Source organism: Thioalkalivibrio sp. AKL8 (genome assembly GCF_000380525.1).
Classification (GTDB): Bacteria; Pseudomonadota; Gammaproteobacteria; order Ectothiorhodospirales; family Ectothiorhodospiraceae; genus Thioalkalivibrio; species Thioalkalivibrio versutus.
In genome coordinates, this window is record NZ_AQYF01000003.1 from 1 (window position 1) to 56272 (window position 56272).

A 56272-nucleotide genomic window follows, 5' to 3' on the forward strand; every position below is an offset into this window, starting at 1 on the left:
GGTCCTGGAAGAATCGGGGACCACGGTCCGGCGGCCCTCGCGGTTGGCGAAGATCGGTTCCAGCCGACTGCGCAAGGCGCTCTACATGGCGGCGGTGGTGGCGACCCGGTACAACCCGGACGTGCGACACCAGCATCAACGTCTGCTGACACGCGGCAAGGCCAAGATGTCGGCGATCGGGGCGGCCATGCGCAAACTCCTGCACATCGCCTTCGGTGTGCTCAAATCCCAAACCCCGTATCAAGCCCGCCATGAAACTCCTTGCACCCCGTAGGGCAAGACGGTATCTACCGGCGTGTTCCAGCGGGGGGCAAGGGTACAGATCGTACGCCCTGGTTCGACCGGTTCGTTCGCGATGTCGCGGACGCGGGCAGGGGCTTCGCCTGCGAGCAGGCTCCTATCGGGGGGTGTTCCAGTCGGGGTCGAGGGGGCTCAGGTTCGGGTCGGTCCGCCATGGGCCTGGCTCGACCGGCTCGCGGGCGATTTCGCGGATGCGGTCGATGAACGCCTGGCGGGGCAGGGTGATGGCCCCGAGGTTGCGCAGGTGGGCGGTCTCCATTTGTACGTCGACCAGTGGCCAGCCCCAGGCGACCAGGTGGCGGCATAACCAGGCCAGCGCCATCTTGGAGCCATCCCGCTCGCGCGAGAACATCGACTCGCCGCAGAACAGCCGACCGACCGCGACGCCATAAAGCCCGCCGATCAGGCGCGGGCCGTGCCACACCTCCACCGAATGCGCGTGGCCCGAGCGGTGCAGTGCGATATAGGCCTGCTGCATGCTGGTGGTGATCCAGGTGCCATCGGCGTAGTCGCGGGGGCCGGCGCAGGCTTCGATGACGGCCTCGAAAGCGCGATCGAAGCTCACCGTGTAACCGCGATTGCGGATCGCCTTCTTGAGGCTGCGATGCAGGCGGAAGTGGCCCGGCTCCAGGACCGCGCGCGGGTCCGGGCTCCACCAGAGGATTGGCTGCCCGGCCTCGAACCAGGGGAATACGCCGGAGCGATAGGCATTCAGCAGACGCGGCACGGAGAGATCGCCCCCGGCGGCCAGCAGCCCGTTGGGCTCGGGCAACGCCTGCGCCGGGTCCGGAAACGGCGCCTCCGGATGCTCCGGATCGAGCCAGGGCAGGGTGATCTGGGGGCCGGAGGTCATGGGGCGAGCCCCCAACGGCCAGAGTCCAGCGCGGGCAGGGGCTTCGCGGGCAAGCCCGCTCCCACAGGGCGATCCGGGATCCCCGAGTGCGGAGAAGATCCAGTCGGCGAGCCGGTTGCCTGGGTCGGGAGATCCCGGCTCTTCGCTGCGCTACGGCCGGGATGACGAGGTGGGGTACTGCGGCCGGGATGATGGGTGTCGGTGTGCCGGCGGCATTGTAGGAGCCTGCTTGCAGGCGAATGGGGTGTGGGGGTGTCCAGCGCGGGCAGGGGCTTCGTGGGCAAGCCCGTTCCCACAGGGCGATCCGGGATCCCGGAGTGCGGAGAAGGTCCAGTTGGCGAGCCTGTTGCCTGGGTCGGGAGATCCCGGCTCTTCGCTGCGCTACGGCCGGGATGACGAGGTGGGGCGCTGCGGCCGGGATGACGGCCGCAGCGAGCCGGGCTTGGGTTAGCGGTCGGGCACATCATCGGAATGGGCCTGGCGATAGGGCGAGTGTTCGTGCAGGCGTTCGCACTGGGCGCGCATCATCTGGGCCTCGCGCTCGCAGAAGTCGCGCACGGGCTGCTCGAAGCCCTCGGTCAGGATCATGTGCGCGGAGTAGGTGGGTGTGGGCAGGAAGCCGCGCGGGATCTTGTGCTCGCCCTGGGCGCCCGGCTCGAAGCGGGCCAGCCCCTCGCGGATGCAGAATTCGATGCCCTGGTAGTAGCAGGTCTCGAAGTGCAGGTCGGCCAGCTCCTCGGTGCAGCCCCAGAAGCGCCCGTACAGGGTGTCGTGGCTGCGATAGCAAAGCGCCGCGGCGATGGTCTCGCCGTCTCCCTTCGCGTCCGGTTCCGTCGCATCCGGATCCGTCGCGCTGGGGCGCCGGGCCTCGAACAGCACCACCTGATCGCCCAGTTCGGCTGCGGTCTCGACAAAGAAGGCCTCCGACAGCGTCGGGATGCCCATGTGCTTCTCGAAGGTGTCCACGTAGAAGCGGTGAAAGCGCGCCCAGTCCTCCGCCTGACCGGTAGCACCGGTCAGGGTGCGAAAGACGACCCCGGCCTCGTTCACGCGGCGGCGTTCGCGCTTGATGTTCTTGCGTTTCTTCGAGCTGAGCGCGCCGAGGAAGGCGTCGAAGTCCGCGTACCCCCCGTCCGGGGCGTTGGTCCAGTGGTACTGGCAGCCCATGCGCTCGGCCAGGCCCAGTTCGCGGGTCACGTCCAGATCGTCCTGGTTGGGGAACAGGATGTTCACGCCGGAGGCGTTCAGCTCGCGCCCGCGAGTGACCAGCGCGCGCACCAGCAGGGTGCGCAGATGATCGAAGTCCGGCGCCTCCGGGTGCACCAGCAGGCGCGGGCCGGTGGCCGGGGTATAGGGCACGGAGACGACCAGCTTGGGGTAGTAGTTCAGCCCGTGGCGGTTCCACGCGCCTTCCCAGGCGAAGTCGAACACGAACTCGCCGTAGTTGTTGGTCTTCGCGTAGGCCGGGGCCGCCGCGACCAGCTGGCCCTCGCGGAAGATCAGCACATGCTGCGGGAACCAGCCGAACTGCCGGCCCAGGCACTCGTGGCGCTCCAGGCCCTCCAGGAAGGCATGGCGCAGGAACGGCTCGGTGCCGCCGGTCAGGGCATCCCAGGCGGCCGGGTCCACCTCGGCCAGGCCGTCACGCAGCTCGACGCGCTCCGCCGTGTTGCCCGTGGCGTCCTCCGACGGGTCCGCTGCCTGGGTGTCGCCCTCGGCGCTCACGCGATCAACCGAGCTTGTCCAGGTACTTCTCCGCGTCCAGTGCGGCCATGCAGCCAGTGCCGGCGGAGGTGACCGCCTGGCGATAGACGTGATCCATCACGTCGCCGGCGGCGAACACGCCCGGCACGGAGGTGGCCGTGGCATTGCCTTCCAGCCCGCTTTGCACCTTGATGTAGCCGCCCGCCATATCCAGCTGGCCCTGGAAAATGTCGGTGTTCGGCTTGTGGCCGATGGCGATGAACACGCCCATCAGCTCGAGATCCTTGGTCTCGCCGGACTCGGTGCTCTTGAGTCGCGCACCGGTCACGCCGGTCTCGTCGCCGAGGATCTCTTCCAGGGTGTGGTTCCACTCGATGGTGACGTTGCCGTTCTTTTCCTTCTCGAACAGCTTGTCCTGCAGGATCTTCTCCGAGCGCAGCGAATCGCGCCGGTGCACCAGGGTGACCTCGGAGGCGATGTTCGACAGGTACAGCGCCTCCTCGACCGCGGTGTTGCCGCCACCGATCACCGCCACTTTCTGGCCACGGTAGAAGAAGCCGTCGCAGGTCGCACAGGCGGACACGCCCTTCCCGGCGAAGGTGGTCTCGGACTCCAGCCCCAGGTACTGCGCGGAGGCGCCGGTGCAGATGATCAACGCATCACAGGTGTACTCGCCGGAGTCGCCGATCAGGCGGTAGGGCTTGTCCTTAAGCTGCACCGTGTGGATGTGGTCGAAGATCACCTCGGTGTCGAAGCGCTCGGCGTGCTTTTGCATGCGCTGCATCAGCTCGGGGCCCTGCACGCCCTCGTTGTCGCCGGGCCAGTTGTCCACATCGGTGGTGGTCATCAGCTGGCCACCCTGTTCCAGCCCGGTGATCACGACCGGGTTCAGGTTGGCGCGCGCGGCGTAGACGGCGGCGGTCCAGCCGGCCGGGCCGGAGCCCAGGATCAGCAGCGGGCAGTGACGCGGCGCCTTCTCGCTGCCGCCCTTTTTCGGCTGGGTCGCGGTGTCGCTACCGGAGGAGAGCGAGACGGCGCCGGCGGCTGCCTGCATGGCACCCGTGGCGACGGCGGCCTTGGGGGCGGCCTTCTTGCCGGCCTGCTTGCTCTTCTTGTCGGATGAGTCCTTGGCGTCGCTCATGCGGTACTCCCTGTCGATTCGATGAATACGGCTGGCGCCGCCGGCCCGGCCGGCAACGCAAAAAAGTGGGTTCGATAAGGCGGGGATTATTGGGACGCGGCGGGTCTTTGTCCAACATCGCCACGCCGGACGTGGATGCCCCGAAGCGGTCCCCGCGCGCGATACCGATTCGGTAATCGCGAGCCATAAAACATTTTCATGTTCGCGTGGGCCGCAGGCACCCGGCGGGGAGTCACTACATCGGCGTTTGGTGGATAACCGGGGCGCCTCGCCAGGAATGGCGACAGGACGGGGAATGGGCGTTTTTATCCACAGCTTGCCCACGGCTTGTGCGCGGTTTGTTCTTTCGGGAGCTACTATATCTAGTGGCTATGCAGTTCTCGATCCCCGATCTATAGTATCTCACGTTCGATCCAACACCAGCGCGAGGCCCGTCATGCACAGCGATTCCCATACTGCCACAGCCCAGCAGGGCACCCAGTACCCGCCGCAAGCCGAACCGTCGGCCGAGGTCCTGGCGACCAGCCCGGGCCAGCACCAGGTGATTCGCCGCAATGGCAAGGTGACCGGCTTCGATGCCTCCAAGATCGAGGTCGCGGTGACCAAGGCCTTCCTCGCGGTGGAGGGCGGCAATGCCGCCGCCAGCCGGCGCATCCACGAGGTGTCGAAGGAAGTGGCCGGGCAGGTGGTGGACAGCCTGTTCCGCCGCGCCGGGACCCAGGGCATGACGGTCCACATCGAGGATATCCAGGACCACGTGGAGCTGGCGCTGATGCGCAGCGGCCACCACAAGGTCGCGCGGGCCTACGTGATCTACCGCGAGCAGCAGTCGCAGAAGCGCGCCGCCGAGGCCGCCGAGCAGGGTGCGGACGAACAAGCCGAGGCCACCACGCTGAACGTGACCCGGGCCGACGGCACCCTGGCCCCGCTGGACGAGGACCGCCTGCAGGCGGTGGTGGCCGAGGCCTGCGCCGGCATCGAGCAGGTGGATGGCGATAAGATCCTGACCGAGGCCCGCCGCAACCTGTTCGACGGCGTGGCCGAGAAGGATGTCTCCACCGCGCTGGTGATGGCCGCGCGGGTGATGATCGAGAAGGAGCCGAACTACTCCGAGGTCACCGCGCGGTTGCTGATGGACGCGCTGCGCCGCGAGGCCCTGAGCTTCGTGCACGGCCGCCCGGAGGAGGCCACCCAGGCCCAGCTGGCCGAGCGCTACGCCGATTACTTCGGTGCCTACATCAAGCGCGCCGCCGAGCTGGAGCTGGTCGACAGCGAGCTGACCCGCTACGACCTGGAACGCCTGGGCGCCGCGCTCAAGCCCGAGCGCGACCTGCAGTTCACCTACCTCGGCCTGCAGACCCTGTTCGATCGCTACTTCATCCACAGCGATGGCACGCGCTTCGAGCTGCCGCAGGCGTTCTTCATGCGTGTGGCGATGGGCCTGGCGATCAACGAGATCGACCGCGAGGCGCGCGCGATCGAGTTCTACAACCTGCTGAGCTCGTTCGACTTCATGAGCTCCACGCCGACCCTGTTCAACTCCGGCACCCTGCGTCCGCAGCTCTCAAGCTGCTACCTGACCAGCGTCCCGGACGACCTCGACGGCATCTACAGCGCCATCCGCGACAACGCGCTGCTGTCCAAGTTTGCCGGCGGACTGGGTAACGACTGGACCCGCGTGCGCGGCATGGGCGCCCACATCAAGGGCACCAACGGCAAGTCGCAGGGCGTGGTCCCGTTCCTCAAGGTGGCCAACGACACCGCGGTGGCGGTGAACCAGGGCGGCAAGCGCAAGGGCGCGGTGTGCGCCTACCTCGAGACCTGGCACATCGATATCGAGGAGTTCATCGAGCTGCGCAAGAACACCGGCGACGACCGTCGCCGCACCCACGACATGAACAGCGCCAACTGGATCCCGGACCTGTTCATGAAGCGTGTGGCCGAGGACGGTGACTGGACCCTGTTCTCCCCGAACGAGGCGCCGGACCTGCACGACCTGATCGGTGCCGACTTCGAGAAGCGCTACAGCGAGTACGAAGAGAAGGCCGCGCGCGGCGAGATGCGCGTGTACAAGACCATGAAGGCCGTCGACCTGTGGCGGAAGATGCTCGGCATGCTGTTCGAGACCGGCCACCCGTGGGTCACCTTCAAGGACCCGTGCAACCTGCGCAGCCCGCAGCAGCACACCGGCGTGGTTCACAGCTCCAACCTGTGCACCGAGATCACCCTGAACACCTCGGACGACGAGATCGCGGTGTGCAACCTGGGCTCGATCAACTTGGCCGCGCATATAGGCGACAACGGCGAGCTGGATCAGGCCAAGCTCGAGCGCACCGTGAACACCGCCATGCGCATGCTCGACAACGTGATCGACTACAACTACTACTCCGTGCCGCAGGCGCGTCGCTCCAACATGCGCCACCGCCCGGTGGGCCTGGGGATCATGGGTTTCCAGGATGCGCTGTACAAGCTGCGCCTGCCGTATGCCTCCGAGGCCGCCGTGGAGTTCGCCGATGCCTCCATGGAGGCGGTGTCCTACTACACCATCAAGGCCTCGACCGATCTGGCCGAGGAGCGCGGGCGCTACGAGAGCTTCCCCGGCAGCCTGTGGAGCCAGGGCATCCTGCCGATCGACTCGGTCGAAAAGCTGGCCGAGACCCGCGGCGACTACCTGCAGATGGACACCACCCAGCGCCTGGAATGGGACAAGCTGCGCAAGCGGGTGAAGAAGGTCGGCATGCGCAACTCCAACACCATGGCGATCGCGCCGACCGCGACCATCTCCAACATCTGTGGCGTGTCGCAGTCGATCGAGCCGACCTACCAGAACCTGTTCGTCAAATCGAACCTGTCGGGCGAGTTCACCGTGATCAACCCGTACCTGGTGCGCGACCTGAAGGACCGCGAGCTGTGGGACGAGGTCATGGTCAACGACCTCAAGTACTACGACGGCTCGGTGCAGCCGCTGGACCGCGTGCCGGAGGACCTCAAGGCCCTGTACGCCACCGCGTTCGAGCTGGACACCCGCTGGCTGGTCGAGGCCGCCTCGCGCCGGCAGAAGTGGATCGACCAGGCGCAGAGCCTGAACCTGTACATGGCCGAGCCCTCCGGGCCCAAGCTGGATGCCCTGTACAAGCTGGCCTGGGTGCGCGGGCTGAAGACGACCTACTACCTGCGCTCCATGGGCGCGACCCACGTGGAGAAGAGCACCGTGGCCGACTCCTCGCGCGCCAACAAGCTGAACGCCGTCTCCGGCGGCCAGCAGGCGTCCGAGCCGGAAGCGCCCAAGGCGTGCTCCATCCTCGACCCGGACTGCGAGGCCTGCCAGTAAGGCCCAGCCCGCGAGCGGGCACCGAATACGTACGACCAAGCAAACTGAACAAAGGCCCGGCCACCGCGCCGGGCCGCCACCGAAAGAAGAGGGACACTATGCTTTCCTGGGACGATCCGATTGCCGCCGTAAAAGGCGAAGGCCAGAAACAACCCGCCGTACGCCCGGGCATGGGCTTTCAGGAGAACGACGCCCTGATGAGCACCGCCGGCGCCGCGCCCAGCGTCCCGCCGGAACCGGAGAACGCCGGCCAGCCGCTGGCCGAGCCCAACGAAGAGGCCCTGACCGGCACCGGCCTGGAAGACATCGAGATGGGTGCCGAGCGCATCCGCGTGGATGACAAGAAGATCATCAACTGTCACGCGGACCTCAACCAGCTCGTGCCCTTCAAGTACAAGTGGGCCTGGCAGAAGTACCTGGACGGCTGCGCCAACCACTGGATGCCGCAGGAAATCAACATGAACGCGGACATCGCCCTGTGGAAGGACCCGAATGGTCTGACCGAGGACGAGCGCACCATCGTCAAGCGCAACCTGGGCTTCTTCTCCACCGCCGACTCGCTGGTGGCGAACAACCTGGTGCTGGCCGTGTACCGCCACATCACCAACCCCGAGTGCCGCCAGTACCTGCTGCGCCAGGCCTTCGAGGAGGCGGTGCACACCCACGCCTACCAGTACTGCGTGGAGTCCTTAGGGCTGGACGAGGGCGAGATCTTCAACATGTACCGCGAGGTGCCCTCCGTCGCCGTCAAGGCCGAATGGGCCCTGCCGTTCACCAAGCACCTGGCGGACCCGAACTTCCGCACCGGCACCCCGGAGGCGGACCAGAAGCTGCTGCGCGAACTGATCGCGTTCTACGTGGTGTTCGAGGGCATCTTCTTCTACGTCGGCTTCGTGCAGATCCTCTCCATGGGCCGGCGCAACAAGATGACCGGCGTGGCCGAGCAGTTCCAGTACATCCTGCGCGACGAGTCCATGCACATGAACTTCGGCATCGACGTGATCAACCAGATCAAGGTCGAAAACCCGCACCTGTGGACCGAAGACTTCAAGGACGAGATGCGCACCCTGATCCGGGACGCGGTCGAGCTGGAGGCGCAGTACGCCCGCGACACCATGCCCCGCGGCGTGCTTGGCATGAATGCGCAGATGTTCGAGGAGTACCTGCACTTCATCGCCAACCGCCGCTGCGCCCAGATCGGCCTGGCCGAGATGTATCCGGGTGCCGACAACCCGTTCCCGTGGATGAGCGAGGTGCTCGATCTGAAGAAGGAGAAGAACTTCTTTGAGACGCGGGTTACGGAGTATCAGACCGGGGGCGCGCTGAGCTGGGATTGAGCTGGCGAGGCCGAGACCCAAAGAAGCGGAGCCAGGGAAATGGCCATGCAGCAACAGAAGAGGGCGCCGCAAGACGGCGCCCTTTTTTGTGGAACGTTACGCCAGGTCCAGCGGACTGCGCACCGCCAGTCCGCCCCGGTTCAGCACGTGCGTGTAAATCTGGGTCGTGGACAAATCACTGTGGCCCAGCAATTCCTGCACCGTGCGGATGTCGTAACCACCCTCAAGCAGATGTGTGGCAAAACTGTGGCGCAATGTGTGGCAGCTCGCCTTCTTTGCGATACCCGCCCGCCGGGCCGCCGACGTCACCGCCTTTTGCACGGCCGTCTCGTGCAGGTGATGGCGGCGCGTTGCACCGTTTCGCGGGTCCACGGAAAGCCGCCCGCTCGGAAACACGAACTGCCAGCGCCACTCCCGCGCTGCCGCGGGGCACTTGCGGGCCAGGGCATCCGGAAGCAGGGCCTCCCCGAAACCGGCATCCAGGTCTCGTTGATGCAGTCCCCGGACCTCCTCGAGATGCCTCGAAAGCGGATCGACCAGCGATTGCGGCAACGGGACGATGCGGTCCTTGTCCCCCTTGCCTCGCCGCACCACGATCAGCCCCTGATCGAATTCCACATCCTGGACGCGCAGACGAAGTGCCTCCATCAGCCGCATGCCCGAACCGTAGAGCAGGGAAGCGATGAGCCAGCGCATTGAGCGCCTGGTTCTGGGTGCTGGCCGCGACATTCCGTTCTACGACCAGATGCTCCAGAAACGCCGCTACTTCCGCACCGCCAAGCTCATCCGGGGACCGCTCATCGAAATGCCAAAGAAAGCGACAGGCCCAGCCGAGATAGGCCTTCTCCGTGCGCACCGCCATACCTCGTGTGCGAATGGCCGCGGCCAGCCGTGTAAAGAGATCAAGATGCTTGTGGATGACCGGAATAAAGCGCGTCTCGCCAAACCGTTGTGCGTAATCTTCCGGCGAAACCGGCGCAAACTCCCGTGCCGTGGTGGCATGTTGCGCCTCCAGCGTGCGCGCCGAATCCCGCCAGAACTCCCAGTCCGGCGGTGCCGCCCATTCTGGCTTCACGATGCTATACAGAATCCGTATAGCATCGACGGTCTGCCGGAACTGCCAGTCCTGAATCGACGATTTCTGCCCTTCGCTGGTCAGATACTGAGCGATATCCTCCGCCCCGAGTTCCGCCAGGCGACGACCGGGATACGCCGCGATAAACCGTTCCGCCCGGACCACGTACCAGCGTACCGCCTTTGGCTTAACCCCTTGAGAAATCGCCACATTCCGGTATCGCTTCCAGAAACGGCGTTCCCTTTCGGCACGACTTCCTGTCGCCATCAGCCGACCTCCTTGTTTATCCATGATTCGGTCATGGGTATGCTGCAGGAACAGCGGCTGCCAGAGCAAGGGACGGCGCTGCGAGAATCAGGTGCTATACAGATTCTGCATATCACCAATATGACAGATTCTGTCTAATCTACTGTTAGAACGCTAGCAGGCTGACGGCCATTTTTAATTAATATAATTCATGAAAAATACGTGTTCACATTGTTCATTCCTCATTGATGCATCAGGGCTTATACCGAAGTCTGATTTGCCTGATGGTGTTTCATTGAGATGTATGAAAGAAGAAAGGTTCGTCGACGGGTGGCCTCCTCCAGTTAGAAACCCGGAAACCGAAAGTTGTGAGAAATTCATCGAATTTGATGCACAACGATCTCGTTGGGAGTGGGACGATACCAAAAACCACAGAAACGTCGAAAAGCATGGAATTTCATTCCAGGATGCGGTATCAGCTTTAGAAGCTGATAATAGGTCTGTCCGGCTGGCATCCAAAAGCTGGGAGTCGCTAGATTCTCTAGACTATGAAGAACTAGGAATCCAGCGAACAATGGCAAACACTGATCCTGTGCGAGATACATATCTTTTTGAAAGAGATGGAAGCGTATGGGTACTGGTTTCTACTCTCAGAGGAGAGCTTGGGTTAGTAACCCAAAGGGTCATATCCGTGCGAAGGGCAAGATCTGATGAGAAAAGTATATATGAGCGGGGTTTAGGTTAGTGACGCCGCGTTCTAACAAGCGCATCTTGTCGGACTGGTTTTCCGCTGCGCTTCAAACCAGCCGCAAATGCGGGCGTTATGCAGTAATAGTCAGTGGAATTTACTCAAATAGTGAGTTGATATGAAAGATATTAAAGTTTTTACGTCAGACTTAGATAAAGTAATAGATAGCTATGTGGCTATGGGAATGACGACCTATGGAGTGGCCCTGGATAGGCTCTATCCACTCATAAATAGGTTTGAGGCCCAAAGAAAGCTTCAGGACAAAAAATTCTATAAGCGGCTGCAAAGAGATATTATTGAAGGGTGCATAATGCCACCTTTAACTATTGCGTTCGTCGATAAGGATGGAAAAGACCTGGAAAATGTCGACGATATTGAAAAATTTGTTAATGATAATATAGATAAAGGGTATATATTAGACGGGATGCAGCGCCTAAATACCTTGAAGTCAGCATCTAAATCTGAAGGTTTCGATAAAGACCGAGTGGCTTACTTGAACCTAATCGTGGCCGAAAACCAGGATAAGCTTCTTTATCGCATGATTACGTTGAACAACGGTCAAAAGCCCATGACCCCTCGGCATCAAATTGAGATTCTTACCGCTGAAATGTTTGATTTTAGTGGTCTGGAAAATATCTCGGTTCAGACCGAAAAAGAGAGAGCCAAAAAAACAATAAGGGGGGCTTTCAATCTAGGTGATATCTCTAGAGGCTACTTAGCCTTTCTAACCAATAACGTAAATAATGAAAATAATAAAATTATCGACGAAAAGATGGATGAGATTCTTGTTAGTCGAGTTTTAGATTCTAGAGACTCCTCGGGAGATTTGAAGTTTCAAGATGTTTTGTCGCTAATTGATGCTCTCAGTTTAGATAATGCCGCTAAAAAATGGTTTAAGATTAATAATAACCTGATTGGCTTTTGCGTTGGTGTAAAGGAGTCATACGATACTCTCGACAATTTGCGAGCTAGTGACTTTGTCGAATCCTTAGATCTATTTGAAGAAGCTTTTGATGCCATTAATGCCTCCAAGGTAAACCTAGGTAAGTATCGCAGGCAGCTTTCTTGTGAGTTTGTCCGAAACTACACTGAGCTATCTGGCCTTGATGAAGATGATCTAACAGAATACTTCGTGGAGTTCACTTCTTAATATGTCCGCTAAGTATCCGTTTAAATACTGTGAAACCCTCGGCACGCCAGCTTTGCGAAGGCTTCCAGAAAGGCTTCATATAAAGGGGGCTGGCGACCCAGAGCTTTTGTTGATCGTTCGATTGCTGAGTGGCGCAGCTAGATTTGATCATATTAAATCTGATAAAACCATAAAACAGAATGAGAACTATTTTTCTGAGGATCTAAAGGGCTACGGTCAGCGGTGGGATGCAAAATTCCCTAAACTTGTTGCGGAAAAGTATACATCAAAACTATTTTCCGAATTCATTGAAAGCGCGAGATTCCAAAATAAAAGTTTTTATAAAAATATATTAGCAGAACTTTCGTACTACTTTTACTATCAAGCGAAGGGCGGTCATGCCACCGCGTTTGTGTTTCTGTATCGAGCACTTGAGCACATATCCTACGCGTTTCCGCTAATTTATGCATCAAAGACAGATGACTTCTCGAAAACCTTTCGTTTTTTGCAGGAGCTTATGAGTGGTGATAAAAAGTCGGGTGAGTTAGGGTTTTTTAAAAGTTTTATAAAAACGGTGTACAAGGATGATCCTATATTCGAGTCTTCTGTAGACTTTCCGATTACGCTGGAAACGGAGAGTGAGCAAAAAAAGATATTCAATATATTAAGAGAGTTGTGTAAAGGAAATATGATTGCGGATGCTACTGAAAAGCCGCGAATTATTTCTATACATTATGTTGAGATCGGAAGCTTTATTATTGAGCTAAGAAATCGATTTTTCCATTACATGAATGGTGGTGCCAAAAATATTGAAACATCCAATATTTTGGATGTTGATATTTTATTTTCGTTGGTGAACAAAAAATGTCTTTATTGGCTTTCCACTGTTTTCTTAGCCGTATTTTCACATGCAGCTTTGGATTTTGAGACTATTCGAACCAGGATTGCATAACGAATATCGGGGTCGGACCTCGGTAACCTACGGAAAAATTGAGGGAAACCGGTCTAGAAAGGGCGGGATTCGAGCTTAAAGCGGTCATTTTTGGAAGATAACGGGGTCGGACCTCGGTAACCTACGGAAAAACAGCGGTAAACCGGTCTAGAAAGGGCGCGATTCGAGCTTAAAGCGGTCATTTCGGCCATCAAATGGGCGTTCCAGGGAGGGAAGCCATGCCACGGGCGAATCGCCATCATCTGCCGGGCCATGTCTGGCACGTTACCCATCGTTGTCACAAGCAGGAGTTTCTGCTGAAGTTCGCCCGCGACCGGAGGCTCTGGCGCTACTGGCTGTACCAGGCGCGTCAGCGTTACGGACTCTGTGTGCTCAACTACATAGTGACCTCCAACCATGTACACCTGCTGGTGCGCGATGGGGGCGGAGGCGAGATTGCGCGTTCGATGCAGTTGATCGCGGGCCGGGTCGGCCAGTCATACAACCGGCGCAAGGCGCGCAAGGGCGCTTTCTGGGAAGACCGCTACCATGCCACTGCCGTGCAGACCGGGGCCCACCTCGCGCGCTGCCTGGCGGTGTCTGTCAAGGTAGATGTCACCTGAACGGGATGCGGGGGTTGATTAACCGCTCGCGGCTTGTTCGGGGTTCAGATGGACCTGCTCGGGCAGTCCGAAGTCCCGGACGTCACCGGCCCAGCGTTCGGGGCGTGCCTGACGGGCGCGCTCATAGGTGGCTCGCCTGCGGGCGAGGACGTGGGTCGCTTCGCCCGAGTGTCGCTGGGCCGGTGTCACGTAGTGGAGCGCGCTGTGGCGGTGTTCGTGGTTGTACCAGCCCACGAACCAGTGCATCCACTCGCGGGCGTCGTTGATGGTCGCGAAGCCGTTGACCGGGAAGCCCGGGCGGTATTTCAGGGTCCGGAACAGCGACTCGGAGTAGGCGTTGTCGTTGCTCACCCTGGGGCGGCTGCGGGACGGCGTGATCCCGAGGTCATAGAGCTTCTGCAGGAACGTCGCGGCCTTCATGGGGCTCCCGTTGTCAGAGTGCAGGATCAGCGGCTTGTCCTTGCGCCAGGAATCACGGGGTCGGACCTCGGTAACCGTATGATTGGCTTGCTAAAGAGTTTGTATTTCGCCTGTAATTAGTCCTTAAAGGCGCAATTTCTGCCCCCAAATGGCCGTTCCAAGGAGGGAACCCAGGTCCAGGGGATGCCGCTCGACCCATGTTACTGAATCCAAGGAGACCGGCATGCGATCGCTGTTCTTGAGTGTTTTGCTCGCCCTTGCCGCCGTAATCGCTAGCGCGGCACAGGCAGAGCCGGTCGTCCGCGTTAACTTGGCCGCCGAAGAGGTCAGCGGAGTGGCGATGGACGGCCAGCAGGTCTGGCTCCGGCTCCGACCCACGGCGGTGAGCCGGCTACAGGCGATCGCCCAGCAGCATCAGGGCGAGGTACTGGAACTGACGGTGGCCGGGCACCAGGCGCTGAAGACCCGGATCCACGTTGCCGTGGGCCCCGGCGTCATTCAGCTCAATGACCCGGACCCGCTCCTGCGCCAGGAACTGCTTGCGCTGCAGCATCAGCTTCTGCTGGGCGACGGTTCGCGCTGAGCCCCACCTTCCGCCAATACCAATAACGGGGTCGGACCTTGGTAACCTACGGAAAAACAGCGGTAAACCGGTCTAGAAAGGGCGCGATTCGAGCTTAAAGCGGTCATTTCGGCCATCAAATGGGCGTTCCAGGGAGGGAAGCCATGCCACGGGCGAATCGCCATCATCTGCCGGGCCATGTCTGGCACGTTACGCATCGTTGTCACAAGCAGGAGTTTCTGCTGAAGTTTGCCCGCGACCGGAGGCTCTGGCGCTACTGGCTGTACCAGGCGCGCCAGCGTTACGGACTCTGTGTGCTCAACTACATAGTGACCTCCAACCATGTACACCTGCTGGTGCGCGATGGGGGCGGAGGCGAGATTGCGCGTTCCATGCAGTTGATCGCGGGCCGGGTTGGCCAGTCATACAACCGGCGCAAGGCGCGCAAGGGCGCTTTCTGGGAAGACCGCTACCATGCTACTGCCGTGCAGACCGGGGCCCACCTCGCGCGCTGCCTGGTGTACATCGACTTGAATATGGTCCGGGCGGGGGTGGTGAAGCATCCATCGGAGTGGGAAGCCAGCGGCTATCGGGAGATCCAGGCACCACCGGACCGTTACCGAGTCATTGATGAGCAGGCCCTGCTGGATGCGCTGGAGATCGGTTCCGTAGCCGAGCTGAGAGAGTGTCATCGTTTGTGGGTGGAGGAGGCGCTGGCCTCGGATCGCGCCAGTCGGGATGAGTGGTGGACGGCGGCCGTCGCGGTAGGGGACCGGTCGTATGTGGACGAAGTGCACCGGGCGCTGGGGGTCCGGTCGCCGGGGCGCCACGTTGAACAGACGGGGGATACCGCATGGGTGCGCGACGATGGGGCGAGTTATGGGGTTGATCAACAGTTTTGATGGCGAAATGGGGCGGATAAGCCTCTAGAAAGGGCGGTTGGCGCGATATAAATCCATGAAGTCAGTAGGTTGTCGTGGTCCGACCCCGTCGCGTTGTTAGCACGCAAAAGCGACTCGAGCGCGAGTGCGCACATTAATCAGTGTTTCCCTAGAGTGTGAGTCCGTGGACCAGATATCCTTGACCAATGCCCGTTGACCTTCAAGCGCTCTCGGCCAGGCTGATCCATCTGATCCTCGACACGGTCTTTGTGGTCGATCGGGACAATCAGATCGTCTTCGTGAGCGATGCCTGTGGGGATCTGCTTGGTTATCGCGCAGAAGAGCTGATCGGAACCACGATCACCGACTATATGCATCCGGAAGACCTGGCGGCCTCACTGGCCTCCATTGTTCGGGTCATGGAGGGCAAGCCTCACGTCGATTTCCGTAACCGCTATATCCGCAAAGATGGCGGTGTCGTGTACATCCTTTGGTCGGCCCACTGGGTCGAGGAGGAGGGTGTGCGGATTGGGGTTGCGCGGGACGTGACGGCCCTGCGGCAGGCCGAGGAGGAACTGCGCTTCCTCGCCCATCATGATCCGCTGACAGGACTGACCAACCGATCGCTGTTCTATGACCGCCTGGATCTGGCGATACATTCGGCCCATCGCTACCAGAACCACCTGGCCTTGCTGTTTCTGGATATCAACGACTTCAAGGTGATCAATGATGTCCATGGACACGCGGTGGGGGACCGTGTGCTTTGTACGATCGCCCGGCGGCTGGAGGGCTGCGTGCGGGAGACGGACACGGTGGCGCGGATGGGCGGGGATGAGTTTATTGTCCTGCTGACGGATATCCAGGTGGAGGGTGCCGTTTCCAGAAAGGTCGAGCACATTCAATCGGCCATGGACGAGCCCCTAGGCGCCGAGTTCGGCGGAATCATACCGTCTTGTAGCATTGGTGTGGCCTGCTATCCCGCTGACGGAGAGGACGCCGATACCTTGCTGAGCCGTGCGGATGGCGAAATGTACCGGGTGAAGCGGAAAAGGGGAGAAGTAAGGGGCGGAAGTAAGGGGGTCGGACCTCGGTAACGTGCGGAATAACCGAACGAAACCGGTCTAGGAAGGCCGCGATTCGAGCTTAAAGCGGTCATTTCGGCCATCAAATGGGACTTCCAGGGAGGGAAGCCATGCCGCGGTCGAATCGCCATCATCTGCCGGGAAGGGCGTGAACCGCCCCGGGTTTCCCGGAGACTCGTTGGTTTGGGTCACGCCACCTGGTGAGCTATGGGCTCAGAGCTCTCCTTTTGCCTCTGGAAGTTTCCTGCTCAACTAATAAGAGGACACCCATGATCTTCTTGACGGTCTGAGGCGGTCTGGCTAGGTTTTGGGGTGAGTTCATGGACCAAGGAGGGTCCTGATGACGCGAGCCAGGAAGGAGCTCGTCTCGATCGAGGCGACGCCGTATTACCACTGCATTTGTCGCTGTGTTCGCCGCGCGTTCCTGTGTGGCGAGGATTTCTATTCGGGCAAGAACTACGAGCACCGGCGCGGCTGGGTGCTGGAGCGGCTGCGCGCGCTTGAGGACGTGTTCGCGGTGGACGTCTGCGCCTATGCGGTGATGTCGAACCACTATCACCTGGTTGTGCGGCTCGACTCGGACCGGGCGGCGGCTTGGAGTGAAGACGAGGTGATGGAGCGCTGGGAGCGCTTGTTCTCGTTGCCGCTGCTGGTGGCGCGGTACCGGGCGGGGCAGACAGGCACGGTGGCCGAGCGCGAGCGGGCGCAGGTGCAGATCGCGCAGTGGCGGGAGCGCTTGCAGGACCTTTCGTGGTTCATGCGCAGCCTGAACGAGCATCTGGCGCGGCGGGCGAACGCGGAAGAGGGCTGCAAGGGTCGTTTCTGGGAGGGCCGCTACAAGAGCCAGGCGCTACTGGACGATGCGGCCGTGCTCACCTGCATGAGCTATGTGGATCTGAACCCCGTGCGTGCGGGGATGGCGGATACGCCCGAGGGATCCGATGTCACCTCCATCCAGCAGCGTATCCGGGAGCGTGCAAGCGTGCCGGACGCGACCGGAGAAGAGTCCGGGGAGCGCACGGAACCCCGCCTGACGACGCTGGGCCACGAGGGTGATGACGGGCATCCCAATGCGGTGGTTTTCACCACTGACGATTACCTGGAACTGGTCGAGTGGACTGGGCGCGCGATCCGCGAGGACAAGCGCGGGGCGATTCCGGAGCACATCCCGCCGATCCTGGAACGCCTGCAGATCGATCCGGCACATTTTGTCCGGCACGTCCGCAGAGGTGGAAGGAGTTACCACGTGGCGGCACTGGGCCGTGTCGAGCGCATGCGGAAGGCGGCGATGGCTCGCGGCCGGCACTTTATCAAGGGTATCGGCGTTTCGGGTCGAATGTTTGTGGGCCCGCCAGAGTGTCCTTGATGGGGCACGGTCTGACCCCGGCGTCGCACGGGTCTCTCTCATGTGCGGGCGGTGCCGCGGGGCCACATAATGGGTGTCAGGTGGTCCTGGCTGTTCGATACGGGGCCGCTCCCCCTTGCAAGGAGCGGAAGTATGTTCAAGACGGTCCTGGTCCTCGGCCACATCAGTGGTATCCGCATCCAGATCCACGTGAGCTGGGTGTTCATCCTCCTGCTACTGCTGGCGACCATGAGCACCGGCTTCCACTACCAGTTTCCGGAGTGGACCCTGCCGATGGTGGTGGGTACCGCGGTGGTGACGGCCCTGTTGTTCTTTGCGTCCATCCTGGCCCATGAGCTAGGCCACAGCGTGGTGGCCATCCGGCGGGGTGTGCCGGTGGAATCGATCACCTTGTTCATCTTCGGCGGGCTGGCACAGATGGGAAGGGACACCGAGCGCGCGGACGACGAGTTCTGGATCGCCATCGCCGGGCCAGCAGTCAGTGTGGGCCTGGCGCTGATCTTCGGGGGGCTCGCGCAGGCCACCTCCGGTTGGTACGAGCCGGTGTCGGTAGCGCTGGGCTGGCTGGCGTTCATCAATCTGGTGGTGGCGGTGTTCAATCTCATCCCCGGTTTTCCGCTGGACGGGGGGCGGGTGTTCCGGGCGCTGGTCTGGAAGGTCACCGGCGATCCGCGCAAGGCGGTGGCGGCTGCGGTCTGGGGCGGGCGGATGGTGGCGTATCTCCTGTTCGGCTTCGGCTTCTGGAACCTCGTGGTGATCGGCAACCCGATCGGCGGTGTCTGGATCATGCTGATCGCCTGGTTCCTGCTGACCATGGCCGAAGGGCAGGGGCGGATGTACGAGATGCGCGACCGGCTGGCGGATGTCCGCGCGCGGGATCTGGCCGATCCGGAACCGCCCTTCGTCAGCCCGGATGCATCCATCCAGGAGTGGATCGACCAGGGCGTCCTGCCGGGCGGGCGCCGCTCCTTTCTGGTCGGCGAGCCGGAGCGGGTGCAGGGGCTGGTGACCCTGAGCGACAGTCGCAAGGTGCCGCGGGAGCGGTGGGCGACCACCCGGATCGCCGACATCATGACCCGCGCGGATTCGCTGAGACACGTCGCGCCGGATACGCAGGCCGAGGAGATCCTGCAGCTCATGAGTGAGCACAACCTCAACCAGATCCCGGTGCTGGAGGCATCCGGCCGGGCCATTGGCTGGATCGACCGCCAGAAGCTTCTGCGCACCATCGAGATCCACATGGAGGTCAAGCGCTAGAACCAGGGAGACAAGGGGGGCAGCCATTGAAGGCCAACTGCACAGGGACGCATCACCTCGGGAAGGGCCGGGCCCGATACGCTCGCGTGTATCTGGTACCGTGGGCTGCAGCAATCACAGGAGTGCTGGACATGACGTCGATGAATGTACCGGTGGAGGAGTTCACCACCCCCGACCCCGTCACTGCCAACGAAGATATGGCGATCGACGAGCTGCGGGCGTTGATGGAGCGGCATGGCGTGCGCCATCTTCCGGTCGTGCGCGGTGAGTCGGTGGTGGGGCTGGTCAGTGACCGCGAGGTCCGCGTGGTCCTCGGCTTGCCGCTCACCGAGATCAATCAGGTGCGAGCCTCCGACATCATGGCGGCCGACCCGCTGACGGTGACGGCGACCACGCCTCTGGACCAAGTGGCGTATGCCATGTCGGAAAACAAGGTGGGCAGCGTGATCGTCAACGATGAAGATGGCCGGTTCCTGGGGATCTTCACGGCCAGCGACGCCCTAAATGCGCTGACCGAGCTCGTCCGCGGAGGAGGCACGCCCGCCGCATGAAATGGAAGAGGACACCCATGACTTGGCTCTCTGAGGAAGATAACGGGGTCGGACCTCGGTAACGTACGGAAAAGCCGAAGGGAACCGGTCTAGAAAGGGCGCGATTCGAGCTTAAAGCGGTCATTTCGGCCATCAAATGGGACTTCCAGGGAGGGAAGTCAGGCCAAGAGGCAGAGGCTGACGTTTTCCTGGGCCGATTTTGCGCCCCGTGATGCGGCGGAGCTGGCAGCCCGGTTTCGGGAACGCTATATCCTGATGAAGCTGCTGCGCGCCACCGCGCGCGGCCGCGGTTAGACGCGTACTACTACGTCATAGCCGGACGCCAATCGCAGATTCGTCGACGTATTAGCGGGAGTGACTGGCCGATGCCCAGGGTGGCCCCATTCGACGCGCACCATGAGCGCTATGAGGCGTGGTTCGACAAGCACGAACCGGCCTATCTCTCCGAACTGCTGGCCCTGCGCGCGTTTGTGCCGTGGGTAGGCCGGGGGCTCGAGATCGGCGTAGGGTCGGGACGCTTCGCCGCGCCGCTCGGGGTGCAGGTGGGCCTCGATCCCTCCCCGGCAATGCTGGCCCACGCGGCTGCCCGGGGTATCGAGATCGTGGAGGGGACGGCCGAAGACATGCCCTTTGAGGCGTGCAGCTTCGACTATGCCCTGGTGGTGACAACCCTGTGCTTTGTCGACTCTCCCGCGCGCATGCTTGCCGAGGCGCAGCGGGTGCTACGGCCTGGTGGCCGTCTGGTAATCGGCTTTATCGACCGCGACAGTCCACTGGGGCAGGAGTACCTGGCGCATCAGTCGGAGAGCGTGTTTTACCGCGACGCCACTTTTCATTCCGCGGACGAAGTGGAACAGCTGCTTGTGCATGGCGGCTTCTCGATCGATGGGTGGGTACAGACCCTTGCGGGGCCGCTTGCCGGGATGCGGGATATCGAACCCCTGCGGCCGGGGCGCGGTGAATGCGCGTTCGTCGTCGTAGCGGCTACCCGGAACGCCGAAGCGGCCGAAAGCCCCGGGCCGCTTGTGCGGCGCGGGGCTGGTGGGCGCCGGGAATAGGAGGAGCGGCGGGACCACGCCAACGGTGGAACAGGAAAAGAAAATCGTCGGATCAAGGCCCGAATTCGGGCTTAAAGCTGCAATTTCTGTCTTCAAATGGGTCATTCCAGGGAGGGAAGCCATGCCAATCGCCAGCACCCTCAGGGCCATATCTGCCAAAGGATAAGATTCATGACCACATGACGGGGGCGGACCTCGTTGTCATCCACAGCAGGGGCTCTGGGCTCAGGCCTTGCCTTTTTCCTCCTAGGCTTCCGGTGGATGGAAAAAGGCAAGGCCTGACCCCGACGTCTTGACCCCCGATGTCTGCGCGAACGTGAAGACCAATTAGAGCCTCCTTGGCGGTGGGAATCAGACATTATCTAAAAATCAATTCCGCTATCGACCTTGTTCCTCTTCCTGATGCGTACAGCCCTCTGCTTGATCCAGCCAAGTATGTAAAGCCGGAATGATATCGACAGGATTTGTCGGATCATTATCGCGCGTTGGGTAGCGCCAGCCACGACACCATATTTCCTTTCTTTAATGTGATGGAACGTACCACGCACTAGTTCGAATGCCATCCCCTTCTCGAATTGCTTGGAGGTGTAGTTCAAGGCGATCTCGATCTGGAAACCCCGCACGCCATTCGTCGGGACGGCCTCCCAGAGCCGGCGGGTCAATGCCCGATCTCCGCCGATAATTGGGAAGAATCGCAGCGCCTGGTTTAGCATCAGCGTCGATCGCGCGCGCAAGCCAACGTTCATCTCGACGCGTCCCTCGATGACGGGCTGCATGATCCGGGACAAGGTCTGCTGTGTGTGGCCAGTCACGTCAGCGTCGAGAAATAACAGGACGTTAGATTTCGCCGAACACACGCCTGCATCCAATGCAGTCGCCTTGCCCGTGTTTCGAGCCAGACGGATGACGCGGGCGCCCGCGGCCTCTGCGACCTGGGCCGTCGCATCCGTAGAGCCATCATCGACCACGAGGACTTCCCCAACCCAAGGATGCTGGCGTGCACACGTAATGACATCGGTGATGGTTCCGACCTCATTGAAGGCTGGTATGACTACCGAGACCATCGGTTCCTCAAGACCCGGCTCGCGATATAATTGGCGGACACCGCAATGACGATGAATATCAGGAAGGCGATCTCCAGATCCTCAACCAAATCGGCAAGTCGACGCGTCGTTCCGACGACCGAATAGGCGAGAGCAACGAAGACGGCGAATAAGGTTAGGACGCCGAGGAAATTGACGATGATATAGGTGCGAAAACGCATATCGTGTACCCCCGCAAGCACTTGGGCCGCCGTCCGTGTGCCATATACAAACTTGGATAAAAACAGGATCTGTACGCCGTTGCGATTGAACAGGCGTTCCAGACCACGAACGGCGTTGTTGCTGTGGCGTCCAGGGATGCGGTCGAGTGCAGAAGCGGGGAATTTTCTTCCCAGCCCGTACCAGACGAGGTCCGACAAGACGGTGGCCAATATTGCCAGCGAGATGACTGCAGCAAGATCAAGGCGCCCGGTCGCAGCCAGGTATATCGCCGGCAAGAGCACGACTTCGCCCGCGACGAGCATGCCGACAAAAATGAACAGATACGGATAGGTCTGAAGCAGGCTGAGTACCTGTTGGAACAGATCGTGCGCCATGGCATCCATCGAGAAATTACGTAGGTAAGGGGGATTCGGCGGGCAGTTGGGTGGGCGAATGTTCTAGGTATTAGGGCGAGCTTTCAGGCCCACCGACAGTCCGGTGATGGCTGCGAATTTGGATTACGAGTGGCTTGATGTGGTCGCCGGCGGAATGTTGGCTTGCGATGAGTCCCCTATCCTGAATCTGGGGTGTGCCGCCGCCAGCCGGGTGCAGCGGTTGAAAGCGGGTGTTTAGTGCGGGCGCTCGTAAGTCCTCTAATGATCAATTGGAGATCCCAACGTATGTCGGCCGGCTTTGATGGAGCTTCATGCGGAGGCAATCGCCCCTAGCGATCCCGGGCGGCCATTCCGTGTCGAGTGCGCAGGATCTTCTTACTACACGAAAAAACTACTACACATGGAAACGATTCATCTGTTGGATGGCGCACAGATGAGCGGTGCTTCTTGGAAATTCAGTTTCCGCTGAGAAACCAGAAGAAGTGGACACCCATGATCTTCTTGACGGTCTGAGGCGGTCGGGCTAGGTTTTGGGGTGAGTTCATGGACCAAGGAGGGTCCTGATGACGCGAGCCAGGAAGGAGCTCGTCTCGATCGAGGCGACGCCGTATTACCACTGCATTTGTCGCTGTGTTCGCCGTGCGTTCCTGTGTGGCGAGAATTTCTATTCCGCATGACGAGGTCGGACCTCGTTACCATCCACAGGGTCAATTCGAGCGCCGCGCGATCAGGTCCATCACCGCGCGGATGAGTTGCCACTGGCCGATAAGCCCCACGCCTTGCGGATCGATGTGGGAAAAGCCATCGATCAGGTGGAGGTCGACCTCGCCGATTGCACGGGCGAGGCGCGCGCTTTCGGTGTGCGGGATCATGGTGTCGGCCCGACCGTGGATCAGGATGGCACCGTTGGAAAGATGCGAGAGGTCGCGGTTGGTGAGGGACAGCATTTCGATGGCCTCCCGCGCGCTGGCCGGCAGATCATTCAGGAGCTCCGGCACGCGCTCCTGGTCATCGTTCAGGATTAACGCCAAGAGGGTCCGCCCCTCATCCCCGAGATCATCTGTCACGTCGTCGATGGGGGCCTTGGGGTCGCCCATGCGCCGGCGCGCGATTTCTTCGAGAATCCTGCGGTCTTCGCGGTTATCCAGCATGTGCAGATTGCCGCGCAGGAATAGCCACTTCGCCAACGGGTCAGGCGTCCGCGTCTGCCAGTGGTCCGATCCGGGCTCCTGGAAGGCCCCTGTGGTGGAGAAGGTGATGACGTTCTTCGTGTCGTAGTAGCCGCCGATCCCGACCAGGAAGTCGATGGCCGCTTCCCCCTGCGGCGTCAGCGTCGCCAGGACGGCCAGGCCCACGGCATAAGAGATCGCCGCGACCCCCACGTATTGTTCATCCGCTGCGCGCTCCACATCCAGACGGGACAGAAGGGCCGCGGCATCACCGATGGCAGCGGCCTCCTCGGGACGCACGCTGAGGTCTTTCGAGCCCTGCAGGTCGGGCACCAGCACCAGGAAGCGCGCCCGCGCCAACGTATTGGCGAGTTGCACCAGCCGCCGGTCGTCCTTGCCCTGCGGCGTGAAGCCCGGCACGAGGACGATGCGGGCCCCCACATTCTGCTGGGGATGATAGAGGTCGGCCGCGATGTCACCTTCGTCCGTCTCGAGGGTAAGCGTTTGGCGCGTGGGCTCGGGGGTGCGGTCCTTCAGCGTGCTCGGTCCCGCGCCGGCCTCGATGTCCTGGAGCACGCGCGTCGCCTCCCAGCTTTGGGTGCTGATGCAGCCGGCAAGCAGCAAGAGACCCAGCAACACAGCAGCGATGCGCAGCATGCGATTCTCCTGTCAGATGAGCGGTACCAGTCCCGCCGGTACCCTAAGTCTATATCCGGAGTGACCGGGTCGGACCTCCAGGCGTAGGGTGTAATGAACAGGTTGCGCCCTGATCGGCAAAGGGTTTGGGCCTTGGAGTGGCCATTTTCGGCCATGAGTGGGGCTGTAACGTGCGGGGTCTTCGGCGAGGTGTGAAGCGTCCGAGTCGGTGCGTACGGAGTGATCGACGGCGCGGATATCCAGCTGTGCCTGGATCTGGCGCAGGAATGATTGGCTTCCCATGAAGAAGAGGGCACCCATGACCTTTTTGGGTGCCGACGCTTGGTCCAGCTTTACTAGTCCGGAGAGCCAAGAAGGGGATGTGATGGAGAACAATCTGGGCGGGGCATTTCTGGAGGGGATGCTGCGATTCTGGTGGGCCTGGATCTTGGTCGTGCTGTTCGCCATCGGTCGGCTGCCGATGGTCAAGGGCTGGGTGGGTGAGCTTGTGGTTCGCCTGATTCTGTCGGTTGGGCTGGACGGCAAGGCGGGGCACGCGCTTCATGATGTCACGCTGGAGACGGGCGACGGCACGACGCAGGTGGACCATGTGCTGGTGTCCCGCTTCGGCATTTTCGTCATCGAGACGAAGAATATGCGCGGGTGGATCTTTGGCGATGCGCGGCAGGCTCAATGGACGCAACGTTTCTACCGCCGGTCGTTTCGCTTCCAGAATCCGCTGCGCCAGAACTACCGGCATGAACGGGCGATTTCCGATGCGCTGCAGGTCGAGCCCGAGACGATCCATTCGGTGGTGGTCTTTGTCGGCAGCAGTCGTTTCAAGACGCCGATGCCCGAGAACGTGGTCCGGGGCCTCGGGCTGCTGGGCTACATCCGTTCGTTCCGCACGAAGGTGTGGAGCGATGACGAGGTGCAGGCCCTGGTGGACCAGCTGAAGGGTCGCCGGCTGGAGCCTTCTCGGCATACGCACCGGGCCCACGTGCAGCAGCTACGCGAACGGCATGAGGCCCCGGCCGGGCCGGCCTGTCCGAAATGCGGCGAGGCGATGATGAAGCGGAAGGCACGTCGCGGCTCCAGGGTCGGCCAGGAGTTCTGGGGGTGTACGCAGTATCCCGGCTGCCGCGGAACGAAGCCGGTCCAGTAGTCGGGCTCAATCTGGCATCGTGGAGGCGTTCGATTCGTTCCGGAAATGAAAAGGAAGGGGCCATGGCGAATACTCGGTATGTGACCGCGAATCGATTGACTGAGGAGTCGAAGGCGATTCAGGCGAAGGGGCGGAATCTGGTCCTGATCCTGGGCCTTCCGGTCGCGGTTGCGGCCTTCTTCATTCATCCGCTCGTAGGGCTCGTAGCGCTTGCGGGCGTGGCGGCCCTGTATGGAAGCATCGGTGGCAGCGCGGTGATCGAGGCGGGGGCGCGCGGCGAGGATGCGGCCCTGGACTGGCTTTCGAAGCTCCCGGATTCATTCGCGATCTTCAATCAGGTGGATCTGCCCAGCGAACAGTCCCGCACCGGGATGGTGGAGACCGACTTGGTGGTGACCGGACCGGAGGCGGTGTTCGTGATCGAGGTGAAGCACAACAACGGGGCGATCGACTGTGACGAGAGCCGGCCGCAATGGACCGTGAGCAAGACGGGGCGTCGCGGAAACCGCTATGGCAAGGAGATGCGCAATCCCATCAGGCAGGTGAAGAAGCAGGTGTGGTTGCTGAGTGAATACCTGAAGAGCCGCAAGGCGAAGCGCTGGATCCAGCCGATCGTGCTGTTCACCCACCCGGATGTCTCGCTGGGGCGTTCGTCCGACCTGTCGGTACCCGTGCTCACCGGCCCCGAGGCGGTCGAGTACATCCGGAACTTCAAGCCGGAGCGGCCGCGCCCGGTGAAGGAGAACACGGTGCAGGCCATCGCGACCCTGAAGGGCTGAATCGTCGAGAGTGGCTGCGCATCGGGGGGGCGGACCAGGGTAAGGGTTGGAAAAGGCGGTGAACATATCTGGCCTAGGGCACGAATTCGGGCTTGAAGCCGCCATTTCGACCGTCAAATGGCTATTTCAGGGAGGGAAGCCCATCACTGGCTGGGCCAATCTGGCATGTGGTCCATCGCTGTCTCAAGCAGGAGTTCCTGCTGAAGTTTGCCCGTGACCGCAGGCTCGGGCGGTACTGGCTGTATGACGCGCGGCAGCACTACGGTTTGTGTGTGCTGAACGCCATGGTCACCTCGCTGCGCGTGCACCTGCTGGTACGCCATGTGGGGAGGGCGAGATGGCGGGTGACGTCGTGGATCGCGGGATGGGTGGCCAGTCCTAAACCGGCGCAGGTTATCGGGTGGATACACGGTCTTGACCACCAAACAGGGCGGATAAGCGTCTAGAAAGGGGGTTTGGCGCGATATAACTACATTAAGTCAGTAGGTTATCGTGGTCCGACCCCGTCGCCGCCGCCGTCTGTTATGGGTGCACGGCGGTGTTCTGTCCGAACTGGATCTGCCAGCCGTGGTGATCGTGGCGTTCGAACAGGAAGCTCATACGCGTGTGCAGCTCGCCGTCGCCGCGGTCCGGCAGGCCGTCCGGCATGGATTCAATGCCCGAAACCCGAAACATGACCTCCGCGAAGGCGGTGTCGTCGCCGAGCAGGATGATGTCCTGTACGTCGACGCTTAGCGAGGTTCCGGCAAAGGGGCCCTGCAGCAAGTCCGTATGCCGTTGTGCATTGCTCGAACGGTCCTCGAGGCGCGTGCCGACGAGATTGATCACCCCGGCGTTCTCCGCATAGTCGCGTGCCCAGGCCTCGCCATCGCCGGCTTCCCATGCGGCCCCCTTGGCCTCCAGGATGCGCTGGATCTCGCCGTCGTCGGCCCAAGCAGGGGCCGCCATGAGTGCGGCCAGGGGCAAGGCGATCAGTAGGAACGGTTTCCTGGACATGCAAGCTCCGGATGGTGTTTGTGACAGGCGCCCCCTGTGTACAGGAGTGTCGGCCTGAGTGCCAGCGAGCCCGCGCTATGGGGTCTACCTTCGGATGTAGCAGGCCGGCATCGCCAAGGGAGCAGCTGCGGCGATTTCCCGCACAAATGGGCCCCCCGTCGGCTTGAGTGGCGCAATGGATGTGCGAGCAACAAAGGACACCAACGATCTTCGTTATGTTTGACACCGTACGGACTGCATCCTGACATCAGCCCATTTTGGCGGAAAGTGGAAGGGGCCTGGCATCAAAGCAAGGGCCGGAAGGCGCCTCGTACGCTGGGCATGGATCGCGTGACACTACGCGGGATATTCGGATGGAAGGAGTGACATGATGGCCAGAGACAATTTGCCGACCGTGGATTGGGAGCGTGGCGAGAACACGGATCGGGTGAAGGTGCAGGTAATGCGCGAGGAGCCCGTCATCCTGCAGATGCCATCGGGCATGGACTGGTCGGTGGATGGGGGTGAGTTCAAGTGCACAGCCGATCCCGACAGAGGGATGCAATGCGACTGCGAAGGCGGCCTGTTGCGGAAACTGGCGGAGCTCAACAATATGCCAGAGCTGAAGGAAATCGCGGACGCCTGCGAGTATTCGAGTTCCCGCGTCGATATCGACCCCGCCGGCGCGCGCATCATCGTCCACGACTGATTTGCCCGGGAGCCGCGAGGGCGGCAAGGGCTCAGGCCGTCCTTCCGCGCCGCGCCTCCACCCAAGCGGCAAGGGCTTCTCCAATGTCCCGCGCTCGTTGATGTCTCACAACATCACGACGTGTGGCGCTGTTATATTGTGCGGCGTTTCGCTGACCCATCGCGGGGTCAACGCGAAACATGTCGCCGACCAGCAGATCGACGGGTCGGGACTCACTCACGACCCACGATAGGGACTGGCTGAATGGCACAGGGCGCACCGAACCCGCTGAGGTCGCTTTCATCCGAAAAAGTGGTGGGTCTGAGCACGCTGTTCGTCGCCCTGGCGGCGTTTTCCTGGGGGCTGTCCGGCGGGATTGGGGGCATTCTCACGGGCCAGGGTTGGGATCCGGTGGTGGTGTCGTTCTACCGGGGCGCGATCGGGCTGCTGTTCGTGCTCGCCTGGCTTGCGATTCGCCCGCATGGCAGCGGATTGGCCAGTGGCCGCATGTGGTTCTGGTCGGCGATCGCCGGCCTGGGGGTCGCGGGCAACTTCACCTTCTACTTCCTGAGCATCGCCGAGGGCAGTGTCGCGGTGGCTGCGACACTGATGTACTGCGCGCCGGTATTCGTTTATCTCGTCTCTTTTGCACTCGGGCTCGAAAAACCCACCCTGTTCAAGTGGGTCGCGATCGCGATGGTCATGCTGGGTGTGGTGCTGCTGACGGGTATTTACGATATCGGTGCCGGTGACGTGACGCCGATCGCCGCCGGGGCCGGTCTGGCTTCCGGGCTGTCCTACGCGGTCTTCATCTTCGGCTTCAAGTTCGCGGCACCCCACGGCAGCCCGCAGGCGATTCTGGTGATCGCGTTCGCGGTCCTGGTCGTCATCCTGTTCGGGCTGGGCGATCCCGACCAGACCGTGGCTGTGCTGAGCACGCCGAGCTGGCCGTTGTTCGTGATACTGGGCGTGCTGGGCGCCGGATTGTCGTTCATTTTCTACATCATCGGCCTGAACCACACGGCGCCCGCTGTCGCGTCCATCGTGGCGATGGTCGAGCCGGTGACTGCGTCGCTGTTCGGCGTGGTGTTCCTGAGCGAGACCCTGGGCGCACTCCAGGTCTTTGGCATGGGACTGATCCTGCTGACCGTGACCGCCCTGAGCGTCTATTCCAGCTCGCAGAAGCAATCGGTTCCGCCCCAACCTCGCGCTGATTAGCGCTTGAACCTGCTCCGGAGAGCTGGATTCGTGGGGTCCGATATCGCCGTCACGGCTCAACTTCCGAAAATGTTTCGAAAGAGACAAAGGGATGAGAATGAGGGTCAAGATGCACTCATCCCTGCTAATCTGAACTAGGGATCGGGCGGCGCGGACGTCTCCCGGTGTTTACTGGTCAGCGGCCTTGCCCAGGGAGCCCAGTGATGCACGAGCCTGTCCACTCCCACCCCTGCTGCGGCACCGAACACCCCGGGGGCATGTCGTGCCTGTGCGGCCGGCCGGAGACCATGCGCGCCATGCAGCGTATCGAGGCGGACATCAGCCGCCGGCGTATGCTGGGAGGCATGGCGGCGCTGGTGGGCATGTTCGCCGGGTTCCGAGTAGCGGCCGGGCCGGATGAGCGGCCGGGCCTGCCGGATCGCCCCCTGCTACTGGTGAATCTGCGGCTGTTCGATGGCCAGTCCCTCCATCTGAGGGAAGGCGTGGCGGTTTTGATCCAGGGTGAGCGGATCGTCGATCTGATCACGCCGGACGCAGCGCCCGAGGGTGTGCTGCGTGTGGATTGCGGAGGACGGGTGGTGATGCCCGGACTCATCGATGCCCACTGGCATACCACCCTGGCGGGGGTGGACATGCGCACCGCCCTGACGGCGGATCCGGCCTACATTCACCTGCAGGCGGCGCGCGAGGCGCGGGCGACACTGATGCGTGGTTTCACCACGGTGCGCGACGTGGGCGGCCCCGCCTTCGCTCTCAAGCGCGCCATTGACGAAGGCGTTACCCCGGGGCCGCGCATCTTCCCCTCCGGCGCGATGATCAGCCAGACCTCGGGGCACGGTGATTTCCGCATGCGCCATGAAGTACCGCGCACGGCCCTGTCTGGCCCCACCCAGACGGAGCTTTCCGGGGTGTCGGTGATCGCCGATGGCGCCGACGAGGTGCTCCGTCGCGCGCGGGAACAGCTCATGCTGGGCGCAAGCCAGATCAAGCTAATGGCTGGTGGCGGTGTGGCCTCCCTCTACGATCCCCTGGATAGCGTGCAGTACACCGAGCGGGAGTTGCGCGCGGGTGTCGAGGCCGCCAGGGACTGGGGCACCTATGCCACGGTGCACGTTTACGTGCCCGCAGGGATCAAGCGCGCCATCCGCGCGGGTGTCGGCTGCATCGAACACGGCCAGCTGGCAGACGAGGAGGCGGTCCGCATGATGGCGGGCGAGGGCGTCTGGTGGAGCCTGCAGCCATTTCTCCAGGACGAGGACTCCAACGTTTACCGGGATCCGGAACAGGTGGCGAAGCAGACGCGGGTGGCCAGGGGTACGGAACAGGCCTACGCGTGGGCACGCGAGCATGAGGTACAGACCGCCTGGGGCACGGACATCCTGTTTGCCCCCGACAAGACCCATACCCAGGGGCGTCAGCTGGCCAAGATGACCCGCTTCTGCGAACCCCTCGAGGTACTGCGCATGGCTACGGGGGACAACGGCCGCTGCCTGGCGTTATCCGGGCCGCGCGCGCCCTACGGCAGCGGTCTGGGGGTTGTTCAGCCCGGCGGCCTGGCAGACCTGCTGGTGGTCGACGGGGAGCCGGAGCGGGATCTGTCCTTCCTGGCGGAGCCGGAGAACTCGTTGCGGTTGATCATGAAGGGCGGGCGGATGTACCGGAACACCCTGTGAAGTCGCTGCCGGCAGGGCTAAGAATTCTACCTGCGGATTTAGTAGTCGGCGGGTTGGCGGCGGATGGGCAAAGGGCAAGGTCAGCCCCGGTCATCTCGCCTGCGCGAGGATGGGACTCGGGGGGCGGTCTACTCGAGCGCGCAGAGGCAGTCGGTTCCGTCTCAAGCAAGCGCTGAGTGGCGCCTGGGCCTGGAACCGGCCCGGTGCAGTACGGGATGGTGGCGTGGAATCACGCCAAATATCGGTTGATCAGGCTATCGCGGGTGGTAGATGGTCACCAGGACTGACGTGTCTTCCAGCGCCTTGAGGGCATGGGGCTGACCCCCATTCAGGTAGATCAGGGCGCCGGCGGTGAGCCGCTGGACCTTGTCTTCCCCGATGCGGAAATCGACCGAGCCTTCCAGGCATTGGACCGTGATCTCTCCGGGTACGGCGTGATCACTGAACTCTTCGCCTTTGGGGAGCACGACGCGGAAGACTTGCAAGTGTTCCGAACGCAGCAGCGTTGCACTTTTTGATCCGCGCAGTTCTTTCCCCAGGGGGCGGACGTCCACGATCTCTCCGGGTGTGGCGTGGTGCAATGCCATGTTGTGCTCCAGCAGCTTTCTGCAATGGCGGGGCGCGCTGGCCTCAGCGGAGTGGGCGCACCTCGGCGATGTCGGACAGCGCGAGTGGCACGACCATGTAGCCGCTGCCGAAGCGTCGGCGCACACGGATGTGCTCCTCCTCGATTCCGAGCAGTTCGCCATCGCGGGTGCGCCCGTCGGCGAGCTGGATGCGGATATTGCGGCCGATGTGGTCGCCCAGGGCATTCAGTGCGATGTTCGGGACAGGCGATAAATCGGGTGCCGTGGCCGAGGCGGCCGGGCCCGTGTTCAAGTTCGTATTCTCGGTCGTCGTCGGTCTGGCGGGGCCCGGGGTGACGGGGCGCAGATCGACGCGACCGTAGTGTTTTCCGGCCACGGTCAGGCTGGACTCGACCCGACGTAGCAGGTGGGTCGGGGTGTCGGCGTTGGCCCAGAGGAGCGCCGGGTTGTCGATCGGGCCAATGCGCAGCGAAACGTCCTTGGGATCCTCGATAAAGCGTCCGTAGGCATCGACCATGCCGGGCCCGGGCTGCACGCCGAAGGGTCGCCAGGCCTCGACCCAGGCGCCTTTGTGGTGCTCGGTATAGTCCTCGAGAGCCATCTCCATCTCGTTCGCGCAGAATTCCATCAGTGCAGGGTAGTACCCCCGGTCCGCGTACCCCACGGTCAAGGATTGTAGCGAGGCGGTCACTAGCGCCGGAGCGAGATCGCGAACCCGGTTCGAGGTGGCCTGGATGTCGAAGTGTCCGGTGGAGGAGCCCTGGCCCAGTGGGCCCATGCCGAACGTGCTGTGCACGGTCAGACTGTTGCGGTCCTCTTCGAGGTGGTAGTGGGCGCCGAAGTCCAGCGGGATGTCGCGATAGCCGAGTGCGGCCATCAGGGCGTCCGGCGGGGCGGCTTGATAGGCCCCGCAGCCGGCGGTGTCGAGCCACAGCGCGGGCGTGTCGCCCTGCGCGCCTGCGGCGATGCCGGCGGGCAGGGTCAGCCCGTGCACGGAAAACCCGAGCTGCCGCGGCAGGCGTCGGGCATCCAGCGTGTGCCGAAGCCGGGCGAGCCGCCACAGGTTTCCGGCTTCCAGGGTGATGCGGTCTGCGCGCATGCGGCCGATGGCCGTGTTGTTGGGTTCAAACAGCAGCCCGTTGACGTGCAGTTCGCCCCCGAGGCCGAACCCGACGTCGGAGTAGTGCAGCGTGCCGAGCGGCTGGAGCATCTCCACCATGTCGTCGAGCTTCTGCTCGACCTGCCGGACCTCGTAGTGGTAATACCCGACACCGGCGGCGGCGACCACGAGGCCGCCCGCGATCAGTTTCCCTGGCATGTTTCTCTCCCTGTTTTGACTCATCCGGGCCGCGCGATACCGGACCCGACAGCGGGATTGCCTTGTCCCGCGCCAACAAGATACCCACTCCGGGACATTTCCGCACTGCGGTCGAGGCTCGCTACGCGTCGGGGGGCTATCTAGGGATTGAGCCCGCCGGCGGGATGGACGGAAGCCGGGCCCCCACGGCCCTGCGCCCCCGGGGCTCGTTGATGTCCGGTCCGGGCGGCAGCAAAGGGGTCATTCCTCGCGGGCGGGAATCGAGGCGAAGTAGGCCGACACGGCGGCCATCTCTTCTTCCTCCAGCTCCTGGGCGATGCCCTGCATCAAACCGGCCAGGGCGGTCTTGCGGGCCCCCTGGGCATAGGCCTGGAGCTGTGCCATGAGATAACGCGGGGGATGGCCGGCGAGCGGTGGCAGGCTGGGGTTGCGCTCGCGCCCCTGTTCGCCATGGCAGGAGGCGCAGGACTGGATGTTTCGCTCCGGCAGCCCTTCGAGCGCAATCTCGCGCCCTTTTTCTACCAGGTCTTCGGGTACCCGGTGCGGCCCGCCCGCCGGTTTCATCTCGGCGTAGTGGCGGCTGACCGCCTCGATCTCGTCATCGTCCAGATGCTGGGCGATCTGGGCCATTGTGGCATTCGGGCGCTGGCCTTCCCGGTAGGCCGTCATCTGTTCGACCAAGTAGGACTTCGGGAGCCCCGCCAGGCGTGGGAATGGGGGCTGTGCCTGGCCCTGGCCCTGTTCGCCGTGGCACTGGATGCAGGCGGTCGCGCCGCGATCATTGCCTTCCTGCGCAATTTGGGCGCCGGGGGCGTCCTCGGCGACGGCGGCGCCGCCCAGCAGCCACAGGGCGGTTAACAGCGCGAGTGGCCGGACAGTGATTCGGTTGAAGGTGTGCGCTCGTGCCATTGGGTCACCACGATTGCAGGACGTTATCTTCAGGAACATAGGGCGGTTTCAACGATGGTGCAATTGCGGTGCACATTTGGCGGGCTTGTGATGTGTGCGCCGCCGGATATAGCCGCGGTCCGGCGTGCCGCATCCGGGGCGACCAGGAAAGGACGGGAAGAGAGCAGGAAGAGGACACCCTGCTTCTTGGGTTTCGCACGGCGCGGCTGCGCATCCGGGAATCATTCCGCCGGGAGGCAGTCCGGAAGGGAATCCTCCAGCCTGCGGGGCGTGATGCCGAGGTCGGCGAAGCTTCCCGCCGTTTCGTCGGCGACGTTGTCCTGCTGCATCAGGAAGATCTGGTCCCGGGTCAGGGGTGCGTTCGGCAGCAGCGAGCCGAGCCGGGCCAGTGCGTGCCAGAGCGCGAAGGGCACAGGCACCATCGGGCGCTGGCGTTCCAGGTGAACCAGTACCCGAGTCAGGATCTGGCGGTACGTCATGATTTCGGGGCCAGCGAGTTCGAAGACCGGGTGTGCGGGCGGGGTGGCGGCGAACAGCCTGGCCACGGCGCGGGCGACATCGGCCACGTGCACCGGCTGCAGGCGGGTCTCTCCGCGGCCGAACAAGGGGATCACCGGCAGGCGCGCAAGGCCGGCCAGGTTGCGCAGGAAGGCATCATGCGGGCCGAAGAGCACGCTGGGACGCACGATCAAGGCGTCGGGGAACGCGCGGATCACGGCCGACTCGCCTTCGGCCCTTGCGCGTATGTAGGCGGAGCGCGACTGGCTGTCGGCCCCGATCCCGGAGATCTGCACGACTCGCGCCAGGCCCGCGGCGCGCGCCGATCGGGCGAGGCGCGCAGCGCCTTCCACGTGGATGGTGGTGAAGCGGAGGTCGCGGTGTTCCACATACAGGCTGACCGCGTTCACCACGCCGCTGGCCCCCTCCAGGGCCCGGGTGACGGCGGCATCGTCACGGATATCGGCGCTGCAGTGCTCCACCTGGGCATGTTGTTCCAGCGCGGCGGGTAACGCCGCCCGGCGCGAAGCAATCCGCACGGGGTGTCCGGCGTCGATCAGCTCGTGCACGATCGCGCTGCCGAGAAAGCCGGTACCGCCAAATACCGTGATCAGGTCCGGGCGCATGGCGAGCCCCCTTTGTGCGCTCTAGGTAGGCGCCAGATGTGGGGTGTCAATGATCAGTCGTCCAGGTACTGGGTGAGATCGCGCAGAAGTACGAAATGTCCCGGGCCGGCGTGGATTCAAGGGCTGTCTGTGCCTTTTGGGAACGGTCAGGCGTCCAGTCAGCGCGTGCGTCGACATCCGGCCAGCTGCCCGGCCCAGGCATCAAGCAGCCGCTGACGCACACCGGCGTCGTCGCCGCGCCGCAGCTCCTCGCGGCTAGCGGCGAAGGTTTGGGTCATCCAGCCGTCCTCGGCGGCGCATTCGACCCGAATCTCCCAGCCATCGTCGTGCGGCTCGACATCGAACGTGTAGGTCGCCAAATGCAGTTCCTCCAGCAGGCCGCTGACCATCTCCCGCGCCCGGGAGAACTCCTCGACGGATAACGTCATCGTGTCGTCCCTCATGTTGCCGTGCAGCCACTGTTCGAAGCGGCGGATGGAGTGCTCGAACTCCGAGCGGTAGTGCGCTGCCGGGGGGTGATTGCCCGCACCGGCCAGCGCTTCGCGGTAGATGTTCAATGTGCGCTCGACCCATTCCCGCGTGGCGGCCTCGCCGTCACGCTTGATCAGGAAGCGGATGCGTTGCAGTTCGTCGGTCACGGTCTGCTCTGGAACGGGGCTTGTATCTGCCATGATGTAGGGTATTGCGGGCGCCTCTGCAACCGGTGGCCCTTCGAGGCGAGTCCGTTATGGGCCGCCGGAGCGGGCGGGGCCGCTGCGGGTGGGGCCCGCCCCGGGTGCGCTCCGGGTTGGCGAGGCCTGGGCGGACACCAGTGGAACTGTGAAACGCCGCGGCGCGAGAGGCGGCAGACCGGGAAGCGGATGCAGGAGCGTCTTTCACACGTGGTGGGTTTCGATGATGCGCCGTTCGCGCGGCCACATCGGGGTGATGTGCTGGTGGTCGGTGCGGTATTCGCCGGCATGCGGCTGGACGGTGTGATCTCGACGCGGGTGCGCCGTGACGGAGCCAACGCCACCGCGCGTCTGGCCGAATGCGTGCTGGACAGTCCGTTTGCACCGCAACTGCACGCGATCCTGTTGCAGGGGATCACCCTGGCCGGATTCAACGTGGTGGACCTGCCGGCGCTGCACGCGCGCACCGGGTTACCGATCCTCGCGGTGGCGCGCCACGCACCGGATCTGCCCGCGATTCGTCGCGCGCTGTTCGGGCCTGTTCCAGGGGGCGTGCGCAAGTGGCGATTGATCGAGGCCGCCGGCGTCATGGAACCGCTGGCGGGGTTGTACGTGCAGCGCTGCGGGCTGAGTCCCGAGGCGGCGCAGAGGCTCCTGGAAGACCAGCGCGTCCATAGCCGGTTGCCGGAACCACTGCGGGTGGCGCACATGATCGCAGGCGGGGTGGCGACCGGGGCGAGTCGTCACCGTCCGTGACCGGGGGGCGCGGGCCGTCCGGGAACGGGCGGACATTGGGCCGCCCGCTTTCCGCACGCGACTCCACTGCATGAGTGCAGGCGAGATTGGGGCACCCTCCGGATAGGGCGTCAGGCCTGTGGCTACACTCGTTGCAGGCAAGCCTGAAGGAGGTCTCGATGGCCTGTGCGTATGTCGGGACGTCCGGCTGGAACTACCGGGCGTGGAAGGACGACTTCTACCGCGGGGTTCCACAGCGCGAGTGGCTCGCCCACTGTGCGCGGAATTTCAGCGGGCTGGAGATCAATGCCACCTTTTACCGCCTGCCCGCGAGTACGACTGTGCAGCGGTGGGCGGAGCAGACGCCGCCGGATTTCGGCTTCGCGATCAAGGGCAGCCGGTTCGTCACGCATATCCACCGACTGAAGGACGCCGGGGACTCGGTTCGGCTGCTGCGCGACCGCATGCAACCGATGGCGAGCCGGCTGCGGGCGGTCGTGTGGCAATTGCCGCCGAACTTCGGGGTGAACCAGGAGCGTCTGGAGGCGTTCACCAACGCGCTGGGCTTCTGGCCGGAGGTGCGGCATGCGATCGAGTTTCGCCATCCCAGCTGGTTTACCGTGGCGGTGGCGGGGCAGCTGGACGCGGCCGGAGTGGGGATCTGCCAGTCCGATGCCCCGGACTGGCCGTGCTGGGAGGCCATAGCGGGCCCGCTGGTCTACTGCCGTCTGCACGGGCATACCCGCACCTATGCCTCGGCCTACAGCGACCGCCTGCTGGACCAGTGGGCCGACCGCGTGCGGCAGTGGCTGGCGCAGGGGCGTGAGGTGCATGTCTACTTCGACAACGATGCCGAGGGCGCCGCGCCCCGCGACGCCCAGCGCCTGATCGAACGGCTGCGGGATGCAGGCTGATGGCTCAGGCATCCGCCTCCGCGCGGTGGCGGCGGTACAGCCGCAGGGCCGTTAGCCCGACCAGCAGCGAGGCCAGTCCACCGATCACGAACACATGTGCGGGCGTGGCACCGGCGGGCCCGGTAAGCAGCCAGAACAGGACCGGTGCCACCAGCATGGCGGAGAAAGCCAGGAAGTTGCTGGCGGCGATGAAGCGGCCGCGCCGGTCAGCGGGGCTGTGACCCTGCAGGTAGGCGGTGATCGGCACGATGAAGAAACCGGAGGCAATGCCCAGCAGGGCCATCAGCACCAGCGTCGCGGGGTAACTGTCGGTGGCGAAGTACAGCAATGCGCTGATCAGGGCCGCCGCGATCATGCCGGCCGGGGCATGGTGCATGGCGATGCCGCCACGCGACAGGTAGCCGGCAAGGATGCTGCCGGTTCCGATGCCGAGCGCCAGCGTGGTCAGGATGATGCCGGTCGCGAGCTCGCCCAGCTCCAGATGGACCTCGGCGAACAGTGGGACGTTGAGTTGGTACAGCGTGCCCAGAGCCCAGAACCATGCGATGCCGAGGATTACCATGAACAGGACGCGGTGTGGCCGGATCTCGGTGACCGACTGCATGACGGTCGCGAACGGGTTCAGGCGGAACGGCGCGGGGTTGTCGGTGGCCAAAGTCGGGGCGATGAACAAGCTGGTCACCAGACCGGTGACGGACAGCGCCACGATCAGGGCCGCCGGGACCCACAGCGCCTCGCCGGCGAACTCCATCACGAACCCGGCCAGCGCGGTGCCGAGGATGATCGCCAGGAACGTCCATAGCTGGATGTGTCCGTTGGCGCGCGATAGCTGCGGGTAGCGCACCAGCTCCGGCAGGATGCCGAACTTCGCCGGGCTGAAGAACGTGCTCTGCAGGCCCATCAGGAAGGTGGTCACCAGCAGGCCGGGGAAGTTGTCGGTGATCAGCATCAGCGCGGCGGTCAGCAGCACCGCGGCCTCGGCCATGCGGGTGCAGACGATCACGATCTTCTTGCTGTAGCGGTCGGCGATGTAGCCCGCCCATGGCGAGAACAGCACGAACGGAAGCAGGAACACGAAACCGACCAGGCTGTAGTAGAAGGTGCCTTCGCCCTCGGCGACGAACTCGCGGATGGCGATGAAGATGACCACCAGCCGGAAGAAGTTGTCGTTGAGGGCGTTGATGAAGACCGTCGACATGTGGGCGACGAAGCTCTTCCTGCGGATGTCCGAGGTCTCGGTCATGGGATCTGCGGCCCGGCGGGGTTTTTGAAAGAACTATAGGTCAGGTTTGACCGCAAAACGGGGGGCTGAACACGCGAAACGTCGAAAACAGCGATGAAACGAGGATAAAGCGTCAATTTCAGGCTAGATGAGGAATCCCATGATTTTCCGGGAGGCGAGATCCGGTGTGAAATGCGGGGTGCAGGAACGTGACCGGCCCGGCCTGCCATGGGCAGACCGGGCCGGTTGATTATCGGCCGGAAGGCGCGATCGCGATCAGTTGTCCTGATCTTCAGGCTGATCCGCGGCCATCTGTTGCGGAGCCCAGGCTGCACCCTGGTAGGGGGCGGGGTGGTAATACGGGGCATAGCCATAACGCGGGTAGTAGTTCCCGTAGTGACGGCCGTAGTAGTCGCCGTATCCATGCCCGCTGCCGTATCCATGGCCGCGACCGCGCATGCTGAAGTCGAAGTCGCCGAACATGTCGCCGAGGCCGAACCAGTCACCTACGCCGCGACCCCAGCCGGGACCGTACCCGTAGCCGGGACCGTAGTAGGGGCCATAATTCGGGGCGTGATAGCCGGGACCCCACCACTGCGCCGAGGCATGCATCGGGATCGCAAAGGCGCCGATCAGCGCCGCGGTAGAAAGAGCTTTGGCCAGCTTGTTCATGGCAATACCTCCTCAAGTTAACAACCACTTAAACAAGACCAAATGTCTCGGGGCATTCGGGGCCCCGCCTGCTGGAGGGCGGGGTTTTGGGCCCGCCAGTACCTAGCGGCTTCCATCGTAAAAGAAGAAAATCCAGATAATCTGATATAGGTCAATGTTTTGACGGAAAGTTGACCTTTTGGCGGGGGTTGGCTGCGGGGGGGGGGCGTCGAAAAGTCGACGTTTTCGAGGGTCGCTGACCGGCATCTCCCTGAATCTCAGGGCGAGAGTGCGGATGCCATGCCGTGGATCGCGGCCCGGGATAGTCCGGTTTTCAGCAGCGCAGGGGATGCAAAGGCCATCTTCCGAGAGGACCGATGGTCACGTGATGGCGGTGGAGACGAGGGCACCGCTGGCGCGCAGACGGGTGGATGCGGGGCGGAACATGGTGCGGGCGGGAGTGATCTCGCATCCATCGGAGTGGGCGCGGGGCGGACATCGCGAGACCCAGGCGTCACCACCTGAACGCTACCGCGTCATGTCCGGTGGAGACGAAGCCAGAGGGTCTCCATGATCTAGTTCGCCGCCGTGCCAGTATGCCGGTTCCGCGCGCCTACCGATGCACGGCGGTGTTTTGCCCGAACCGAATCTGCCAGCCGTGATGACCGTCGTGTTCGAGCAGGAAGCTCATGCGTGTGTGCAGGACGCCGTCCCCCCGGTCCGGGAGGCCCGCAGGCATGGACGCGATGTTCGAGACCCGCAACAGGGCTTCGGCGAAGGCCGTGTCATCGCTCAGCATGGTGATGTCCTGAACGTCCACGCTGAGCGACGTTCCGGCAAAGGGGCCCTGCAGGACTTCGGTATGCCGTTTGGCATTGGTCGCGCGATCATTGAAACGCGTCCCGAACAGGTTCACGAGCCCCGCATCTTCCTGATAATCGCGTGCCCAGGCTTCGCCGTCGCCGGCCTCCCATGCGGCCTCTTTTGCCTCGAGGATCCGCTGGATCTCGCCCGGGTCTGCCCACGCATGGGTCGACGTCAATGCGGCCAATGGCAAAGCGGCTAGTAGAAACCATTTCCTGGACATGCAGCCTCCGGATGCTGGGGGTGACACACGTTTCCGGTGTACACGAAAAGCTGGATGCACGCCAGTTGCGGGAAGCGGATTGCACGACGAGACTGACGGTTGGGGTGACGGGCCCAGTCCCGAACCGGACGATCAGTGCAGGGCGGTCGTTGGTCTGGCAGTGACTGCGGGCGCTTGTCGGCTCCAGGGGTGCAGGTCTCAGCGTTGATGGACACGGGCGCAGGTAGGTAGCGGGCTTGTGTGGGTGACCGGACGACCGGGATGCAACGGCGGGAGCGAAGGATGGACAAGACGCAGGCGTTGTTTTTGTCCCATGGCGGCGGGCCGCTGCCACTGCTGGGGGACCCAGGGCACACGGCCATGGTGGAGAATCTGGAGGGTCTGGCCGGGCGCGTGCGGGTGCCCGATGCGCTGGTGGTGGTGAGTGCGCACTGGGAGGCGTCGGTGCCGACCATCACGTCCGGGGCGAATCCGGGGCTGATCTACGACTACCACGGGTTTCCCCCGGAGTCGTACACCATCGAATATCCCTGCCCGGGCGAGCCGGCACTGGCCGCCGAGGTTCATCGACGGCTGCAGGAGGCGGGCATCGATGCGCACCTGGACCCGGCGCGAGGGTTCGATCACGGGCTCTTCGTGCCGCTGAAGATCATGTATCCCGAGGCGCAGGTCCCATGCGTTCAGCTTTCCCTGGTGGAGACGCTGGACCCGGCGCAGCATATTGAGATTGGACGGGCTCTGGCAGGGCTGCATGAATCCGGTGTGTGGGTGGTGGGGTCTGGCTTCTCGTTCCACAACCTGCGCGCCTTTTTCACGCCCGATACGCAGGAGGCCCGGCAGCTCAACCAGTCGTTCGAGGCCTGGTTGGAGGCCGTTTGCTGCGGGCGCGCGGACGCGGAAGATGCACGGGCGGCCAAGCTCGTGCACTGGGATGCCGCGCCGGGCGCCCGGTTCTGCCATCCGCGGGCGGAGCACTTGTTGCCGCTGCATGTCTGCTACGGAGTGGCGGGTGGCCCCGCGGCGGAGCGTATCGGGATGCAAATTATGGGCAAGGAGGCCAGTTGTTATCGGTGGTAGCCGAGGCCACGGAAAGGCGCCCCAGTGTCGCCTTCCGGTAACCCGTAGCGCGGGCCGACGCCGCCCCTGGCTACCAGGCGAGTGCCAGCAAGCCGGCTCCGAGGCAGACGACGATGACCGGGATGATGGTCTCGCGGATCACCTGACCCTCGCGCGCCTGCAGACCGGCGGCTCCGGCCGCCATGGCGATGTTGTGCAGCGAGATCATGTTGCCCACCCCGGCGCCGATCAGTTGCAGGGCGAGTACGGTCGGGAGCGCCATGCCCAGGGCATCGGCGGTGTCTGCCTGGAGTTGTGCAAACAGCAGGTTGGAGACGGTCGCGCTTCCGGTCATGAACGAGCCCAGCGCGCCGAGGAAGGCGCTGAACATCACGAAGGTCCCGCCCAGTGATTCCGCCAGGCCCTGCCCCAGCACCTGTGGCATCGACGGCAGGCCGGCGGCGTTGGAGCCGGAGCTCAGCAGGAGCTGGGTGAGGGCGATGATGAACGCCAGCACGATGGCCGCTACGCGCAGCTTGCCCCAGGTGGCGGCCACCGCCTGACCCAGCGTGGCGCGGCTTACGCGGAACAGGATCAGCGCGGTGAGCAGGGCCAACCCAAAGTAGAAATAGGGTGTGTACAGCGGGGCCAGGCTTTGCCCCAGCTCAATGCCGTGGAACTCGCCCGGCGACCAGCGCACGGACTGCAGGGCCTCGCGCAGCGGCATGATGGTGCGCGAGGCGATCAGCGCGACGGCCATCACCGCGAATGGCACAAACGCCAGCAGCACCCGCCCGACTGGGGCCCGCTCGACCTCTGGGTGCTGTTCGTGCCCAGGTAGCAGGAAGCCGCGATGGGCCGCCAGGGCAATCACCGCCATTGCCACCACGCCGCCGATGATCGCGGGCAGTTCCGGCCCCACCAGCCAGGCAACCAGCAGATAGGGGATGCCGAACGCCAGCGCCGACAGCACGGCGAAGGGCACGAACTCGCGGAAGCGCCCGCGTTCCTCGCCGAGGGTCGCCACCCAGACCATGAATAGCGTAATGAACGGTGCGAGGACGGTGTGGATGACCGCCGTCTGCAACACGGCCGAGCGGGTGGTCTCCGCATCCAGGCCGAGGCCGGCGAAGCCGATGATCACGGGCGTTCCGGCCGCACCGAAGGGGACGGCGGTGCTGTTGCCGATCAGGGCGATGGCGACCGCCTTCAGGGGCCGCATGCCGAAATACACCAACAGCGGTGCCGCCAGTACCGCGGGGGTGCCGAAGCCGGCGATGCCCTCTACGAAACCGACCAGCCCCCACCCCAGCAGCATGGCCAGCACCCGGTGGTCGCGCGAGACGCTGGCGATGACTGACTGGATCGCGCTCATGTGCCCGGTCCCGATCATCACGTTCAGCACCAGCAGTGCCATCAGGATGATCAGCAGGACCTCGACGAAAACGATGGCAGCATCCAGCAGACTCGCTACCAGCACCGTGCCCGATATCTGCCAGACCAGAACGGCCAGCACCAGGGTGGCGAGATAGGCGATGGGCGCCGCTTCAAAGGCCGGCCGCCGCAACGGCACCAGCCACACGAACAGCAACACGAACGGCACCAACGTGAGCCAGAACAGCACGATCCCTCTCCCGTTATGCGCAAGGCGTCATCCTAACCCGGGGCTCGGTTCGGGAATAACCGAATCAGGCTGCCACAAGGCCCCTCGGCGTTATGCCCCGCGAAGAGCTCGCTGGGTCGGGCAGCGTCCTGGAGGTCAGGGCCGGACGCTCGGCGATTCGAGCTTTTTGCCCTGGCTGGGCAAGCAACTTGCCGTGCACCCGGTATGGCCGGGAAGCCTGGTTCTGCAACTCCGCGAGGGCGATGTGCTGGGCCGGATGGATCAGCTCTCGGCCTTCGGCGATGCGCTTCGGGATTTGGAGATCCGCATCGCCCTGGAACACTTTGGCGCCAGTACCGATGCCGATACGCGCCGGATGCTTGCCGAAATGCGGCCCGACTACGTCAAGATCGCGCGGGAACTCACCGTGGGGCTGCATCACTCCGCCACGCCTTCGTTACGGCTCAACGGCCTCCTGGGTCAGGCCAAGGAGGTCGGTGCCTACACCATGGCCAGCTATGTGGAGGATGCCGATGGTCTGGCCTTGTTGTGGCAGGCCCAGATCGACCTGGTGCAGGGGAACTTCATCCGGCAGCCAGAGGAAGAGCTGCGCTACGAACTCGAGTTTCCAGGCCTGGACGACGCGGGCTGATCGGCTCGGTCAGACAGGACAGTACGCCTGCAAAGGCTGGCGGTCAGGCTGGCAAGGCGCAGGGGGGGCACGAGCAACGGATGGTCCAGGACGGTAGGATCGGCAGGCGGGGTCGCCAGGCCCCGCAGCGACGGACCGTTCCAATCACGTGACGCAGGGAGGCGTTCATGATTCTTCTGGTTGTATACAGTTTCGCGGTACTGGCCGCATTGGTGATGCTGTTGTCGCGGCGGCGCGCCGCGCTTGGGGTGCGGGTGTTGTATGCCTTCGCGACCTTGGTGCTGCCCTTTGCCACGGTATTGCTTGCGCATGCGCTGAACGGTGGCGAGACATCCGGGGCGGGGGCTTTCGGGCTGGTGCTGTTTGCGTTCCTTGGCAGCCCGTTGTTGATGTGGTGGGTGTTTGCCTATCGCCACCCTGCAGGGGTCCGCGAGGGTCCTGCTGAGGGGGGCATCGCGCCGGGCTCACCGCCGCCGAAGGCGGCCAGAACGCCCGCGCCGGATGCCGTCCAGGAGTCCACGATGGCCGCGGCACAGCGGTCGACTGCGCGGATGCACCCCTTCCGCCGTGCGGCGCTGGTGCAAACGCCGGGGTCGCTCCTGCTGGGGTTGGGACTGGCCGAAAAGCTCGGGGGTACTGATGGTCCGATCTTTCCGTTTCTGGCGAATGGCTGGCTGGTCGACGGCATGCTGGTGCTGGGGGCGGTTCTGTTTGCCATATCGCTCCGCATGATCGTCGTGGAACTGCGCCGGCCGTCCGAACCGCAACGGGATACCGCTGCGCTCGGAATCCGTAACCCGCGTCGCTGAGCCACCCGCAGACGCAGGTCGCCGCGACCGCTTCTTGTACGCCCGGTGAACTGTCCCGGTGGACCGGATCTTGTGAGCTCTCTAACGGAACGGCGCTTCCGGGTATGACGGATCGGTAGCAAGCCTCTCCGACGCGGGCTATGTTCTGGGTGGAGCCGCTGTGGTGGACGAATTCCTCGACCCGCGGGATCGGCCCTAAAACGGTCGGTCGGCGCGGACGGAGGACATGTGTAGGGTCGTGGGTATGGATGAGTAGCGTGGTGCGGAGGGTTTCGTCATGCAGGGATACGTCGTCGGCAGGGTGGAATCCGATTCGCGGGCAGGGCCTGGCTTGCGGTACCCATGACGTCGGTGGTTGTCACCGCGGCGGGCTAGAGAACGAAGGTATGACCACCGCACGGAGTGACCCCGCTTGAAGGTGCTCGTCATCCTCGGCCACCCGCGCACCGATAGCCTGTGCGGGGCGCTGGCCGAAGCCTACAGCGAAGGGGCGCGCGCGGCCGGGACCGAGGTGCAGTCCCTGAATCTGGCGAGCCTGGAGTTTGATCCACACGTCCACACCCCTTCGCCCAATCAGCAGCCACTCGAAAAGGATCTGGAGGCCGCACGCGGCCTCGTCGCGTGGGCCGATCACCTGGTGTTTGTCTATCCCACCTGGTGGGGCACCATGCCGGCGCTGCTCAAGGGTTTTCTGGACCGGATCATGACGCCGGAATTCGCCTTTCGCTCCTGCGAGGGCGGTACCGGGTACGAAGGGTTGCTGCAGGGCCGCTCGGCGCAACTGATCACGACGATGGATACGCCGCCGCTGATCCACCGGCTGGTGTATCGCCAGCCAGGTGCCAATGCGATGGCGCGGGCCACGCTGGGGTTCTGTGGGGTCCGGCCGGTGCGCTCGTTGATGTTCGGTTCGGTGCGCCATAGCGACGAGGCCCAGCGCAAAGCCTGGTTGCAGCACGCACGCCAGGAAGGGCTGCGTCTGGCCAAGGGGCGCGAAAGTGCGGGCGAGTGGCTTGCGCACAAGGCCGGTGCCTGGCTCCAGGCGTTGCGCTTGCAGTTCTATCCGATGACCTTTGTGGCCTACGCGGTGGGGGCGCTGGTGGCCGCCCCGGCGGGTGGGGTGTTCGGCCATCCGGTGTTCTGGCTCGGGTACCTGTGCCTGTTTCTACTGGAAGTGGCCACGGTGCTGGTGAACGAACGCGTGGACTTTGGCTCGGACCGGCAAAACCGGTTCTATGGTCCCTTTACCGGTGGGTCGCGTGTGCTGGTGGAGGGGCTGTTGTCCGCGCGCGAGCTGGGCGTGGGGATTGCCGTCGCGCTGGTGGGCTTCGCCCTCGCGTTCGTGGCGTTGCTGGCGACCGCACCCGGAGATTCGGGGCCGATCCTGACGGTGATGGCCGTCCTCGCGATTCTGGCGATCGGCTACACGGCGGCGCCGCTGAAGCTTAGCTATCGGGGGCTGGGCGAGCTCGATGTCGCGCTGACGCACAGCCTGGGCGTGCTGCTGTGCGGCTATGTGTTCCTGGCGGGCGACTGGACCGCGTCCTTGCCCTGGCTGTTGAGCCTGCCGCTGTTCCTGGCGATTGTGCCGTCGATCACGCTATCCGGGATTCCCGACCGCGAGGCGGACGCCGCGGTGGGCAAGGGCACCCTGGCCGTGCGCCTGGGGAACGACGGTGCGCTTTGGGTGGCGTTGTCGTTCACCATCCTGGCGGCCGCCAGCGGCGCGTCGTTCGATGCGCTGGGATGGGCGCAGGGGGCCTATGCCGGGATCGGGTATGTGGTGGTCCCGTATGCCGCCTGGCTGGTCTGGCTCCTGTGGCGTGCGCTGCACCGCGAAGACCCCAGGGGGCGCATCGATGGATTAATGGCGGCATCCCTGGGCTATGTGCTCTGGTTCGGACTGTTCCCCCTGGTGAACCTGGTCATGGGCTGATGGTGGGAGCCATCGTGGGCCAGTGCGTGGCACGCGTTATTTGGAGGGCGGTTCACCGGTGAGGCTCTGCTGGCTGCTGGCATCGGGGGCGCGGCGAAACTTTCTCCGGGTCTTCTCCCGCCAGTTGGGGGCCAGGATCTAGCAATCGGCGGCAGGTCGATCTTGACCGCAACGGCACGTGCAGAAAGCCCTTCCCGGAGTGCCGAAGCCGATGGGCTGTTAATTTTCGGCGGGCCGCATTCTTTCGGCCCGATCAGGCACCCGTTATAGTCACAATGATCGGGGGGCATTTCCACCGCTATTGCGGGAAGACCCCGTTGATGCCAGACGACGCATCGACACGCAAGGGGAGGGGGGATGCGGGCACAACTCGGGTTACGGAACACCTGGCCGGCCTATGCGCGGTTCATCGGCATTTCGGTCGCGATCGTCACTCTGCTGGCGGTGGTCCAGATCCTGTTTGTCTATGGGGCCGATCGTTTCGAGCCGCGCTTGCTGGCGATCCCTTCCGTTGTCGGGATCCTTTTCGGGTTCATGCTGGCGCGCATGCACCTGCTTCGGTCGCAGACCGACCTCCTGAATACCTTTGTCGAAGCGACCCAGGCCAGCAGTGATCACGAGGAGGCCATTCGGCATTTGCTGCGGGTGGTTGCCGAGCAGCTGCGGATGGACGGGGTGGCCCTCTATGAACTGGACCCGGCCGGGATGGAGGCAAGACGACTCCGGCACTACCCGCCGCACCGCGCCTCGCCATTGTCCGAACGTGCGCTGCGGGAGCTTTCGGCATTGTCCCTTGAGGAAGGCCGGTCCGGTACCTGCGAGGAACTGCGCTCCCGGGGCCTGGATTCGCTTCCGGCTTGCCTCGAGACGGTCGAACTTCCGCTTCCCGACAACCAGCGTGGCTTGTTGGTGCTCTATCGCGACGATGCGAGACGCAAGCCACCGGACGCGCTGGAACGGCGGTTCCTTCAGCTCAGTGCCGACTGGTTGAGCATGACCCTGACCCACATGCACCAGCGGGAGATCATCGCCACTGAACGGGAACAAAACCGGCGCGAGAAGGAGCGGGCCCAGACCACGCTGGAGTCGATTGGCGACGCGGTGATTACCACCGACGACCATGGGCGTATCGACTACGCCAATCCGGTGGCCAGCCTGTTGCTGGGCGAGCCTGCGGCACAACTGGCGAAACGGCCCCTCGACGAGGTGGTATGTCTGGAAGCCGAGAGCGGCGGGGACTCGATGTCCGCGCGGCTCGAATCCAGTGGTCAGGTGCTCGCGGAAGCAGGCCACCCTGCCCATATGCGCCTGCACACCGCGAACGACCAGACCCGCCCGGTCCAGCTTTCCTTTACCCCGATCCTGAATCGTGCCGCCCACAGCCAGGCGAGCGTCCTCGTGATGCGTGACATCAGCGATCTGCGCGAGGTGATGCGCCGGCTCGACTATCAGGCCACACACGATGCCCTGACAGGGTTGCTGAACCGGCCGGCCTTCGAGGCGTGTCTCGAGGACCAGCTACGTTCCGCGCGCACGCACGACACCCGGCACACCCTGTGCTATCTCGACCTCGACCAGTTCAAGATTATCAATGACACCCGTGGGCACACCGCGGGCGACGAGCTCCTGCGTCAGGTTTCGGCCCTCTTGCCTCATCTGTTGCACGAACGCGATATCGTCGCGCGCCTCGGAGGGGATGAATTCGGGATCCTGATGGTTGACCGGGACATCGAGGACGGACGAACCCTGGCCGAGGAGATCGGCCGCGAACTGGCCAGCTTCCGTTTCTACTGGGACGAGTCGACCTTCTCCGTGTCCGCCAGTCTGGGGCTGGTCGAAGTCAGCGGGGCGAGCGAGTCGACCCAGTTGATCCTGCAACAGGCGGATGCGGCCTGCTACGTGGTCAAGGACACGGGACGCAACCAGGTGCGCGTGTTCCGGGCGGAGGACGAGGACTTGCGTGACCGGGCGGGCGAACTGCACTGGGTCAGCAGCATTCCGGACGCGATCGAGCAGGAGCGTTTCGAACTCTGGGCACAACCAGTCCGCACGCTGGCGGATGACACGGATGCCTATTTCGAAGTCCTGCTTCGCCTGCGTGACAGCGATGGCCAGTTGGTCCGGCCGGATACCTTCATCCCGGCGGCCGAACGCTATGACCTGATGGGGCAGGTCGACCGCTGGGTGGTGTCCCGGACGCTGGCGTACATGCAGCAACTCCAGGCTGCCGGATGGGGTGACCTTCCGGTAATGGGGATCAACCTCTCGGGTTCGTCACTGAATAACGATGCCTTCCTGGTGTTTCTGCAGGAGTCGGTGGCGAAGTCCGGCCTCCCCGGTGACCGCTTGTGCTTCGAAATCACCGAGACTGCAGCGGTCCGGCACCTGCAGCGAACCGCCCGGCTGATGACCGAGATGCGGCGAACGGGTTGCCACTTCGCGCTGGACGATTTCGGCAGCGGCCTGTCCTCGTTTTCCTACCTCAAGCATCTGCCGGTGGATTATCTGAAGATCGACGGTGACTTTGTTCGGGACATCAACACCGATCCGGTCGACCTCGCAATGGTGCGTGCCATTCACGAGGTGGGACAGATCCTGGGGCTGACCACGATTGCCGAACATGTGGAAGACGAAGCAATCCGGGCGCGTCTCGTGGAAGTCGGCGTCACCCATGGGCAGGGGTTCGGCCTGGATCGTCCGGAACCATTGGTCGGCCCAGAAGGGATCCGTCAGGCGAATTGACCCCTGCACTCCGGGTAAGTGACGCCGACCGGTACCGGGCGGTGCCGCATACCACGAGCCGGTAGCAAATGACGGGCATACGGCCGGATTTTCCGGGATCTCCGATCCGACTGCCTGCTGGCGAGACTCCTGTACTTATCCGGAAGTCGAGGTGGAGCAGGCGCCCACGGGTTTTGTCGGAAGGAGTCGGTCGGCGCCCAGTCGTCGACGTTTGCTGGATGGGGGGCGGGATGGTCGGGCGTTTCTGGAACAATCTGGCATATGCCTTTCGGAATACACGGGCGGCATTCGCGGCGTTGGGCATGCTGGCAGTCTTGGGCGTGTTGCTGTATTCGGACTGGTTCGGGCCTGGCGTAGCCAGTCGGGAGGTGATCCGGGCACCGGTGATCGAGGTCGAACGGGAGACCGAGGACACGACATGGATTCGTGTCGTTGTCGAGACGCCCGCGGACGGGCCGGTCCGATTTCTGTGGCAGGAGCTGCGAAGCCCGATGGGAGTGGGTCGCGAGGTCGAACTCGTGGTTACCGAACGGGATGATGGATCGCGGGATTACCGTCTACTCGACCGTCCTTGATCAGCGGTGTGGCCAGGGGACGTTGTTGCGGGTTTCCCTGGTGGGCCGGGCACTGGAATGTGCGATCTGGGCGAGGGATGGCGGCAAGACCCGATGCCACGGGGCATCGCCTGGATGCCTCGCGACATGGAAGGGGCTCTGCCCCTGGGGTCAGTCGATCTTGATGTAGGCGAAGCCTTCTTCGTTCTGGAGTACCGCCAGGCGGACAACACCGGAGGGAACCAGGCTGACCTTGTCGTAGCCCTCGTCATGGTCCAGCCGGACCCGCGTCCGGGTAATGTCGCAAAGCTCGTACTGTACCCCGTGCGTTTGCTTCAACCCGGCGAGCCGCGTGCGGAGTTCGTCGCGTTCCTCGATGAACGCCCGATCCGACTCGAACGGGGTGCCTTCGAGGTTGTTGTCAGTGGTGAACCGTATGCCGTCGGACATGAATACCACCCGCACGTCGACATGCATGAACTCGTTCTGGTAGTGCGTCATCATGTTGTTGATGCTGGTCAGCACCGAGGATAGCCGTTGGGGATCGCCATAGTCCACGTGATAGACGACCTTGGCTTCGGGCTCGAACGCCGTGGCAGATGCGTTCCAGCCGAGGCCGACAAGTGCGGTGCAGGCCAGGGCGGCCAGAAGCCGGAAACGCGGCCTCGCGGTAACCGTGCGGCGCTTGGCCGGGGTCTCTGAATGTCTCATTGGAGTCTCCTTTGCTGATTTTAAGAAATGGTTTTTGTTGTTGATTTTATTTTTTTGCCCGTTACACCCCTGTTTCGGGCATGGGTCCTGTAAAGCGAGTCCAGGCGGGATGCCAGTACAGTCCGGTCAACGCGCCCGGAGAAACACGCGGTGATGGCTCTTTCGAGAATCCTGGTGGGTGTGGGGCTGGCCGGCCTGTTGCTGGCAAGCGTCACGTTGGTCCGTGCCTCGCACTGGTCGGAATGCCGTTTCGAAGTGACGGTACTGGTGCGGGCCGAGGGGTACGTCACGCTGGAGCTTGAACGGGTGCTCCACGCGGACGGAACGCGTGGCGACGATCGGCAAGGATGCGCGCGCGGTTTTGCGGATGGCCAAGTGGCGCTCGTGGCCGTGACCGAGGGTGCCGAGCTGCTGGTAACGGGCGCCCGGCTTCATGCGCGCTGGGTGGAGTACGGGGCCATGGCGCCCGCAGGCCCTGTCTCTACGAGCACCTGGGCCTTCTCCCGCCCGTAGACGTCAATACTCGACGGGCGGTGCCGGGACTGGATGGGGGGCGACGGAAGCCCCGGGGCCGCCGTCGTCCCGGGGGCTCCGGAACGTGATGCGGATATGGGGAGTGGACTTGTGCCGTTGCGTCCGCCAGCCGGGTACGGGGGAGATTACCGGGTGGGCGGTTCGCCGGTGAGGCGCTGGTGGCTGCGGGCATCGGGGGTGCCGCGCAGCTTTCGCCGGGCCTTTTCCCGCCAGTTGGAGGCCAGGGCCGCGCAATCGGCCAGTTGCTGCAGGTGCTGGGCGTCCGGTTGCCGATAGACCGCTGCCATGGCCGCGGCGATGCTGAGGCTGTCGGGCCGGCGTTCGAGGTGTTCGATGGTATCGCCCACGGTGAGGGTGCCCGGTTGCAGTACGCGGTAGAACCAGCCGCAGCGGCCGGTCTCCTGGACCTCGCGCGCCAGGCCCGGGATGCCGAAGCGCACGTCGAGCTTCCAGCACGGCGTGCGGGGCTGGTTGACCTGCACCCGGGCGGTGCCGATGCGATAGATATCGCCGATGTGCACGCTGTGTTCGTCCATGCCGTGGCTGGCGAGGTTCTCGCCTAAGCCGGGGGCGGCGAAGCGGGCCGCGTGATCCGGATACTGCACCCGCCAGCCGTCATAACGGTCCAGGCTGTAGTGGAGCAGGGCCCGCTCCGAGCCTCCGTGGTTGTCTGGGTCGGCCTGCTCGTCACCCGCCAGGCCAAGGGACTCTACCGTCACCGCGCCGGCCACCGGCTGCTTGTCGATGGCGCTGGCGCGGCCATTGGCGAAGTCCGTGGCCACGCGGCCGGTGTAGAGGCCGATGAGTCGGTTGGCAGTCATGCGGGTGCAGTCCCGGGCTTGCGCGGAGTCTTGACGATACAACGTCCGTACACCGGTGACGACCGGTCGTTCAGCGCCCGCGCAGGTAGAGCAGCCGCGCGATGAAGGCGATGCCCAGAATGATCCAGCCGATGGGATAGGGCAGCACGCCGGAGAAGAAGGCGGTCAGGCTGGCGACCAGCAGGGCGCCGATGACGAGCAGGGGGATGTCCATGCCCTTGAGAGCCGGGATTCCCGTCGATGTTCCGCGGCGGTCGGTCGGGGCGACGGCTTCGGGGTTGCAGGGTGCCTTGCGGCTGGGGTATCCGTAGGGCCGTATCTTGGGTATGGACAGGGGGAATTACATGGGGAAGCGTGCGAACACGGCGGTTGCGGGCTGGGTCGTCGCGGGGCTGATGGGGGTGGGCAGCGCGGGCGCGGCCGACATCGACGGGGCTGGGGATCACCCGGATGTGCCGCGGGTGGCGGGTTCGTACATCGTGTACCAGGACCAGAGCGACTTTGACCGGCTCGCGGTGCCCACCGGGCCGTGGGACGGGGATGGGTTCGAGTCGGTCGAACGGCTGGAGGGCGAGGTCCTGCGGCTGAGCTACAACTTCGAGGACCCCAGCGTAACCACGCTGCGGGTGAAGCGCAGCTACCTGCAGGCGTTGGAGGCACGCGGTTTCGAGATCCTGTTCACCGGCTCCGAGGAGGAGCTCTCGGGCGGGGCGGGACGGACCTTTTTCCGGGAATCCGGCCTGTTCGAGCGCGGGGCGCGCGATTGCTGCCGGGTAGCCAACCGGGATCGTCAGGTGCGCTACATCGCGGCGCGCTCCGAGGCCGGGGATGTGCTGGCGGGGATTGCCGTGTTTAACGCCCGTCGGGTCGACGGGCCGGCGGTCTCCAAAGCGATCGTGACCGCGGAGGACATGGATACGACCATGGATCACCAGCCGCTGACCGCCGGCGAGATGGAGACCGGCCTGATCGAGGACGGCCGCGTGGCGGTGCAGGACATCCTGTTCGAGGTGAACAGCGCGGCGATCCTGCCGGAATCCGCCGAGGCGCTGGCGACGATCGCGGACCTGATGAACGAGCAGTCATCCATGGAGCTGCTGGTGGTCGGGCATACCGACAACACCGGTGACTTTGACTACAACGTGTCGCTGTCCCTGGAGCGCGCGCAGTCCGTGGTGAACTGGCTGCGCGACGGGCACGGTATCGCAGGCAGCCGGCTCCAGGCCGCCGGGGCCGGGATGATGGCGCCGGTCACTACCAACCGCACGGAGGCAGGGCGAGCCCAGAACCGCCGTGTGGAGCTGGTCGAGCGCGGCGGATAGCGGCGCGGGCCGGACCCGAGCCGGGTGTTCAGTCTCCCGGCGCGGCGTTCCAGCGTTCGAGGATGTCGAGGATAGGGTCGATGGCGGGCGGATCGTCCGTCAGCGGGCCGGGTACCAGCAGCCCACGATGCGAGGCCTCGAGGATCAGCGGGTCCGGATGCCCGTCCAGGTGCAGGGATTCGACCGGCACCACGCCGTCGCCCAGTTCGTCGTCGGTCTGCTCCCACCATTCGCTGATGCGCCCGGCCACCGCCTCGAGGTCGATCTGTTCGTCCAGCGCGGCGAGACTCTCGCGCATGGCGGGGGTGGGTTCGGGCAGTTTGCCGCCGATGATGCGGACCGGTATGTCGTCCGGCCAGGGGCGTGCGTTGAGTTCGGCCAGGAAGCGGCTGTCCGGGCGCAGGTCGATCTTGGCCGCGCCGGTGCCGTCGCGCAGGCCGGCAAACAGCGAGAAGCGCTGCTGCTGGATGTCGGCCAGCCACTCGCGTACCTCCAGCCAGACCCGCAGCCGGGCCCACTCGGAGCCATGATTGGGGGTGGCTACCAGGATCACGCCGGCGACGGGTCGCCCCCCGACACGCGGAGTCGCATCCTCCGGATGCCGGTAGCGCGTCACGAAATCGCGGATTACCAGACCCCCCATGCTGTGGCCAATCAGGATCAGCGGGTCGTCGCCTTCGAGCTGCGCCCAGTGTTCCGCCAGCAGGTCCGCACTGTGGTCGATGGCCTGGTCGTTGGGATAGCGGAATTCCCAGCCATTGCTTCCGGCGTCGTCCAGCGCGGGCGCCAGGGCGTCCCAGATATCACCGGGCTCGTCCAGTCCGTGCAGCAGCAGGACGTCCGGCGGGCGCTCGTCATCGAACCGGTCCGAACGCGGCAGGAAGCCCTGCAGATCGTCGGGCAGCTCCATGCTCTCGGGGAACCATTCGTGCAGGCGGTCCTGGACTTCGACGCGCAGCTCGCGCTCCTGTTCCGGATTCTGCTCGGCCCAGCCGACCCAGATGGCCAGTGCGAGCAGGGGCACGCCCACCAGGATCAGGAAGGCGCCGAGGCGCCGGCGGCGCCGGTTCGAATCGGGACGGCTGGCATTCATGGACGATCACCATCGGACAAGCCGAGCTCCACGGCAAGTGGGGGGCTGGAGCGGGGGGTTCGATGCCCTGTGTATCATGACGGGAAGTCCCTCACGGAAGTTTCGACATGCGACGCGCGTACCTGCTCCCCTGGCTTCTGGTCCCCCTCTTGCTGACCGCCTGCGCCGGACTGGATGTCCGCGACTTCGGCCTCGATGGTGGTGATGATCGGGCCGAGGAGGCCATCCGCGAGGCCCTTCGGGTGGGCACCGAGCGCACGGTGGAGCGGACCGGCCGCGAGGACGGTTACTGGGGCAACGCCCTGATCCGGATCGGGCTGCCGCAGGAGCTGGAACAGGCTGGGGATGTGCTGCGGCGCGTCGGGTTCGCCAGCCAGGTGGACGACCTTGAGCGGCGCATGAACCGCGCGGCGGAGGCGGCAGCGCGGGAGGCCGTTCCGGTGTTTGTCAGCGCCATCCGCGGGATGCGGCCGGAGGACGTGTATGGGGTGCTGCGCGGGGCCGATGATGCCGCCACGCAGTATCTGCGCGACGCGTCGGAATCCACCCTGCGCGAGCGCTACATGCCGATTGTGCAGGAGCAGATGGAGCGGGCCGACGTCTATCGGGTGTACCAGCCGCTGCGCGACGCGGCGGGCCGCATTCCGGGCCTGTCGGGGCTGGACGTCGATCTGGATCGCTATGTGACCGATCACGCCCTCGATGGCCTGTTTACCATCCTCGCGGACGAGGAGCGGCGCATCCGCGAGGATCCGACTGCCCGCACGACCCAGCTCCTGCGCGACTATTTCGGTCAGTAGCGCACGGCGCGCAGATGGCCGGTGTGCGGCGTGTCGGAAAGCAGCAGGGATGGGATCTCTTCGGCCCGTAACGGACGGGCGAAGTAGTAGCCCTGGATGCAATCGAATTTCAGTTCGCGGCCGATTGCCAGTTGTTCCTTCGTCTCCACGCCCTCGGCAATGGTCCGCAGGCCCAGCGACTCGGCCAGCAGGACCATGCCGCGCGAGAGGTCGTGGGCGGACGGATCAATGCCGAGTCCGGAGATCAGCTGGCGGTCGATCTTGAGGATGTCGATGGGGAATCGGTTGAGGTAGGCCAGCGAGGAATAACCCGTGCCGAAGTCGTCGATGGCGAGCTGGATGCCGAGTGACTTGAGCTGCTTCAGGGCATCGGTGGCCGCGTCCATCGCCAGCACCGTTTCGGTCAGTTCGATGTGCAGCAACTTCGGCGGTAGCCGATGGCGATCCAGCGCGGCCGCGACATGGGCCGCCATTTCGGGGCGGACGATGTCGTGCGCCGAGAGGTTGATTGCCACGTACCATGCGGGGCGGCCGTGTTCGGCGGCCAGGGCCTTCCACGCGGCCGCCTGGCGGCTGCCTTCGTCCAGGGCCAGATCGCAGATGTCATGGATTAACGTGGAATCCTCCGCCACGTCCAGAAACTCCGCCGGGGATAGTTCTCCGCGGATGGGGTGTCGCCAGCGGATCAACGCCTCGACGCCGACATGGCGCTCCTGCGCCAGGGAGTAAATCGGTTGGTAGCGCAGGAAAAACTCGTTGTGCCGCAGCCCGCGCCGGATATCGAATTCCTGGCGCATGCGCCGCAGTTCCTCGGTGACCGGGTGCAGCGCGGGGATGACCAGCCAGGCCATCAGCTGGCCGATGCCGACGAAGAATACGGTACGGGTTAGCCAGCGTTCGGTCTCCTGCGCGATGCCGGCGGTGACATCCACCGGCGTCATGGGTCCGGCCAGCACGCCGGCCACCAGGGCCACGACCAGGGCGGCGCCCGCGCCGAAGCGCGCCGCGGCGAACAGGATGGGCACGTAATAAAAGTGCGGGACGATACTGTCGGCGCCACCCGCGGTGTAGACGATCAGCCAGGACAGGGCGAGCCCGCCGAGGATCAGCAGACTAGCGCCCACGAATGACATGCCCACCCAGGCACGGAGTGTGGTGCGCGCGAGGTAGTCGGTGTAGCGGATGCCACCGGTGGAGGGCAGGGCCGAGGGAAACCTGGACATCGCGCTCTTCCTTTGGCCAATCCCGGGCCGGTTATTACACCTTCGGCTGTGCGACAAGGCGGCACGGCTTCAGGGTGGCATGTCCAGTCGTCCAAGCGACCGCCTGTATCACGAGTGTAGTACATGTGAGTCAGAACACCGTTCTGCAGATCGGCAGCGCGGATCTGGAAAATCGGTACCCCATGAACGCTGCGGGGTCGTTCCTGATGCATATAAAAGGCGGGCCCTCGCCTTCGATGATCTGGCTTTTCATGCCCCTCCTCGCGATGCCCGGGTGGCAAGAAAGGACTCTCGTTAGGCGGTGTTAGGTCTGAGTTGTGGGCAATCGAGATCGGGATGATAATCCGCCGCCCGGGGCACAGCCCCGGCCAGCCATTGCAAGCCTGGGCCCCGAATGCTGAAGAAGATCAAGTTGGAACATGTCGTCGAGGGAATGTACATCCGGGAACTTTGTGGCTCGTGGATGGAGCATCCCTTCTGGCGCACGCGCTTCCTGCTGGACGATGCGAAGGATCTCGCGATCCTGCGTGAAAGCCGTATCCGCGAGGTCTGGATCGACACCACCAGGGGGCGGGACGTGGAGGGTGCGGAGACCGCCATGACGCCGGCGGAACGGGATGCCGAGGTGCAGGCGTCGCTGGAGTCGGTCCCGGATGCCGGG

51 protein-coding genes and 6 pseudogenes (1 of these 57 cut by a window edge) are annotated in these 56272 nt (G+C 63.7%); 33 read left to right on the forward strand and 24 right to left on the reverse strand.

Going from position 1 to position 56272, the window contains the following annotated elements:
• Window positions 1-274 (forward strand): transposase (locus G335_RS0101295; RefSeq protein WP_026148227.1); only part of this gene is annotated, 274 nt, incomplete at its 5' end.
• 123 nt (window positions 275-397) lie between these two features.
• Here the strand turns inward: G335_RS0101295 and aat are convergent.
• The 3 genes from aat to trxB form a co-directional block, all read right to left on the reverse strand.
• Window positions 398-1153, reverse strand: coding sequence for a leucyl/phenylalanyl-tRNA--protein transferase (gene aat, locus G335_RS0101300; RefSeq protein WP_018175670.1), 756 nt, complete (start codon window positions 1151-1153; stop codon window positions 398-400).
• 447 nt (window positions 1154-1600) lie between these two features.
• Window positions 1601-2878, reverse strand: a complete 1278-nt coding sequence (locus tag G335_RS0101305) for a GNAT family N-acetyltransferase (RefSeq protein WP_018175671.1) — start codon at window positions 2876-2878, stop codon at window positions 1601-1603.
• A gap of 4 nt (window positions 2879-2882) precedes the next feature.
• On the reverse strand, window positions 2883-3998 hold the full coding sequence (trxB, locus tag G335_RS0101310) for a thioredoxin-disulfide reductase (protein WP_018175672.1): 1116 nt from the start codon (window positions 3996-3998) through the stop codon (window positions 2883-2885).
• A 436-nt stretch (window positions 3999-4434) separates the two neighbouring features.
• Here trxB and G335_RS0101315 point away from each other — a divergent pair, with 436 nt between their 5' ends.
• Window positions 4435-7329 (forward strand): ribonucleoside-diphosphate reductase subunit alpha, encoded by a 2895-nt coding sequence (locus tag G335_RS0101315; RefSeq protein WP_018175673.1) that lies wholly within the window; start codon window positions 4435-4437, stop codon window positions 7327-7329.
• 98 nt (window positions 7330-7427) lie between these two features.
• Window positions 7428-8666 (forward strand): ribonucleotide-diphosphate reductase subunit beta, encoded by a 1239-nt coding sequence (locus G335_RS0101320; protein ID WP_018175674.1) that lies wholly within the window; start codon window positions 7428-7430, stop codon window positions 8664-8666.
• Window positions 8667-8762: 96 nt separating this feature from the next.
• On the opposite strand, the gene G335_RS14430 is transcribed toward G335_RS0101320, so the two are convergent.
• Complete coding sequence (locus G335_RS14430) at window positions 8763-9395, reverse strand: integron integrase (RefSeq protein WP_407059565.1); 633 nt, start codon at window positions 9393-9395, stop codon at window positions 8763-8765.
• A gap of 19 nt (window positions 9396-9414) precedes the next feature.
• Window positions 9415-10032, reverse strand: a pseudogene (locus G335_RS14435) (phage integrase N-terminal SAM-like domain-containing protein); the annotation flags it as partial.
• Window positions 10033-10291: 259 nt separating this feature from the next.
• Between G335_RS14435 and G335_RS14440 the strand changes: the two are divergent.
• The 4 genes and pseudogenes from G335_RS14440 to G335_RS0101330 all read left to right on the forward strand — a co-directional run.
• Complete coding sequence (locus G335_RS14440; protein ID WP_369773001.1) at window positions 10292-10732, forward strand: BrnT family toxin; 441 nt, start codon at window positions 10292-10294, stop codon at window positions 10730-10732.
• 121 nt (window positions 10733-10853) lie between these two features.
• Complete coding sequence (locus G335_RS13680; protein WP_196802239.1) at window positions 10854-11885, forward strand: hypothetical protein; 1032 nt, start codon at window positions 10854-10856, stop codon at window positions 11883-11885.
• A 1-nt stretch (window position 11886) separates the two neighbouring features.
• On the forward strand, window positions 11887-12816 hold the full coding sequence (locus tag G335_RS14140; protein WP_155986705.1) for a hypothetical protein: 930 nt from the start codon (window positions 11887-11889) through the stop codon (window positions 12814-12816).
• 218 nt (window positions 12817-13034) lie between these two features.
• Window positions 13035-13388 (forward strand): annotated as a pseudogene (locus G335_RS0101330) (transposase); the annotation flags it as partial.
• 48 nt (window positions 13389-13436) lie between these two features.
• Here G335_RS0101330 and G335_RS13475 read toward each other — a convergent pair.
• Window positions 13437-13874 (reverse strand): annotated as a pseudogene (locus tag G335_RS13475) (transposase); the annotation flags it as partial.
• 187 nt (window positions 13875-14061) lie between these two features.
• Between G335_RS13475 and G335_RS0101340 the strand changes: the two are divergent.
• The 7 genes from G335_RS0101340 to G335_RS0101370 all read left to right on the forward strand — a co-directional run bounded on the left by G335_RS0101340 (window position 14062) and on the right by G335_RS0101370 (window position 20595).
• On the forward strand, window positions 14062-14421 hold the full coding sequence (locus G335_RS0101340; protein ID WP_018175678.1) for a hypothetical protein: 360 nt from the start codon (window positions 14062-14064) through the stop codon (window positions 14419-14421).
• 143 nt (window positions 14422-14564) lie between these two features.
• Window positions 14565-15302: a transposase gene (locus G335_RS0101345; RefSeq protein WP_018175679.1), complete on the forward strand. Its 738-nt coding sequence runs from the start codon at window positions 14565-14567 to the stop codon at window positions 15300-15302.
• A 185-nt stretch (window positions 15303-15487) separates the two neighbouring features.
• A complete protein-coding gene (locus G335_RS0101350) occupies window positions 15488-16375 on the forward strand; it encodes a sensor domain-containing diguanylate cyclase (RefSeq protein WP_018175680.1) in 888 nt (295 codons plus the stop codon).
• Window positions 16376-16703: 328 nt separating this feature from the next.
• Window positions 16704-17729, forward strand: coding sequence for a transposase (locus G335_RS0101355; RefSeq protein ID WP_018175681.1), 1026 nt, complete (start codon window positions 16704-16706; stop codon window positions 17727-17729).
• Window positions 17730-17861: 132 nt separating this feature from the next.
• The gene (locus G335_RS0101360; RefSeq protein ID WP_018175682.1) at window positions 17862-18986 is read left to right on the forward strand and encodes a site-2 protease family protein; all 1125 of its coding nucleotides are present in this window, start codon (window positions 17862-17864) and stop codon (window positions 18984-18986) included.
• A 131-nt stretch (window positions 18987-19117) separates the two neighbouring features.
• Complete coding sequence (locus G335_RS0101365; RefSeq protein ID WP_018175683.1) at window positions 19118-19537, forward strand: CBS domain-containing protein; 420 nt, start codon at window positions 19118-19120, stop codon at window positions 19535-19537.
• A 365-nt stretch (window positions 19538-19902) separates the two neighbouring features.
• Window positions 19903-20595, forward strand: coding sequence for a class I SAM-dependent methyltransferase (locus G335_RS0101370; protein ID WP_018175684.1), 693 nt, complete (start codon window positions 19903-19905; stop codon window positions 20593-20595).
• A 362-nt stretch (window positions 20596-20957) separates the two neighbouring features.
• Here G335_RS0101370 and G335_RS0101375 read toward each other — a convergent pair whose 3' ends face one another.
• Both G335_RS0101375 and G335_RS0101380 read right to left on the reverse strand, forming a co-directional pair.
• Window positions 20958-21659, reverse strand: a complete 702-nt coding sequence (locus G335_RS0101375) for a glycosyltransferase family 2 protein (RefSeq protein ID WP_018175685.1) — start codon at window positions 21657-21659, stop codon at window positions 20958-20960.
• Window positions 21647-22234 carry a DedA family protein gene (locus G335_RS0101380; protein ID WP_018175686.1) on the reverse strand — a complete coding sequence of 196 codons (588 nt, stop codon included), beginning with the start codon at window positions 22232-22234 and terminating at the stop codon, window positions 21647-21649. Before G335_RS0101380 ends, G335_RS0101375 begins: the two co-directional genes overlap by 13 nt.
• A gap of 563 nt (window positions 22235-22797) precedes the next feature.
• Here G335_RS0101380 and G335_RS14145 point away from each other — a divergent pair.
• A pseudogene (locus G335_RS14145) lies at window positions 22798-22905 on the forward strand (transposase); the annotation flags it as partial.
• Between the two features lie 36 nt (window positions 22906-22941).
• Here the strand turns inward: G335_RS14145 and G335_RS0101385 are convergent.
• On the reverse strand, window positions 22942-24060 hold the full coding sequence (locus G335_RS0101385; protein WP_018175687.1) for an alpha/beta hydrolase: 1119 nt from the start codon (window positions 24058-24060) through the stop codon (window positions 22942-22944).
• A gap of 364 nt (window positions 24061-24424) precedes the next feature.
• Between G335_RS0101385 and G335_RS0101390 the strand changes: the two genes are divergently transcribed.
• From G335_RS0101390 to G335_RS14445, 3 genes and pseudogenes are all read left to right on the forward strand, one after another.
• Window positions 24425-25204: a nuclease-related domain-containing protein gene (locus G335_RS0101390; RefSeq protein WP_018175688.1), complete on the forward strand. Its 780-nt coding sequence runs from the start codon at window positions 24425-24427 to the stop codon at window positions 25202-25204.
• A gap of 62 nt (window positions 25205-25266) precedes the next feature.
• Window positions 25267-25983: a nuclease-related domain-containing protein gene (locus tag G335_RS0101395; RefSeq protein WP_018175689.1), complete on the forward strand. Its 717-nt coding sequence runs from the start codon at window positions 25267-25269 to the stop codon at window positions 25981-25983.
• 146 nt (window positions 25984-26129) lie between these two features.
• Window positions 26130-26354 (forward strand): annotated as a pseudogene (locus tag G335_RS14445) (hypothetical protein); the annotation flags it as partial.
• Window positions 26355-26505: 151 nt separating this feature from the next.
• Here G335_RS14445 and G335_RS0101405 read toward each other — a convergent pair.
• On the reverse strand, window positions 26506-26979 hold the full coding sequence (locus G335_RS0101405; RefSeq protein ID WP_018170137.1) for an SgcJ/EcaC family oxidoreductase: 474 nt from the start codon (window positions 26977-26979) through the stop codon (window positions 26506-26508).
• A gap of 367 nt (window positions 26980-27346) precedes the next feature.
• Here G335_RS0101405 and G335_RS0101410 point away from each other — a divergent pair, with 367 nt between their 5' ends.
• From G335_RS0101410 to G335_RS0101420, 3 genes are all read left to right on the forward strand, one after another.
• Window positions 27347-27667, forward strand: coding sequence for a hypothetical protein (locus G335_RS0101410; protein WP_018170136.1), 321 nt, complete (start codon window positions 27347-27349; stop codon window positions 27665-27667).
• Window positions 27668-27910: 243 nt separating this feature from the next.
• The gene (locus G335_RS0101415; RefSeq protein ID WP_051074756.1) at window positions 27911-28864 is read left to right on the forward strand and encodes a DMT family transporter; all 954 of its coding nucleotides are present in this window, start codon (window positions 27911-27913) and stop codon (window positions 28862-28864) included.
• 203 nt (window positions 28865-29067) lie between these two features.
• Window positions 29068-30537, forward strand: a complete 1470-nt coding sequence (locus tag G335_RS0101420) for an amidohydrolase family protein (RefSeq protein WP_026304742.1) — start codon at window positions 29068-29070, stop codon at window positions 30535-30537.
• A gap of 254 nt (window positions 30538-30791) precedes the next feature.
• On the opposite strand, the gene G335_RS0101425 is transcribed toward G335_RS0101420, so the two are convergent.
• The 5 genes from G335_RS0101425 to G335_RS0101445 form a co-directional block, all read right to left on the reverse strand.
• Complete coding sequence (locus G335_RS0101425; RefSeq protein ID WP_018175692.1) at window positions 30792-31124, reverse strand: cupin domain-containing protein; 333 nt, start codon at window positions 31122-31124, stop codon at window positions 30792-30794.
• Between the two features lie 43 nt (window positions 31125-31167).
• Entirely contained in the window at window positions 31168-32442 is a 1275-nt protein-coding gene (locus G335_RS0101430) for a hypothetical protein (protein ID WP_018175693.1), read from the reverse strand.
• 240 nt (window positions 32443-32682) lie between these two features.
• Window positions 32683-33351: a cytochrome c gene (locus G335_RS0101435; RefSeq protein WP_018938155.1), complete on the reverse strand. Its 669-nt coding sequence runs from the start codon at window positions 33349-33351 to the stop codon at window positions 32683-32685.
• A 221-nt stretch (window positions 33352-33572) separates the two neighbouring features.
• A complete protein-coding gene (locus tag G335_RS0101440) occupies window positions 33573-34475 on the reverse strand; it encodes a complex I NDUFA9 subunit family protein (RefSeq protein ID WP_018175696.1) in 903 nt (300 codons plus the stop codon).
• Window positions 34476-34633: 158 nt separating this feature from the next.
• Window positions 34634-35113 carry a hypothetical protein gene (locus G335_RS0101445; protein WP_018144261.1) on the reverse strand — a complete coding sequence of 160 codons (480 nt, stop codon included), beginning with the start codon at window positions 35111-35113 and terminating at the stop codon, window positions 34634-34636.
• A gap of 222 nt (window positions 35114-35335) precedes the next feature.
• Between G335_RS0101445 and G335_RS0101450 the strand changes: the two genes are divergently transcribed.
• Together G335_RS0101450 and G335_RS0101455 are read left to right on the forward strand one after the other, a co-directional pair.
• Window positions 35336-35902 carry a DUF99 family protein gene (locus G335_RS0101450; RefSeq protein WP_018175697.1) on the forward strand — a complete coding sequence of 189 codons (567 nt, stop codon included), beginning with the start codon at window positions 35336-35338 and terminating at the stop codon, window positions 35900-35902.
• 158 nt (window positions 35903-36060) lie between these two features.
• Entirely contained in the window at window positions 36061-36795 is a 735-nt protein-coding gene (locus G335_RS0101455) for a DUF72 domain-containing protein (RefSeq protein ID WP_018175698.1), read from the forward strand.
• Between the two features lie 4 nt (window positions 36796-36799).
• Here the strand turns inward: G335_RS0101455 and G335_RS0101460 are convergent, their stop codons facing one another.
• The 3 genes from G335_RS0101460 to G335_RS0101470 form a co-directional block, all read right to left on the reverse strand.
• Complete coding sequence (locus G335_RS0101460; RefSeq protein WP_026304743.1) at window positions 36800-38038, reverse strand: MFS transporter; 1239 nt, start codon at window positions 38036-38038, stop codon at window positions 36800-36802.
• Between the two features lie 255 nt (window positions 38039-38293).
• The gene (locus G335_RS0101465; RefSeq protein ID WP_018175701.1) at window positions 38294-38689 is read right to left on the reverse strand and encodes a sulfur globule family protein; all 396 of its coding nucleotides are present in this window, start codon (window positions 38687-38689) and stop codon (window positions 38294-38296) included.
• A 592-nt stretch (window positions 38690-39281) separates the two neighbouring features.
• A complete protein-coding gene (locus G335_RS0101470; RefSeq protein WP_026304744.1) occupies window positions 39282-39755 on the reverse strand; it encodes an SgcJ/EcaC family oxidoreductase in 474 nt (157 codons plus the stop codon).
• A 282-nt stretch (window positions 39756-40037) separates the two neighbouring features.
• On the opposite strand from G335_RS0101470, the gene G335_RS0101475 reads away from it, so the two are divergent.
• Complete coding sequence (locus G335_RS0101475; RefSeq protein ID WP_018175703.1) at window positions 40038-40832, forward strand: class III extradiol ring-cleavage dioxygenase; 795 nt, start codon at window positions 40038-40040, stop codon at window positions 40830-40832.
• Between the two features lie 70 nt (window positions 40833-40902).
• Here G335_RS0101475 and G335_RS0101480 read toward each other — a convergent pair whose 3' ends face one another.
• Window positions 40903-42435: an L-lactate permease gene (locus tag G335_RS0101480; protein WP_018175704.1), complete on the reverse strand. Its 1533-nt coding sequence runs from the start codon at window positions 42433-42435 to the stop codon at window positions 40903-40905.
• A gap of 145 nt (window positions 42436-42580) precedes the next feature.
• On the opposite strand from G335_RS0101480, the pseudogene G335_RS14395 reads away from it, so the two are divergent.
• The 5 genes and pseudogenes from G335_RS14395 to G335_RS0101505 form a co-directional block, all read left to right on the forward strand.
• A pseudogene (locus tag G335_RS14395) lies at window positions 42581-43066 on the forward strand (EAL domain-containing protein); the annotation flags it as partial.
• Between the two features lie 167 nt (window positions 43067-43233).
• Window positions 43234-43875 carry a hypothetical protein gene (locus G335_RS0101490; RefSeq protein ID WP_018175706.1) on the forward strand — a complete coding sequence of 214 codons (642 nt, stop codon included), beginning with the start codon at window positions 43234-43236 and terminating at the stop codon, window positions 43873-43875.
• A 412-nt stretch (window positions 43876-44287) separates the two neighbouring features.
• Window positions 44288-45811, forward strand: coding sequence for an NAD(P)H-dependent oxidoreductase (locus tag G335_RS0101495; RefSeq protein WP_018175707.1), 1524 nt, complete (start codon window positions 44288-44290; stop codon window positions 45809-45811).
• Between the two features lie 357 nt (window positions 45812-46168).
• Window positions 46169-48553: an EAL domain-containing protein gene (locus tag G335_RS0101500; protein ID WP_018175708.1), complete on the forward strand. Its 2385-nt coding sequence runs from the start codon at window positions 46169-46171 to the stop codon at window positions 48551-48553.
• Window positions 48554-48855: 302 nt separating this feature from the next.
• Window positions 48856-49128, forward strand: a complete 273-nt coding sequence (locus G335_RS0101505; protein ID WP_231368438.1) for a hypothetical protein — start codon at window positions 48856-48858, stop codon at window positions 49126-49128.
• A gap of 150 nt (window positions 49129-49278) precedes the next feature.
• On the opposite strand, the gene G335_RS0101510 is transcribed toward G335_RS0101505, so the two are convergent.
• Window positions 49279-49818 (reverse strand): DsrE family protein, encoded by a 540-nt coding sequence (locus G335_RS0101510; RefSeq protein ID WP_018175710.1) that lies wholly within the window; start codon window positions 49816-49818, stop codon window positions 49279-49281.
• A 153-nt stretch (window positions 49819-49971) separates the two neighbouring features.
• Here G335_RS0101510 and G335_RS0101515 point away from each other — a divergent pair, with 153 nt between their 5' ends.
• Window positions 49972-50331, forward strand: a complete 360-nt coding sequence (locus G335_RS0101515; RefSeq protein WP_018175711.1) for a hypothetical protein — start codon at window positions 49972-49974, stop codon at window positions 50329-50331.
• Window positions 50332-50477: 146 nt separating this feature from the next.
• Here the strand turns inward: G335_RS0101515 and G335_RS0101520 are convergent, their stop codons facing one another.
• Together G335_RS0101520 and G335_RS14230 are read right to left on the reverse strand one after the other, a co-directional pair.
• Window positions 50478-51173: an MOSC domain-containing protein gene (locus tag G335_RS0101520; protein WP_018175712.1), complete on the reverse strand. Its 696-nt coding sequence runs from the start codon at window positions 51171-51173 to the stop codon at window positions 50478-50480.
• A gap of 70 nt (window positions 51174-51243) precedes the next feature.
• Window positions 51244-51387, reverse strand: coding sequence for a hypothetical protein (locus G335_RS14230; RefSeq protein WP_018175713.1), 144 nt, complete (start codon window positions 51385-51387; stop codon window positions 51244-51246).
• Between the two features lie 130 nt (window positions 51388-51517).
• On the opposite strand from G335_RS14230, the gene G335_RS0101530 reads away from it, so the two are divergent.
• Window positions 51518-52495 (forward strand): OmpA family protein, encoded by a 978-nt coding sequence (locus tag G335_RS0101530; RefSeq protein ID WP_018175714.1) that lies wholly within the window; start codon window positions 51518-51520, stop codon window positions 52493-52495.
• Window positions 52496-52523: 28 nt separating this feature from the next.
• Here G335_RS0101530 and G335_RS0101535 read toward each other — a convergent pair whose 3' ends face one another.
• Window positions 52524-53588 carry an alpha/beta fold hydrolase gene (locus G335_RS0101535; protein WP_018175715.1) on the reverse strand — a complete coding sequence of 355 codons (1065 nt, stop codon included), beginning with the start codon at window positions 53586-53588 and terminating at the stop codon, window positions 52524-52526.
• Between the two features lie 107 nt (window positions 53589-53695).
• Between G335_RS0101535 and G335_RS0101540 the strand changes: the two genes are divergently transcribed.
• Window positions 53696-54388 (forward strand): DUF4197 domain-containing protein, encoded by a 693-nt coding sequence (locus G335_RS0101540; RefSeq protein WP_018175716.1) that lies wholly within the window; start codon window positions 53696-53698, stop codon window positions 54386-54388.
• Here the strand turns inward: G335_RS0101540 and G335_RS0101545 are convergent.
• Window positions 54382-55611 (reverse strand): EAL domain-containing protein, encoded by a 1230-nt coding sequence (locus G335_RS0101545; RefSeq protein ID WP_018175717.1) that lies wholly within the window; start codon window positions 55609-55611, stop codon window positions 54382-54384. The genes G335_RS0101540 and G335_RS0101545 overlap by 7 nt on opposite strands.
• 394 nt (window positions 55612-56005) lie before the next feature.
• On the opposite strand from G335_RS0101545, the gene G335_RS0101555 reads away from it, so the two are divergent.
• On the forward strand, window positions 56006-56272 hold the 5' portion of the coding sequence (locus G335_RS0101555; protein WP_018175719.1) for an HD-GYP domain-containing protein. 975 nt of this gene lie beyond the right edge of the window; 267 of the gene's 1242 nt are visible here — the first part of the coding sequence; it begins with the start codon at window positions 56006-56008; its stop codon lies beyond the right edge, outside the window.

Excerpts from the sequence above, each read along its gene's own strand:
- aat (WP_018175670.1), bottom strand. The coding sequence starts at position 1,153 with ATGACCTCCGGCCCCCAGATCACCCTGCCCTGGCTCGATCCGGAGCAT.
- trxB (WP_018175672.1), bottom strand. The coding sequence starts at position 3,998 with ATGAGCGACGCCAAGGACTCATCCGACAAGAAGAGCAAGCAGGCCGGC.
- G335_RS0101315 (WP_018175673.1), top strand. The coding sequence starts at position 4,435 with ATGCACAGCGATTCCCATACTGCCACAGCCCAGCAGGGCACCCAGTAC.
- G335_RS0101320 (WP_018175674.1), top strand. The coding sequence starts at position 7,428 with ATGCTTTCCTGGGACGATCCGATTGCCGCCGTAAAAGGCGAAGGCCAG.
- G335_RS14430 (WP_407059565.1), bottom strand. The coding sequence starts at position 9,395 with ATGTCGCGGCCAGCACCCAGAACCAGGCGCTCAATGCGCTGGCTCATC.
- G335_RS14440 (WP_369773001.1), top strand. The coding sequence starts at position 10,292 with ATGAAAGAAGAAAGGTTCGTCGACGGGTGGCCTCCTCCAGTTAGAAAC.
- G335_RS13680 (WP_196802239.1), top strand. The coding sequence starts at position 10,854 with ATGAAAGATATTAAAGTTTTTACGTCAGACTTAGATAAAGTAATAGAT.
- G335_RS14140 (WP_155986705.1), top strand. The coding sequence starts at position 11,887 with ATGTCCGCTAAGTATCCGTTTAAATACTGTGAAACCCTCGGCACGCCA.
- G335_RS0101340 (WP_018175678.1), top strand. The coding sequence starts at position 14,062 with ATGCGATCGCTGTTCTTGAGTGTTTTGCTCGCCCTTGCCGCCGTAATC.
- G335_RS0101345 (WP_018175679.1), top strand. The coding sequence starts at position 14,565 with ATGCCACGGGCGAATCGCCATCATCTGCCGGGCCATGTCTGGCACGTT.
- G335_RS0101350 (WP_018175680.1), top strand. The coding sequence starts at position 15,488 with ATGCCCGTTGACCTTCAAGCGCTCTCGGCCAGGCTGATCCATCTGATC.
- G335_RS0101355 (WP_018175681.1), top strand. The coding sequence starts at position 16,704 with ATGACGCGAGCCAGGAAGGAGCTCGTCTCGATCGAGGCGACGCCGTAT.
- G335_RS0101360 (WP_018175682.1), top strand. The coding sequence starts at position 17,862 with ATGTTCAAGACGGTCCTGGTCCTCGGCCACATCAGTGGTATCCGCATC.
- G335_RS0101365 (WP_018175683.1), top strand. The coding sequence starts at position 19,118 with ATGACGTCGATGAATGTACCGGTGGAGGAGTTCACCACCCCCGACCCC.
- G335_RS0101370 (WP_018175684.1), top strand. The coding sequence starts at position 19,903 with ATGCCCAGGGTGGCCCCATTCGACGCGCACCATGAGCGCTATGAGGCG.
- G335_RS0101375 (WP_018175685.1), bottom strand. The coding sequence starts at position 21,659 with ATGGTCTCGGTAGTCATACCAGCCTTCAATGAGGTCGGAACCATCACC.
- G335_RS0101380 (WP_018175686.1), bottom strand. The coding sequence starts at position 22,234 with ATGGCGCACGATCTGTTCCAACAGGTACTCAGCCTGCTTCAGACCTAT.
- G335_RS0101385 (WP_018175687.1), bottom strand. The coding sequence starts at position 24,060 with ATGCTGCGCATCGCTGCTGTGTTGCTGGGTCTCTTGCTGCTTGCCGGC.
- G335_RS0101390 (WP_018175688.1), top strand. The coding sequence starts at position 24,425 with ATGGAGAACAATCTGGGCGGGGCATTTCTGGAGGGGATGCTGCGATTC.
- G335_RS0101395 (WP_018175689.1), top strand. The coding sequence starts at position 25,267 with ATGGCGAATACTCGGTATGTGACCGCGAATCGATTGACTGAGGAGTCG.
- G335_RS0101405 (WP_018170137.1), bottom strand. The coding sequence starts at position 26,979 with ATGTCCAGGAAACCGTTCCTACTGATCGCCTTGCCCCTGGCCGCACTC.
- G335_RS0101410 (WP_018170136.1), top strand. The coding sequence starts at position 27,347 with ATGATGGCCAGAGACAATTTGCCGACCGTGGATTGGGAGCGTGGCGAG.
- G335_RS0101415 (WP_051074756.1), top strand. The coding sequence starts at position 27,911 with ATGGCACAGGGCGCACCGAACCCGCTGAGGTCGCTTTCATCCGAAAAA.
- G335_RS0101420 (WP_026304742.1), top strand. The coding sequence starts at position 29,068 with ATGCACGAGCCTGTCCACTCCCACCCCTGCTGCGGCACCGAACACCCC.
- G335_RS0101425 (WP_018175692.1), bottom strand. The coding sequence starts at position 31,124 with ATGGCATTGCACCACGCCACACCCGGAGAGATCGTGGACGTCCGCCCC.
- G335_RS0101430 (WP_018175693.1), bottom strand. The coding sequence starts at position 32,442 with ATGCCAGGGAAACTGATCGCGGGCGGCCTCGTGGTCGCCGCCGCCGGT.
- G335_RS0101435 (WP_018938155.1), bottom strand. The coding sequence starts at position 33,351 with ATGGCACGAGCGCACACCTTCAACCGAATCACTGTCCGGCCACTCGCG.
- G335_RS0101440 (WP_018175696.1), bottom strand. The coding sequence starts at position 34,475 with ATGCGCCCGGACCTGATCACGGTATTTGGCGGTACCGGCTTTCTCGGC.
- G335_RS0101450 (WP_018175697.1), top strand. The coding sequence starts at position 35,336 with ATGCAGGAGCGTCTTTCACACGTGGTGGGTTTCGATGATGCGCCGTTC.
- G335_RS0101455 (WP_018175698.1), top strand. The coding sequence starts at position 36,061 with ATGGCCTGTGCGTATGTCGGGACGTCCGGCTGGAACTACCGGGCGTGG.
- G335_RS0101460 (WP_026304743.1), bottom strand. The coding sequence starts at position 38,038 with ATGACCGAGACCTCGGACATCCGCAGGAAGAGCTTCGTCGCCCACATG.
- G335_RS0101465 (WP_018175701.1), bottom strand. The coding sequence starts at position 38,689 with ATGAACAAGCTGGCCAAAGCTCTTTCTACCGCGGCGCTGATCGGCGCC.
- G335_RS0101470 (WP_026304744.1), bottom strand. The coding sequence starts at position 39,755 with ATGTCCAGGAAATGGTTTCTACTAGCCGCTTTGCCATTGGCCGCATTG.
- G335_RS0101475 (WP_018175703.1), top strand. The coding sequence starts at position 40,038 with ATGGACAAGACGCAGGCGTTGTTTTTGTCCCATGGCGGCGGGCCGCTG.
- G335_RS0101490 (WP_018175706.1), top strand. The coding sequence starts at position 43,234 with ATGATTCTTCTGGTTGTATACAGTTTCGCGGTACTGGCCGCATTGGTG.
- G335_RS0101500 (WP_018175708.1), top strand. The coding sequence starts at position 46,169 with ATGCGGGCACAACTCGGGTTACGGAACACCTGGCCGGCCTATGCGCGG.
- G335_RS0101505 (WP_231368438.1), top strand. The coding sequence starts at position 48,856 with ATGCTGGCAGTCTTGGGCGTGTTGCTGTATTCGGACTGGTTCGGGCCT.
- G335_RS0101510 (WP_018175710.1), bottom strand. The coding sequence starts at position 49,818 with ATGAGACATTCAGAGACCCCGGCCAAGCGCCGCACGGTTACCGCGAGG.
- G335_RS0101515 (WP_018175711.1), top strand. The coding sequence starts at position 49,972 with ATGGCTCTTTCGAGAATCCTGGTGGGTGTGGGGCTGGCCGGCCTGTTG.
- G335_RS0101520 (WP_018175712.1), bottom strand. The coding sequence starts at position 51,173 with ATGACTGCCAACCGACTCATCGGCCTCTACACCGGCCGCGTGGCCACG.
- G335_RS14230 (WP_018175713.1), bottom strand. The coding sequence starts at position 51,387 with ATGGACATCCCCCTGCTCGTCATCGGCGCCCTGCTGGTCGCCAGCCTG.
- G335_RS0101530 (WP_018175714.1), top strand. The coding sequence starts at position 51,518 with ATGGGGAAGCGTGCGAACACGGCGGTTGCGGGCTGGGTCGTCGCGGGG.
- G335_RS0101535 (WP_018175715.1), bottom strand. The coding sequence starts at position 53,588 with ATGAATGCCAGCCGTCCCGATTCGAACCGGCGCCGCCGGCGCCTCGGC.
- G335_RS0101540 (WP_018175716.1), top strand. The coding sequence starts at position 53,696 with ATGCGACGCGCGTACCTGCTCCCCTGGCTTCTGGTCCCCCTCTTGCTG.
- G335_RS0101545 (WP_018175717.1), bottom strand. The coding sequence starts at position 55,611 with ATGTCCAGGTTTCCCTCGGCCCTGCCCTCCACCGGTGGCATCCGCTAC.